The sequence below is a fragment of the Pseudomonas sp. GV071 genome, assembly GCF_003050835.1.
GTDB lineage: Bacteria > Pseudomonadota > Gammaproteobacteria > Pseudomonadales > Pseudomonadaceae > Aquipseudomonas.
The window spans coordinates 279,943-337,613 of sequence record NZ_QAOJ01000004.1 but is presented as its reverse complement, the minus strand read 5'-3'; the positions used below and the strand labels follow the sequence as shown (position 1 = coordinate 337,613).

Here is a 57,671-nt window from a genome sequence, read left to right as displayed (position 1 = left end):
CCGGCCAATTGCAGGCCGCCGGCCAGGCGGTGAACGTGCAGCCGCTGGCCAGCCTGAGTCCGCAGCAGCTGCGTGAAGCGCGCAATGCCCTGTTTGTGGTGAGCACCTTTGGCGACGGCGAAGCACCGGACAGCGCCCGTGGGTTCGAACGTAAATTGCTCGGACAGAACCTGGGCCTGAGCGAATTGAAATACGCCGTGCTGGCCCTCGGCGACCGCCAATACCAACACTTCTGCGGCTTTGCCCATCGCCTGCAGAACTGGTTGAGCCGCGAGGGCGGCAGCCATCTGTTTACCACCGTCGAAGTCGACAACGGTGACAGCGCTGCGCTGCAGCAGTGGCAGCAACAGTTGGCGCAACTTTCCGGCAGCGCCGCGCCAGTGGCCTGGCAAGCGCCGAGCTACGGCAACTGGGCCCTCAGCCGCCGCGAGCTGCTCAACCCGGGCAGCGCCGGTTCGCCGACGTACCTGCTCAGCCTTACGCCACCGCCAGGCAGCCACCTATGGCAGGCCGGTGACCTGGTGGAAGTGCTGCCGCGCAACAGCGCTGCTGCCGTCGACACCTTCCTCGCTGGTCTCGGTATTGCTGCCGACAGCCAGGTCGAAGTTGCCGGCCTGCGCGAGACGCTGGCTCAGGCGCTGGCCAGTCGGCAGTTGCCCGCCAGCCGCGAACACCTGGTCGGCCTGCATGCCCAGGCCCTGGTGGATGCGCTGGTGCCGATCAGCGCCCGCGAATACTCCATCGCGTCGGTAATGGAGGATGGTGATCTACAGCTGCTGGTGCGGGTGGAAACCCATGCCGACGGAAGCGTCGGTCTCGGTTCGGGTTGGCTGTGCGTGCATGCGTTGGTAGGTGAAGGCATCAGTCTGCGCCTGCGGCGTAACAGCGGCTTCCACCTGCCGAGCGAACCACGGCCGTTGATTCTGCTGGGTAACGGTACGGGGTTGGCGGGGCTGCGCAGCTTGCTCAAAGCGCAGATCAACCAAGGCCAGAAGCGCAACTGGCTGCTGTTTGGCGAACGTAATGCGGCCCATGACTTCTTCTGCCAGAACGAGCTCCTGGGCTGGCTGGACGGCGGCCAACTGGCACGTCTGGACCTGGCGTTTTCGCGCGACCAGGCGGAAAAGATCTACGTGCAGCATCGCCTGTTGGCGGCGGCCGATGAGCTGAAAAGCTGGCTGGAAGACGGCGCGGCGATTTACGTCTGCGGCAGTCTGCAAGGCATGGCCGACGGCGTGGACCAGGCGTTGCGCCAGGTGCTGGGCGATGAGGAAGTGGTGCAATTGACCGAGGAAGGGCGGTATCGGCGGGATGTTTATTAATCTCGGCACCCGCTAAAAACATCGCGGCTAAAGCCCCTCCCACAGGAATCGTAGCGCCATGTGGGAGGGCTTTAGCCGCGATGCGTTTGATCTTGAAATTGCTTTTGCAGGAGTCGCGGCTGACCGGAGCGGCCGCTCCTACGGAATCGTATGGTCTCGTAGGAGCGGCTTTAGCCGCGATGCGGTTTACAGCCCGTTAATCGCCTCGGCATGGTGACACGCCACCTGCCGTGCATCGAGCAAGCGCAGTTGCGGTTCCTCGGCGCTGCAGCGTTCGGTCGCGTGCGGGCAGCGCTTGTGGAAGGCGCAGCCACTCGGCGGGTTCAGTGGGTTGGGCAACTCGCCGACAATCTTGATCTTCGGCTTGTCCGGGTCCGGGTGAATGGTCGGGGTCGCCGACAGCAGCGCCTGGGTGTAAGGGTGCAAGGGCTTGGCGTAGATCTTTTCCTTGGGGCCCATTTCTGCCGGGCGGCCGAGGTACATCACCAACACGTCATCGGCCACATGCTGGACCACCGCCAGGTTGTGGCTGATGAACACATAGGCGGTGTTGAACTCGGCTTGCAGGTCCATGAACAGGTTGAGCACCTGCGCCTGAATCGACACGTCCAGCGCCGACGTCGGCTCGTCCGCCACCAGCACCTTCGGGTTGAGCATCATCGCCCGCGCCAGGGCAATACGCTGGCGCTGGCCGCCGGAGAACATGTGCGGGTAGCGCTGGTAATGCTCGGGGCGCAGGCCCACTTGCTGCATCATCGCCTGCACCTTCTCGCGGCGTTCGCTGCGCGACAGGTTGGTGTTGATCAGCAGCGGCTCGGCCAGTTGGTCACCGATTTTCTGCCGCGGGTTCAGCGAGGCATAGGGGCTCTGGAACACCATCTGCACGTCGCGGCGCAGCTGTTTGCGTTCGGCCTTGCTGGCGCCGTTCACCTCTTGGCCGCCAATCTGCAGCGAGCCGGAGGAGGGTTCTTCGATCAGGGTCAGGGCGCGTGCCAGGGTCGATTTGCCACAACCGGATTCGCCTACCACCGCCAGGGTCTTGCCGGCTTCCAGTTCAAACGACACGCCGTTCAATGCGCGCACCGTGGCGTGTGCTTTGAACAGGCCACGGGACACCTCGTAGTGACGGGTTAGGTCGCGAGCAGTCAGTACTACGCTCATCGTGCAGGCTCCTGGTTGGCGTGGCTGGGCTGGTTGAGCGGGAAGAAACAACGCACTTCACCAAGGGCGCTGGGCTCGAGGCTCGGGCGCACGTCGCGGCATTTCTGCTGCACGTACGGGCAACGAGGCGACAGCAGGCAACCTTGCGGACGGTCGTACCGGCCGGGAACGATGCCGGGCAAGGTGGCCAGGCGTTTGGCGCCCTGGCTGTGCTCGGGAATCGCCGCCAGCAGCGCTTCGGTGTAGGGGTGCGCCGGGGCGTCGAACAGCGCTGGTACCTGGCCTACTTCCACCGCCTGGCCGGCGTACATCACGCACACCCGGTTGGCGGTTTCGGCGACCACGGCGAGGTCGTGGGTGATCAGCACCAGGGCCATGTCCTGCTGGCGTTGCAGGTCGAGCAGCAGGTCCATGATCTGCGCCTGAATGGTCACATCCAGCGCCGTGGTCGGCTCATCGGCGATCAGCAGTTTCGGTTCGCCGGCAATCGCCATGGCAATTGCCACGCGCTGGCTCATGCCGCCGGAGAGCTGGTGCGGGTAGGCGTTCAAGCGGCTGGCGGCGCCCGGGATTTCCACCCGTTCGAGCAGTTCCAGGGCGCGTTGGCGAGCAGCTTTGCCGGACAGGCCCAGGTGCTGACGAATCACTTCTTCAATCTGGAAACCCACGGTGTAGCTGGGGTTCAGGGCGGTCATCGGGTCCTGGAACACCATCGCCAGGTCTTTGCCGACGATCTTGCGGCGCGCCCGGCCCTTGAGGGTCAGCATGTCGCTGCCATCGAAGGTCAGCGCGTCGGCCTTGATGATGCCGGGGGCGTCGATCAGGCCCATCAGCGCCATCATGGTCACCGACTTGCCGGAGCCGGACTCGCCGACAATCGCCAGCACTTCGCCCTTGTTGACGTTCAGGTCGAGACCGTCGACCACCGGTACGGCATTGGCGTCGCCGAAGCGCACGCTCAGGTTCTTGATATTCAGCAGGCTCATGACGGGCTCCTCAGACGGCATTCTTGAGTTTCGGGTCGAGCGCATCGCGCAACCCATCGCCCATCAGGTTGATTGCCAGCACGCTGAGCAGAATGGTCAGGCCGGGTAGGCTCACCACCCACCAGGCGCGCTCGATGTAGTCGCGCGCCGAAGCCAGCATGGTGCCCCATTCAGGGGTTGGCGGTTGTACGCCGAGGCCGAGGAAACCCAGTGCTGCCGCATCGAGAATCGCCGAGGAAAAACTCAAGGTCGCCTGCACGATCAGCGGCGCCATGCAGTTGGGCAGCACGGTGACGAACATCAGGCGGAACAGTCCGGCACCGGCCAGGCGTGCCGCAGTGACGTAGTCACGATTGAGCTCGCCCATTACCGCTGCGCGGGTCAGACGTACGTAGGAGGGCAGCGAGACCACGGCAATCGCGATCACTGTGTTGATCAGGCCAGGGCCGAGGATGGCGACAATCGCCACCGCCAGCAGCAACGAGGGCAGGGCGAGCATCACGTCCATCACGCGCATGATGGTCGGGCCGAGAATGCGCGGGAAAAAGCCGCCGACCAGGCCGAGGAAGATCCCCGGGATCAGCGACATCAGCACCGAGGCTAGACCGATCAGCAGCGACAGCCGCGCACCGTGAATCAAGCGCGACAGCAGGTCACGGCCGAGCTCGTCGGTGCCCAGCAGGAACTGGCTGTGGCCCTCGGGTAGCCAGGAGGGCGGGGTGAGCAGGAAGTCGCGGAACTGCTCGCTGGGGTCATGGGGCGCAACCCAGGGCGCGAACAGCGCGCAGAACACGATCAGGATCATGAACAGCAGGCCGGCCACCGCGCCTTTGTTGCGGGCGAAGTGTTGCCAGAACTCTTTCAAGGGCGAGGGGTAGAGGGTGCTCGGATCAGCCACGGGGGCTGCGCTGGAAGTAGTCGTCATAGTCAGGCCTCCCTTAACGTTGATGGCGGATGCGTGGGTTGGCCAGGCCGTAGAGGATGTCCACGACGAAGTTGACCAGAATCACCAGGCAGGCGATCAGCAGAATGCCGTTCTGCACCACCGGGTAGTCACGCGCGCCAATCGACTCGATCAGCCACTTGCCGATGCCCGGCCAGGAGAAAATGGTTTCGGTCAGCACGGCACCGGCCAGCAACGCGCCGACCTGCAGGCCGAACACGGTGAGCACCGGAATCAGCGCATTGCGCAGGCCATGCACGAAAATCACCCGGCTTGGCGAAAGGCCTTTGGCCCGCGCGGTGCGCACGTAGTCTTCGCGCAGCACTTCGAGCATTGCCGAGCGGGTCATACGCGCAATCACCGCCAGCGGAATGGTGCCCAGCACAATGGCCGGAAGAATCAGGTGGCGCAGGGCGTCGACAAAGGCGCCTTCTTCGTCGCTGAGCAGGGTGTCGATCAGCATGAAACCGGTCTTCGGTTCGATGTCGTAGAGCAGGTCGATACGCCCGGACACCGGGGTCCAGCCCAGGCCCACGGAGAAGAACATGATCAGCAGCAGGCCCCACCAGAAAATCGGCATGGAGTAACCGGCCAGCGAAATACCCATCACCCCATGGTCGAACAGCGAGCCGCGCTTGAGCGCAGCAATCACCCCGGCCAGCAGGCCCAGGGTGCCGGCGAACAACAGGGCGGCCAGGGACAATTCGAGGGTGGCCGGGAACAGGGTAAGGAACTCGTGCCACACGCTTTCGCGGGTGCGCAGCGACTCGCCGAGGTTGCCCTGGGCCAGGTCGCCAATGTAGTTCAGGTACTGCTCATAGAGCGGCTTGTTCAGGCCCAGGCGCTCCAGCGCTTCGGCGTGCATGACCGGGTCGACGCGGCGTTCACCCATCATCACTTCCACCGGGTCGCCGGGGATCAGGCGAATCAGGGAAAAGGTCAGCAAGGTGATGCCGAAAAACGTGGGGATCAGTAACCCCAATCGTCGGGCAATGAAAGTGAGCATCGCGGGGTAGAACTCCTCATCAGCCGGTTAGGCATACCTGGCACCGCATAGAGTCAGTGGCGCCGGGCGTTTTTTATCGCTTCGCACAGGTGTGGGCGAAGCTGTTATGGGTCGACGGGTTCATGGTGGTGCCCGTGACGGTGGTGCTTGGTGCTACTCGGTCAGTCCCCTCTCCCCGCAGGGGCGAGGGGGCTAGATACTATGAAGCCCAGCCAACCGTGCAGGTTCAGTCTCTGCACTGGGCGTGTGGCCTGGTTAACCGCCCCAGGCCGAAAAGGGCGCGTATTTTTCGCGGATTTGTCGGCTCCTGCAACTCAGCATAGGCGCTGGCTGACGGCCGGCCCCAGTGGCGCGGCGGCCCTGTGTAGGCTCATTCCTGCACGGCATGGCGCTGCACCTTGGCAAAGTTGTTCGAGCCCATGGGGCTGAGGACAAAATTCTGCACGTCGCGGCGGATCACGCTGAACTGCTTGGGATGGGCCAGGGGAATCCACGGCGCTTGCTCGTGGAAGATCGCCAAAGCCTTACGGTAGAGCACCGCGCGCTGGGTCTGGTCGCTGCTGCCACGGGCCTGGGTAATCAGCGCGTCGAACTCGGCGTTGCACCAGCCGGCCAGGTTTTCACCCGACCGGGCGGCGGTGCAGGACAGGTTGGGGGTCAGGAAATTGTCCGGGTCACCGTTGTCGCCGGCCCAGCCCATAAAGATCAGGTCGTGCTCGCCATTCTTGGCGCGCTTGAGCAGCTCGCCCCATTCGTACACCCGAATGGTCGCCTTGATGCCCAGCTTGCCCAGGTCGTCCTGCAACAGCTGCGCGCCAATGCCGGGGTTGGGGTTGGTCGGACCGCCACCGGGGCGGGTCCAGATGGTCAGGTTGAAGCCTTTATCCTGGCCGGCGTCTTTTAATAGCTGCTTGGCGCGCTGCAAGTCGTGCGGCCAGTCCGCAATGCTTGGGTCGCTGCCCCACAACGTTGGCGGGTAGGGCGCCACCGCCGGGCTGGCGCCGCCTTCGCCGAATTGCGCACGCACATATACGGCTTTGTCGAAGGCCATGTTGATTGCTTGGCGCACCCGCAGATCATCCAACGGCGGGTGGCGGGTGTTGATGCCCAGGTAGGCGATCAGCAACGAGTCTAGCTCCAGCACCTTCAGCTCCGGCTCCTCACGCAGCGCTGGGATGTCGGTGGGGCGCGGGTACACCGCCACCTGGCAGTCATCGGCTTTCAGCCGCTGCAGGCGCACATTGGGATCGGGGGTGATGGCGAAGATCAGCCGCGCCAGCTTTGGCGCGCCGTCCCAGTAGTCCGGGTTGCCGTTGAAGCGCACCTGCGCGTCCTTGCTGTAACGCTCGAACACGAACGGCCCGGTGCCAATCGGCTGCTGGTTGAGCAGTTCTGTGTTGCCACTGGCCAGTAACGTGGCGGCGTATTCAGCGCTGTAGATCGAGGCAAAGCCCATGGCCAGATCGGCCAGGAACGGTGCCTCCGGGTGCTTGAGGGTGAACACTACAGTCTGCGCGTCCGGCGCCTCTATACGCTCGATCAGCGCCGCCATGCCCATCGATTCGGCATAGGGGAAACCGCGACTGGCCAGCTTGTGCCAGGGATGCTGTGGGTCGAGCTGGCGCTGGAAACTCCAGAGCACGTCCTCGGCATTGAACGCGCGGGTCGGGGTAAACGCCTTGCTGTGGTGAAACTTCACCCCGCGGCGCAGGTGCAGGGTGTAGGTAAGACCGTCTTCAGAAATCTCCCAGCTTTCAGCCAGACCTGGGATCAATTCGGTGCTGCCAGGGGCGAAATTCACCAGGCGATCAAACACCGTTTCGGCCGACGCATCGGCGGTTGTCGCCGCCGTGTATTGCGCAATATCGAAGCCTTCGGGGCTGGCCTCGGTGCACACCACCAGCGATTGCTCGGGGGTGGCAGCATAGGAATTGGGTGCAAAGAACCCTGCCGCTATCAGCAGCGCACTCAAGAAATGGGTTTTTTGCAGAATCTTCAAGCAATCGCCTCTGCGATCAAGACCGTCTGGGCTAGAGCCAGACAAGGCGAAATGGCGCCGAAAAGCGCAGCGTACTCAAGGTACGTGAGCATTTTCGGCGCCATTTCAACGCAGTATGGCCGACGACCAGGCGGTCGAAGCCATACCTACTTGTCGACGCTAACGCCGTAGAACGAGTTCAGAGCGAAGGGGCTGATCTTGAAGTCTTTAACCGACTTGCGCATCGGCTGATAAACAGTCGAGTGGGCGATCGGGGTGATCGGCACCTGGGCCTTGAGGATCTGCTGCGCCTGCTTGTACAGCTCGGTGCGCTTGGCCTGGTCGGTGGTGCGCTTGGCGGCCTTGATGGCCTTGTCGTAGTCGGCATCACACCACTTGGAGTAGTTGTTGCCGTCTACCGCGTCGCAGCCGTACAGGGTGCCGAGCCAGTTGTCGGGGTCACCGTTGTCGCCGCTCCAGCCGATCAGCATGGTGTCATGCTCGCCGGCCTTGGCGCGCTTGAGGTACTCGCCCCACTCGTAGGTGACGATCTTGGCCTTGATGCCGATCTTGGCCCAGTCCGATTGCAGCATCTCGGCCATCAGCTTGGCGTTGGGGTTGTACGGGCGCTGTACTGGCATGGCCCACAGGGTGATCTCGGTGCCTTCAGCAACGCCGGCTTCTTTGAGCAGGGCCTTGGCTTTTTCCGGATCGTAGGCCGGGTCTTTGATGGTGTCGTCGTAGGACCATTGGGTCGGCGGCATGCCGTTCACGGCCAGTTGGCCTGCGCTCTGGTACACCGCATCGATAATGGCTTTCTTGTTCACCGCCATGTCGAATGCCTGACGCACTTTCAGTTGGTCGAACGGCTTGTGCAGCACGTTGTAGGCGATGTAACCGTCGTTGAAACCAGCCTGTTCCGGCAGCAGCAGGTTCGGATCTTTCTTCAACGATTCGAGGTCAGCCGGGCGCGGGTTGAGGGTGATCTGGCACTCGTTGGCCTTGAGCTTCTGCATGCGCACCGAGGCGTCGGTAACGATGGAGAAGATCAGGTTGTCGATCTTCACGTCTTCCGGCTTCCAGTATTCCTTGTTGCCGGTGTAACGGATCTGCGCGTCTTTCTGATAACGCTTGAACACAAACGGGCCAGTGCCGATCGGCTTCTGGTTGATGTCCGAGGCCTTGCCTTCTTTCATCAGCTTGTCGCCGTACTCGGCGGACTGGATGTCGGCGAAGCTCATGGCCAGGTTCTGGATAAAGGCCGCATCAACGTTGGCCAGGGTGAACTTGACGGTCTTGGCGTCGACTTTTTCCAGCTTGGCGATGTTGGTGTCCATGCCCATATCGGTGAAATACGGGAACTCGGTGGGGTACGCCTTACGGAACGGATGGTCCTTGTTCATCATGCGTTCGAAGGTGAACAGCACGTCGTCGGCGTTGAATTCACGGGTCGGCTTGAAGTACTCGGTGGTGTGGAACTTCACCCCTTCGCGCAGGTGGAAGGTGTAGGTGAGGCCATCCGGGGTCACATCCCAGCTGGTGGCCAGGCCCGGCACTACGGCGGTACCGCCACGCTCGAACTGGGTCAGACGGTTGAACACGGTTTCCGCCGCGGCGTCGAACTCGGTGCCGGCGGTGTACTGCGCGGCATCGAAGCCGGCGGGGCTGCCTTCGGAACAGAACACCAGGGTGCTGGCGGCGTGGGCGAAGGGGGCGCTGGCGAGCAATCCGCTTGCGAGTACCAGAGGAAGGGCAACTTTCTTATGCATGGTGGCCTCAAGTTGTTGTCGTTGTTTGCAGTCGGCCTTTTAAGCCGAGACGGCAGAAACTATGCAGGGCGTATGCCCACTACAAGCTGCATAAGTCAAAGAGTGTAGAAGCTGTGACGGGATCGTCCGAGGATGTCGCGTTTTTGTAACTCTGGGCGGGCTGACCGAGTGGTCGGGGAAACGGCGGGGTGCGGGGCAGTGGGCGAGTGCTTCCGAAAGGAGCACCGAGTGGGGCTAAACGCATCGCGGCTGAAGCCGCTCCTACGAAAACGCACAATTCGTAGGAGCGGCTTCAGCCGCGATTGGTCCTTTCAGGTAACGCCGGACTTATGGCATTTGCACTTCGATCACACCATCAGCGGCGACAGTCACTTCGCTGGTGCCCGCTTCGATCTCTTGCGGCGCTGCCGACTTGCTCATCGACATCGATGCCATGGCATCCATGCGCATCGGCCGAATCGGCTGGAAGCCAGCGCTGCTGAGGCTCAGGCTGACCAGTTTGTAGCTCTTGCCACCCACCGCTGCGGTGGCGATATCGGCGCGGGCCTTGAACGCGGCAACAGCGTCTTTGAGCAGCTCATCCTCGGCTTTCTTGCGCGTCGGGTTGGCGATGGCGAAGTCCATATTGCCCATCTTCAGGTCTTTCAACAGCTCGGCGGTGAGCTTGGAGAGCACCGCAAAATCGGCGCTTTCCAGGCGGATTTCACCGCGCTCGCGCCAGCCGGTGATCTGTTGGCCGTTGTTGTCGTAGATCGGGTAGCTGTTGCGGCTGCCGAGCTTGACGGTAACGCCCTTGGTCTGGCGGGCGCGCTCGACGGCGATATTGAGGGTTTCGGTGGTTTCGGCAGCGAGCTTGGCCGGGTCGTTGTTCTGCGCTTCGGTATAGAGGGTGACATTCATCAGGTCGTGGGCCACGTCCTGGCTCACTTCGGCGCGCAGCGCCACCTGGTTGTAACGGGCCTCATCGGCATGGCTGGGCAGGGCGGCCAGGGTGGCGGCACTGAAGGCAATGGCAGCGGTAAGGCGGCTGAGGGAAGACATGCAAACTCCTTGTTGGCGCGAGGCAGGATTACGCGCATCAGACTGTAGCGGCGGGGGCGGGTTCCGTCACGGCGTGGATCGCGGCGAAGAGCATCGCGGCTAAAGCCCCTCCCACAACGAAATGCGCTCCAAGTGGGAGGGGCTTCAGCCGCGAGCTTTTGATTTCGGTGCAGATCACAGCCGCTGCGGCCCGTTGCCGCAGTTGGCACTGTTTGTCGCACCGCTGGTTATACTCGCCCGTCATTTGTAGCTCTCATCAGGAGCGCTCATGCTCGCCCCCGTGTTACTGCTTTCCGCCAGCCGCCAGAACTTGTGGCGCCTGAGCCTGATCCGCGTGCTGGTGCTGGCCGCCCAGGCCAGTTCGGTGGGCGTCGCCTACTTGCTGGACCTGCTGCCGCTGCCGTGGCTACCGCTGTGCCTGACCCTGATCTGCTCCGCCGTACTCTGCGCCCTGACTGCGCTGCGTCTTCGCGGGCCGTGGCCGGTCACCGAGCTGGAGTACGCCGCCCAGCTGGCCTGCGACCTGCTTATCCACAGCGTGTTGCTGTATTACTCCGGCGGCTCAACCAACCCCTTCGTGTCCTACTACCTGGTGCCGCTGACCATCGCCGCCGCCACCTTGCCGTGGCTGTACTCGATGGTGCTCAGTGGCCTGGCGTTGACCGGCTACACCGCGCTGCTGATCTGGTACCACCCGCTGCACCTGCATGGGGTGCAGCACGAAGCCATGCTGATCAGCCTGCACCTGTTTGGCATGTGGCTGAACTTCGCCCTGTCGGCCGCCTTCATCACCTTCTTCGTGGTGAAGATGGCCGGTGCCGTGCGCCGTCAGGTGCAGTTGCAGGCCGAGCGCCGTGAAGAAAGCATGCGCGACCAGCAGTTGCTCGCCGTCGCCACCCAGGCCGCCGGTGCCGCCCACGAACTGGGCACGCCCCTGGCGACCATGAGCGTACTGATCAAAGAACTGCGCCGCGAACACCCGGACCCGCTGCTGCAAGAAGACCTTGCCGTGCTGCAGGAGCAAGTGAAGCTGTGCAAAGAAACCCTGCAACAACTGGTGCGCGCCGCCGAGGCTGACCGCCGCCTGACCGTGGAAGATCAGTCGGTGGCCGGCTGGCTGGAAACCACCCTCAACCGCTGGCACCTGATGCGCCCGGAAGCCACCTACCGTTATCAGATTCTCGGTATTGGCTCGATCCCGCGTCTGGCGCCCCCGCCGGACCTTACCCAGGCCCTGCTCAACCTGCTGAACAACGCCGCCGATGCCTGCGCCGACAAGCTCGACATTCGCGTGGACTGGAACGTGCTGGAAATGTGCATCAGCATTCGCGACCACGGCGCCGGTGTGCCGCTGGCCATTGCCGAACAGCTGGGTAAACCCTTTATCACCACCAAGGGCAAAGGCTTCGGCCTCGGCCTGTTCCTCAGCCAGGCCAGCGTCACGCGGGCGGGCGGTTCGGTGAAACTCTACAATCACGAAGAGGGCGGCACGCTTACCGAGCTGCGCCTGCCTCGTCAGCCAAGCTGAACCGGGAGATCCCAATGAGCGAAGAAACCTCCATCGAAGGCGAAGAACAACCGCACCTGCTGTTGGTTGATGATGACCAGACCTTCACCCGCGTAATGGCGCGCGCCATGAGCCGCCGGGGCCTGCGGGTGTCGATTGCCGGCTCGGCGGAAGAGGGCCTGGCCCTGGCCGAACAGGACATTCCGGACTACGCCGTGCTTGACCTGAAAATGGAAGGCGACTCCGGCCTGGTGCTGCTGCCCAAGCTGCTGGCGCTGGACGCGGAAATGCGTGTGGTGATCCTCACCGGTTACTCCAGCATCGCCACCGCCGTGGAAGCGATCAAACGCGGCGCCGCCAACTACCTGTGCAAACCGGCTGATGCCGACGACGTGCTGACCGCGCTGGTGTCCGAACACGCCGACCTGTCGACCCTGGTGCCGGAAAACCCCATGTCGGTGGACCGCCTGCAGTGGGAACACATCCAGCGGGTACTGGGCGAACACGACGGCAATATCTCCGCCACCGCACGCGCCTTGGGCATGCACCGGCGGACCTTGCAGCGCAAATTGCAGAAGCGCCCGGTACGGCGCTGAACTCACCGCCTGGCAGGCTATCCAAGGTGGCTGGAAACTGTCTTAATCAGCCCCCCGTATTGCAGTAAAGCGCTCCTTGGGGGCGCTTTTTTTATAACCGTCCAGAGTGCCCTTCATGAGCAAGAACGCCGAATATTCAGCGGTCAATGATGTGCTGCCCAGCCACTTTTTTTCTCGCGTCTGGCAGCTCGCCAGCGCCTATTGGCGCAGCGAAGAGAAGGGCATGGCCTGGTTGCTGCTGATTGTGGTGATCGCCATGTCGCTGGTTGGGGTGGGCATGTCGGTGTGGCTCAACAGTTGGTACCGCGACTTCTACAACTCGCTGCAGAACAAGGACGTGGAAGCCTTCACCCGGCTGATTCTGTACTTCTGCGGGATTGCCGCCACCGCCATCGCGATTGCTGTGTACAAGCTCTACCTGACGCAGATGCTGACCATCCGCTGGCGGCGCTGGCTGACCGAAAAACACTTCGCTGCCTGGCTCGCGCACAAGAATTACTATCGCCTGGAACAAGCCGGCTACACCGATAACCCCGACCAACGCCTGGCCGAAGACCTCAACAGCTTTACCGAAAGCACCTTGGGTCTGGGCTTGGGCCTGATCCGTAACGTGGTCAGCCTGGTGTCGTTCTCGGTGATCCTTTGGGGCGTATCCGGCAGCATGGAAATCTTCGGCATCGAAGTGCCTGGCTACATGTTCTGGGCTTCCTTGCTCTACGCCCTGATCGGCAGCTGGCTGGTGCACCTGGTGGCGCGCCGCTTGATCGGCCTGAACAACAACCAGCAACGCTTCGAAGCCGACCTGCGTTTTGGCCTGGTGCGGGTGCGGGAAAACGCTGAAAGCATCGCCCTCTACAACGGCGAAGCCAACGAGCAGCAGCGGCTGATGTCGCGCTTCACCAAGGTGTGGAGCAACTACTGGGAAATCATGAAGGTGCAAAAGCGCCTGACCCTGTTCTCCAGCGGTTACAGCCAGATCGCCATCATCTTCCCCTTGGTAGCCGCTGCCCCGCGTTACTTCTCCGGCAAGATCCAACTGGGCGATCTGATGCAAATCAACTCGGCCTTCAGCAACGTGCAAGACAGCATGAGCTGGTTCATCGACGCCTACGCCAGCCTAGCTACCTGGCGCGCCACTTGCGACCGTATTCTGAGCTTCCGCGCCGCGCTGGCTGAAGGCGATCACCTGGATGCCAACCCCGCCATCCATCGCACCCGCGACGCTGGCCAAGTCAGCCTGAACCAGGTGCAACTGAGCCTGGCCGATGGCCGCGTGTTGTTGAACCCGTCCAATCTGACCATCGCCCCCGGTGAACATGTGTTGCTCAGCGGCGCCTCGGGCAGCGGCAAGAGCACCTTGCTGCGTGCCTTGAGCGGTTTGTGGCCGTTTGGCAGTGGGGCGTTGAACCTGCCTGAAAGCAGCCTGTTCCTGCCGCAGAAACCGTACTTGCCGATAGGCAGTTTGCGAGCGGCGTTGAGTTATCCACAGGCGGCGGATGTGTACTCCAGCGAGCGTCTGCAGGAGGTGTTGCAGGCGTGCAACCTGGCGCATCTGACGTCCCGGTTGGATGAGGAGGATCACTGGGAGCGGGTGTTGTCGCCGGGTGAGCAGCAGCGAGTGGCTATTGCGCGCGCGTTGTTGGTGGAGCCGCGCTGGTTGTTCCTGGATGAGGCCACATCCGCTATGGATGAAGTGAACGAGGCGGCGGTTTATCGGTTACTGACCGAGAAACTGCCGGGCAGCAGTTTGGTGAGTATTGGGCACCGGACGAGCTTGCAGCAGTTTCATTCCCGGCAATTACGGTTGGAGGAGAAGGGCCTCGTTGAGGCCTGATTTGGTGGTGAGGTGCGCGCGGTGAGGAGGGCGTTGTTCTTTCTTACCGCGTGCGCTCGGGATGCTTTTTGTAGGGTGTGCTTCGCGCACCAAACGGTTTTCTGGCGATCGTTTTTCTTCTTCATTACCGCGTGTGCTGGGCGTTTTGTTTCGCGCCTTACGCGCGAGTCACTTTGCCAGTCGCGACAAAGTAACCAAAGCGCTTGCCCCAACCTTGGCCTTGCGCTGCGCTTCAGGTCCCCTCGCTGCATCGTTGTTCCGGGGGCCGGCGAGACGGGCCATCCATGGCCCATCACGCCTTTCGCGGCTCCCGGCCGCTCAACCCCCTCCACAACGACTCCGCTCGGCCTGCGCTAACGGGGCGGGTGGATCAAGTTCGAGATCAAGAGCGGCCCTGAGTTGACTTTTTACCGTCGCGCCTGGGTCCCAGCCTGCGCTGGGACGACGGTGGACTGTGCAGAAACTTCCGTCATCCCAGCGCAAGCTGGGATCCAGAATCGTACAGACGTACGGCGTTCGTTCCGTGAACGAAGATCCCGCTCTGCTTGTGATCTGGCTTGTGACCTTGATCCACCCGCCCCGTGGGCGAAGGCCGAGGTCGGGGCAAGCGCTTTTGGTTACTTTTTTCTGGTCCGGCACACCGGCGACTGAGAAAAGTGACTCGCGCGTAAGGCGCGAAACAAAAACGCCCAGTGCCCGCGGTAATGAATACCGCCACAACCCCAAAAGCAAAATGCTGGTGCGCACAGCACACCCTACAAAAGCAAAAAGGCCAAAGCCGCGGGGCTTTGGCCTCGATGTTTTTCAGGGCGTTACCGGACGACAGTCTTCACCTGCACCCCATGCTCTTCATTGCGCCCATAAATATCCTCATACCGCTCGATATCATCCTCCCCCAAATAACTCCCGGACTGCACCTCGATGATCTCCAGCGGAATCTTCCCGGGGTTGGCCAAGCGGTGCACCGAAGCGATCGGAATGTAGGTCGACTGGTTTTCCGTCAGCAAAAACACGTTCTCATCGCAGGTCACCTCGGCCGTGCCCGACACCACAATCCAGTGTTCAGCCCGGTGGTGGTGCATCTGCAGTGACAGCTGCGCCCCCGGCTTCACCGAAATGTGTTTGACCTGGAACCGCCCGCCCATGTCGACGGAGTCATACGAGCCCCATGGCCGGTACACCTCGCAGTGGTTCTGGGTTTCGCTACGACCGGCTTCGTTCAGCGTATTGACCAGTTGCTTGACCTCCTGCACCCGGTCTTTGTGGGCGATCATCATGGCGTCTTTGGTTTCGACGACCACGATGTTCTCCAGGCCGATCACCGACACCAGCTTGCCGTTGCCGTGCACCAGGCAGTTGTGGCTGTCGCGTACCACCACGTCGCCTTTGGTGACGTTGCCATCGTCGTCTTTCTCGTGCACGTCCCATAGCGAGCTCCAGCAACCGACGTCGCTCCAGCCGGCGGTCAGCGGCACCACGCAGGCGCGGGTGGTTTTTTCCATCACGGCGTAGTCGATGGAGTTGTCCGGGCAGCACTCGAAGGTGGCGGCGTCGATGTCGATGTTTTCGCCGTCGATGGCGCTGCGCTCAAGCGCTAGCAGGCAGGTGTCGTAGATGTCCGGGTCGTGGCGTTTCAGCTCGTCGAGGAAGCGGCTGGCGCGGAATAGGAACATGCCGCTGTTCCAGAAGTAGTTGCCGGATTTGACGAATTCGGCGGCGCGTTGCGCATCCGGTTTTTCCACGAATTGCTCAACGCGGCTGACGCCTTCGGGCAGCTCGGCGTCCAGGCTGGATTTGATATAGCCGTAACCGGTTTCCGGTTTGGTGGCCGGTACGCCGAACAGCACCAGGTCACCGCCTTCAGCGGCGATGGTGGCGATGGCCAGGGCGCGCTGGAAGGCTTTCTGGTCGTCGATCACGTGGTCGGCGGGCATCACCAGCAGCAGCTCGTCGCGGCCTTCGTTGAGCAGCTTCATGGCGGCGATGGCAACGGCGGGAGCGGTGTTGCGGCCGAAGGGTTCCATCAGCACGGCCTGGCTGGCCAGGTTCAGGGCGCTGAGTTGTTCCTGCACGATAAAGCGATGGTCTTTGTTGCACACGATCACCGGCGGCTGCATGCCCTCGAACACCAGGCGCTCCAGGGTTTGCTGGAACATGGTGTGCTCACCGGTCAGGGCGAGGAACTGTTTGGGAAACTGTTTGCGCGAGAGAGGCCAAAGGCGCGAGCCGCTACCACCAGACAAGATAATTGGAATCATGAGTATCTCCTTACATGTGGGTCCGTGCGGTCTGCTGCGCGTCGGCCTGCCGGCGTTAAAACCAGCCCAGGACTGCTCATTGGCTACAGCCAACTGCGCTTTCTGGTCTGGTTTTGCCTTGGCAGGCTCTAGCTCGCAAGACCGATATTCACGAAGAGCAAAAACAGCAAGAGCGCTTGGGTTTATTCGGTGGCGGCCGGGCGTTTCACCCACACAGGCGAGAGCTTGCTGCCGCTGCCCGTTACGTACAGGGCAACCGCCTCACCACGCGCCAATGTCACCGGCTTCACGTCACTGATTTTCTGGGTGCCGTTGAACAGCGCGAGCTTGACCGGCACCGGGTTGATTTCGCGGTCGCCGCGGGCGGCCGGGGCGACGTCTTCGACCACTGCGGTTTTGCCGTCGGCGGTTTTCAGGGTGACCTTGGTGTCACTCAGGTTTTGCACCCGCACCAGGGCTTTCTGTTTGTTTTTGAACGGTGGCTCTTCCACCAGTTTTGGCTGCGCACCGGGCAGGGCGACGATGGTGTAGTAGTGATCGGCGGCCAGTTTCACCGGCACGGTTTGCGAGCCGACCTGGGCGCTGTAATCGCCACCTGGCAGAAAGCCGAAGTCGCTGCTGCCCAATGGGCCCACTTCGCTGAGTTTGGCCGTGCCGACCGTGGCGTTGATTTCCTGGCTGCCGGCGTTGTACACCCGCACGAAGGCCGAGCCCTTCGGCGCGGTCGGCCCGTAGAGGGCGGCTTCGTCGGCGTGGACCTGGGCAGCGAGCAGGCCAACTACCACGAACGCGCAGGCTTTACCGAGGCGGTTGTTAACGATTGCATGGGTGATGGATGGCTTCATTGTGTTGTTCTCCATGATTGGGTGGGTGCTTCGAGCAGCACCGGGTCTAGCGGTTTGCCTGAATTGGCAACGGTGAATTTCTGGCTGCCGAAGTAGCCAGGTTGGTGTTGGCCGCACCGGCGGCCTTGAGTTGAGCGATCCAGTCGGGGTCGAAGTCGCTCAGGTTGGTTTTCATCGGCAGGTAGCGTTCGGGGAATTCCCAGATCACCAACTGCGGTGCCGAATCTTTGAAGGCGTCGCTTTGCAGGTACTTGAGCATCGGCTCGATGGGGCCGTGGCCGTTTTCGGCGTAGCTGACCACGTCGCTTTTCAGCGCTTGTTGCAGGGCACCGACGAAGTTCCAGTGCGGGTTGGCGCTGTAGCTGGTGCCCACCAGGGCGACCGGCACTTCGCTGTCGGCAAACAGCGCGTCGTCACCGCCTTCGCTGCCGCCTTCATCGGCGGCGCGGGTGGTGCGTTGTTGCAATTGGTCGGGCTTGGGCAGCAGGTTGCTGAACAGCGGGTCCAGTGGCAGGAAGGTGGTCAGGTCGCCCTTGTACGGTTCCGGTTGTTTGGCTTCGGTGATGAACTGTTGCGGCGCGGCATCCAGTGGCAGTTGCTGCGCCACGGTGGCACCGAGGTTCTGTGCGACTACGTCAGCGCCCATCGGCGTCCAGTGGGTGTCGGTACGCAGGAACACCTGGCCTTGCAGCTTGGCGTGTTGCAGCGGGGTGAGCAGGTCGGGGGCGAGGATGCCGGCCTGTTCGGCGCTGGCGTGGAAGCGCTGGTACAGGTCTTCGTGCAGCTTGGCCGGCTCTTCGTCGCCGATATGTTCCGGATACAGACGCGCTTTGGCTGGGACGATGGCGAGCACCAACTTCACGCCTTTCTTATCCAACTGCTCGCGCACGCCCTGAATCAATGCCAGGTTTTCATCCTGGTACTGGCTGCCATTGGCGATGGGGTTGAATTCTTCGTCGCTGAACAGCCACTGGTCACGGCCCAGCACCACGCCCGGACGGCCTTCGTTGAACAGCTTGAAGTCCAACGCGGCCCAGAGGTTGGTGCCCAGGCGTTTGAGCGGGAACTCCTTGTCGTATTGGGTTTCGGTGGCCTTGGCCCATTTGCCGTTGAGCACGGTGTCTTGCGGCGTGGTGTTAAAGCCCATGAAGCCGCGCAACGACCAGAGGCCCAGGCCCAGCAGCAGGCCGAGGAACACGGCGATATAGAGAACGCGTAAGGATCGGGTCATGGTCGGCTCGCTCAGAACTGGAAGTAGAGGAAGGGCGAGTAGCTCTGCGCCGAGAGCTTGAGAATCGAGGCGACAAACAGCAGCAGCACCAGGGCGCGCATGGCGTAACGCGGCCAGTCGGCAGTCCAGTAGACGGCTTGCACCTGCGCTTCATGGCCCACGGTGTAGCCCGGTATATGAATGTTTGGCTGTTCGCCTGGCACCGCTTTGATGGTGCCGGTGACCGGCGTGTCGGCTTTCTCGCTTGGACGGTTGGCGTAGAAGTCGCGCAGACCGAAGAAGGCGAGGGTGGCGTAGGCCACCACCAGGGTTGCCACCTGCAGGCCAGTGAGGCTGGCGCGGTTGAGTTCCGACAGCTGCCAGTCGCCGAAGCCGAACATGGCGCCGTACATGCGGCCGGCCACGTGCAAGTTTTCGGCGCGGAAAATCACCCAGCCCATGATCACCAGCAAGAAGGTAAAGGCCCAGCGCAGCACGTTGAAACTGCGCGGCGCGGTGTTGATGCCGATGGCTTTTTCAATCGCCAGCCACATCCCGTGCCAGGCACCCCAGACGATGTAGGTGATATTCGCGCCGTGCCACAGACCGCCGAGCAGCATGGTCAGGAACAGGTTGCGGTAGGTGGCGAATTTGCCGCCGCGGTTGCCGCCCAGGGTGATGTACAGGTAGTCGCGCAGCCAGGTGGAAAGGCTGATGTGCCAGCGCCGCCAGAACTCGGTAATCGACTGGCTGATATAGGGCTGTTTGAAGTTTTCCATAAAGCGGAAACCCATCATCAGGCCCAGGCCGATGGCCATGTCGCTGTAGCCGGAGAAGTCGAAATACAGCTGCGCGGTGTAGGCCAGGGCGCCGAGCCAGGCATCGCCAGTGGTGGGGTTCTGCAGGCTGAAGCAATGGTCGGCGACCACCGCCAGGGTGTCGGCGATAAACACTTTTTTGATGAAACCCTGCATAAAGCGCGTGGCGCCTTCGCTGAATTTATCCAGGGTGTGGGTGCGGTTGTTGAACTGGTCGGCCAGGTCGCGAAAACGCAGGACCGGGCCGGCGATCAGGTGCGGGAAGATCGCCACGAACGCCGCAAAGTCGATCAGGTTGCGGGTGGCTGGGGTGTCGCCGCGGTACACGTCAATGATGTAGCTGATCGACTCGAAGATGTAGAACGAGATCCCGATCGGCAGCAGCACGTGGGTGAGAATGAACGGCTCAAGGCCGAACGAGGTGATGATGGCGTTGAGGCTGTCGACACCAAAATTGGCGTACTTGAAGTAGCCAAGAATGCACAGGTCCACCCCGACGCCGAGCAGCAGCCAACGCTGCGCAGGCTTGGTACGGACCCCGGCGGTGCCGACCTTGAGGCCGATCCAGTAATTCCACAGGGTGACCCCGGCGAACAGCGCAAGGAAGTCCACCCGCCACCAGGCGTAGAACACGTAGCTGGCAATCAGCAGCAGCAAGTTGCGATAGCGTTGCCCGCTCAAGTAGTACAAGCCGAGGAATATCGGCAGGAACAAGAACAGGAACACATTGGATGAAAAAACCATCCGCCTCTCTCCATCTTCACCTTCGGTTCAGAGGACGTGGCTAGCGCCACATCCCCCCCAACCCCCCCCGGGAAAATCCGGGTGGAGTGTGTTTTTTGCCGTCCCTGCTGAAAGCGCTTGGGCGGCTGGCCAACCCCCTCTCCCCAGCCCTCTCCCCGCTGGGGCGAGGGGGCTGAACGGAGGTGCTGCGGTTTACTCGATCAGTCCCCTCTCCCGCGTGCGGGAGAGGGTTAGGGAGAGGGCAAACTGGTTGCCGTTACTCAATCGTCGGGGCTGACATCCAACCCCCTCACCCCATCCCTCTCCCCGCTGGGGCGAGGGAGCAAACCGTGTTGCTTCACGAGTTCTTCTTGCCGTCCTTACTCTCCGCCTTCGGGTCATACACCCGGGTCAGGTCTCCACCCAGGCGGAAGGTCTTGAACGGTTGCATCGACTGCTTCCACTTCAGCGTGTCGCCGGCGCACTGGTACAGGGTGCAGTAGGGTTCCAGCCAGGCGAATTTGCTGTCGATCTTGAGGTCTTCCATGTCCTGTTTCTTGCCGGCCTTGCTGGCGAATTCATCCGGGTCGTTGACCCCTTCCATCACCCGTTTCGCCAGGCGGCTCAGGGCGTCGCGGTTTTCGGTGCGCAGGTCGACGTTATTGGCCTGGGCGAAGCTGGCGATCATTGCCAGCGGCGGCAGGGCGTAGTTGTGGTACGACAGCGCGCGCTGTTGGCGTTTGAGTTCGTTGGGCAGGTAGCCGTCTGCATCGACCTGGTTGGCGCCGACGCGGAACTGCTCCACGGACCAGTCGAACAGGTCCTGGCGATTGGTGGCGACGGCCGTGGCCATCACCGACCAGGCGGCCCAGTAGGAGTGGTTGTTCACCTGCTTGAGCGGCAGGTAGCTCCAGTCTTTCACCACCTGCTCGCCAAGCTTGGCGAACCAGGCTTCGATCAGTTGCGACTGCTGTCCATAGTTGGCCAGTGGTTTGGACTCGGAGAACTTCAGGCGCAGGTACGCCGAGGCCACGCTGCCCAGGGCCCATTTGCGCATCGACTTGCCGGTGTGGTTGAAGTCGGTGGACAGCAGCGCGTCGGCCTGGGCCCAGGTGGTCAGCCAGCTCAGGGTGCAGTCGAGCTGCTCCTGGCGACCGTCCCGCATATAGCCCATCACCTGTTTGCTCACCCCGCGTTCCAGCTGGGTGATGCTGGCGGTGGAGTCGCGGAAGGCTTTTTCCGATTCCTTGTTCAGCGTGGCGCGGGCCTTGTCCGAGCCTTCGTACTTGCTGCGAAACACCAGCTTGTCGGTGTACGGTTTGGGCGGCGCACCGCACTGATCTTCCGGCGGTTTGCTCTTGTGGCTTTCGATCGGCGCGTAGTAGCCCAGGGGGGGAACCAGCGCCGCGCTGGCGCTGCCAGCGAAAATCAGGGTGCTGAGCGCAGCCCCGCGTAGTAACGGATGGGAGGTGTTCATGAGTCTGTGCCTCCTGCGGCTTTCGCCGTAAGGGTGCCGGCCCCGCTAGTCGGACGTTTGCACAGCGTGGCTTTAACGCTGAGGTTGTCCGGCATTTGCTCGGGGCTGTGAATTTCCATGGCGAGCATGTTCAGGTCTGCCCAGCCAGGGTCGTTACGCAGTTGGAACACATAACGGCCACCGGTATCGGCGGCAGCGCTCTGCTCCAGTTTCAGGTTTTCGCGGCGGCCATTGAGGTACCAGATGGTGGCTTTCATGGTTTTCACCGAGGGGTCGCTGAAGGTCAGGTCAACCTGGTACTGGTCGCCCTGCAGGTTGAGCAATTGGTTCTTGCCGTTGACCAGAATCTCGGTGCTGCCGTTGTGCAATTTCACATCGTTTTTAAGTACGGCTTTTTGTCCTTCGCAGCCGTTTTCCACCAGGGGCATGGCTTGGCGATAGAAGCTTTTCTGCGCCAGGTCGTAGTGGGTGGCGAACTCCCAGACGATGATTTTCGGTGGGTGTTCGTGGAACTCATTGCTGCTCAGGTACTGCAGCAGGGAGCTGTCGAAACCACCGCCGGAGATGGCGTTGTTGAGAATTTCGGCGCCGCTGTATTGCTCCAGAAAACCGGCAAAGTTGTACGCCGGGCCGCTATTACTGGTGCCCACCAACGCTATCTGTGGCTGGCTTTCATCACCGAACAGATCGCCACCCCCTTCCTCGCCACCGCCACTGCCGGCCACCGTGGTTTCAAAACGGTCGACGTATTGGGTGGCGTAGCTGTTGCCGCACAGCTGCGCGGCGGCCTTGTGGAAAGTGCCGAGCTTGCTCAGCAGGCCGACGCGTTTGCTTTCGTACTGTTGCTTGGGAATGTCGGCGAAGCCCGGTACTTCTTTCAGGGTGTCGGCAGTGATTTTCGCGGTGCGTTCAGCGCCGTATGGGGTCCAGTGGTGGTCGCCTTTGAAGTAGAAGGCGTGCTGTTCCTGTTCGTCGAACAGCGGGCTGTAGTCGGGTACGTACATGCCGGTCTGGCGCAGCTTGTCGATGACCGCCAGGTAGTTCTTTTTCGCCAGGTCGTAGTTGAACGCGGCCTTCTCGGCGGGGGTGAGTTTTTCCCGGTTCACCAGGCCGCGAGTGGGTTGGTACACCACCACCAGCTCGATGCCTTTTTTGTGCAGGGCATCGCGCAAGCCTTTGAGTTTGGCGTAGCCCTCGGGTGTGGTGCCAAAGTCGGTGCGCAGGTCGTAGGTGGTGCGAAACAGCCAGTCGTCCTGGGCCTGCACCAAGTGGGTGAAAAAACCCAGGTACTTGGTGTTGTATAGGCCGTTGTTGGCGGCGGCCGGGCACAGGGGGGCGTTACCTTTGACTTGGTACTGCGGCACGCCGGTGTCAGCGGCCTGGCTCAAGTTGCTGGCGGCCAGCAGGGCCATGGCCAGGGCGGAAGGGGCGAGCCAATGGCGGGTTGCGGTGGTTGTGGTCATGGAATGCATGCTCCTCAGTCCTGAAGTTCGGCCTGGCTTTCAACGGGGTCGATCAGCACTGCCTTATCCTGGCGGACCATCAGGTCCAGAATTTCGTTTTGCTTGTCACCGAGAATTCCCGAAAAGCTGATGCCCGACGATTTGGTCGGCGCCAACATGGCCACCCGGTACAGCTCCACCGACAGCGGCGAGTCGATGGAGAGCGGCCCGGAGCCGTTACTGATCAGCTCGCCGCCGACCACGATCATCGACACCTTGGTATCGAACGGGTCGAGGTCGATGTCGCGGTCGGTGTCGCTCAAGTCTTTGATGTGGCCGTATACGCCCACCAGGCGGTTATCCACAGCCAGGTTCTCGTACAGGCGAATGTTGGTGCTGTTGCGCAAGCGAATGCCGTGGCGTTCGTTGCTCAACACCTTGTTGCCCCACAGCAGGTTGTTGGAGCTTTCGTACAGCGTGATGCCGTCGGATTGGTTGTGATAAACCTCGTTGTAGGCCACCAGGTTGTTGACACTGTTCCGGTCAATCACGATGCCCGAGAGTTTGTTCTCGTAGACCTTGTTATTGATGATCCAGCTGTCATCCACTTCGCGGGAAATGATGATCCCGTGCTTCTTGTGGGTGCCGTACACGGTGTTGCCGGCAATCACCAGACGGCGCGAGCGGTCGTGGGGGTCGATGCCGTAGATGATGTTGTCGCGGTAGGTGTTGTCCTTGACCACGAAGTCCTGGGTTTCGTAGCAGTAGAAGCCGTACCACAGGTCTGAGAACTCGGAGCCGATGATCCAGCCGGTGGGCATACCGCGACCCATTTGCTTGCTCATGTTCGGCGTGTACTGGGAAATACTCAGGCCGTAGGACTTACTGGTGTTGTAACCGAAGCTCGCGATCTTGCTATTGACGATATAGGTCTCGGTGCCGCCCCACGAGAGCAGAAACGGGCGGAATTCCTCCGGTTTTTTAAACGTGGCCGGGGCCTTTTTCGCTTCGTTCCAACCGGTGAGGTTGGTGTCGGTGATAAACAGTTTGCCGTCGTTGACGATAAAGGCGCCGCGGTCTTGCGACAGGTGCAGTTGCTTCACGTCTTTGTCGATCTGCAGGCTGGCGTTGTGCGCCACCACCAGCGGCAGGCGCAGGGTGTAGGTGCCGTCGGCGTCCGCGCTCAGGTACTGCTTGGGCACTTTTTTGCTCAGCTCGCTGAAGCTCATATAGCCGCCCTCGACGAAGATCGCCTGGGGCATGCCGCGCTGACGGGTTACCCATTCGGCCATGCGGTTGTTGCCGCCGATAAATTCTTTCAAGGCGTCTTGCTGCACCATCCGGCGCACGGTGACGCTGCCCTTTTTGCTGCGGTCGATCTTGGCGTTGACCGCCTCGGCGGTGTAGCCGCTGAGGTCGGGCAACTTCGGCGCGGCCAGCTCCAGCGCTTTGGTCGGCGCGGTGGTCACGGTGTAGCTTTTGGCTTGGCGCAGTTCTTTGGTGGCCTGCGGTTTGCCGTCTTCTGGCAGCGGCGCGTCACTGGCGCGCGCCGCATCCTGCTGGCTATCGGAGGCCGGCGGCGCTTCGACGGCCATGGCCGAGCCGCTGAGCAGCAGCGCACCAGCCAATAGCAGTGCAAGCAACGGCGGGGTCTGGTCAGGCATGTCAGGAGTTCTCCATGGCCGCGTCATCAGAAGCGCCAGATCACGTCGACGAAGGCGCGGTGCATATACGAATCGGCATCCGGGCCATAGGCGTCGCCAGGCTTGAACACGCCGCCACGAAAGCGCACCAGGGCCGAGGGTTCATCGATGGCCTGGCTGACAGCGGCGGGCAACAGGCCCTGTTTGAAGTACTTGGTCACCACCAGATCGACTTCCTGGCCGACATCCTTTTCACCGTCCTGCATGGCGGCGTTGATGCCGCTGGTGCCGATTGGTTGCTGGTCATCGACGCGCCAGAACTTGTGGTACACCAGGCTGGCGTCGTAGTCCTCGCGTAGCTGCCAGGAGCCGAACAGCGTGGCGGCCTGCAGGTTGCTTAGTTCGCCGCGAAACGCCTCCCCAAAGCGGTGAACCCGCGAGCGGGTGCCGGTGTAGGTGGAGCGGTTACTTTCCAGGCCGGTCTGTTCGAAGTTGTCGCCACCATCGTCGCCACCGCCGCCGCTACCACGGGCATAGGCGCCGCCGATCTGCCAGTTCTCATCGAATTTCCAGCGCAGGCCCAGGTCGGTGGCCCAGGCGCTGACATCACCGCTCTGCTTGCCGGTGGCAATCTGTTCGCCGCCGACGGTGGTGGTGTTCAAGCGGTCGCGGTCACCGGTCAGGCTGGTGACGCTGGCCCAGTAGTTCAGGCGGTTTTCGTTGCGCGGGTTGTAGGCGTCGCTGTTGGCTTGCAGGCCGACCCAGGTGAGGTCGCCGGTGCTGGTTTTATCCAGCTCGTCGACGGTTTCGCCAGGGTCGTTGAGGTTGCCGTCGTCGCGGGCGTGTTGCACGTTCAGGCCCACCCAGTGGCCGGGTGTCCATTGCGCGGCGACGTCGCCGTAAATGTGCAGGCGGTCTTTGTCTTTGGGCGAGAGTTCGTCGATGTCGGTGCGGTATTCGCTGAAGCGTTCAGCAACACCGAGGTTGGCTTTCAGCAGGGTGGTGTCAAAGGTCCAGTTCAGCGCTTCGATATTGGTGTCACGCCACATGCCGTCGTCGTTACGCAAGCGCTGGCGACCCAGGCGCAGTTCTTCGCCGGGGTAGGGCGTAAGGCCCGAATAGCCGACCCAGAATTCGCGCAGGGCGAGGTAACTTTTGTCTGGCTGGCGGCTGTCATCGCCGCTGCCGCTGCCTGCGTTCTCGCCGTCTTCGGGTTGCTGCAGGGTGTCGGTCTCGATGATGTCCGTAGCACTAACAGCCTGTCCCATGGCATAGCCGCTCCAGTTGCCGCGCTTGCCGTACACCCAGGGGCGCAGGTCGATACCGATACCGTTTACATCGCCGCCACTGCGGGTACCGAGGTCGCGGTCATCTTCGGATTGGGCGGTGATCTTCACGTCCATGCCGTAGCTGCTGCTATCGGTCATCTGCACGCCCCAGGCGGAATGGGCGGTGATCAAGGTGGCGCTCAGGCAAAAACCGGCGCGCGTCCACGTGTTTGTTGTTTTACGTTTTGTGCGATTCATAGTGGCTCCTGCCCGTCCTGACTTTGCATGGCCTGCATCTGCGTAACGGTTTGTAGAGTTGCGCCACGCAGCGCTTGTTCCTCACGCAGCAAGCGTTCCGCTTGGGGGCGCGAGCCAGGGGGTAATTGCTGTTCGATCTGCGCCGCCAGGTCGGGCGCTTGCGGTGTGCCTTTCTGCACGGCGATCTGGCTGAACACATAGGCGTTCACCGGATCGGGGGCGATGCCTCGGCCTTGGGAGAACATCTGCGCCAGGGCAAAATCGGCACTGTTCTGCCCGGCGCGGGCGGCGGCCAGCAGGTGGTCTAGCGCTTGCTGTGGCTGGACCTGGCCGAGGTAACCGCGGCGGTACATCTGGCCCAGGTAGTAGTTGGCGCTGGTCTCGCTTTGCGCCGCTTTGAGCAGGTGCTGTTCGGCTTTTACGGGGTCAGCCGGCAGCAGTTTGCCTTCGTAGTAGAGCTTGCCGAGCAGCAGTTCGGCGCGCGGTTGCGCGGCCTCGCGGCCCTTTTTCAGGTACTCGAGCATCTTGTCGATATCGCCCTGCTCGGGGTAGTCGTAGAGCAATTGCGCGAGGCTCACCCAGGCCGCGGGGTAGGTCGGGGCAATCTGTTCCAGCATCTGTTGCGCGGTCGCCGGGTCGGTTTTGCCGCCGCTCTCTCCACCTTGAGGGCCTGCTACCAGTTCCGGGTCGGCCAATACCTGCGCAACACCTTCCATACGCGCGGCCGGTACTACGCCACGGCCATAGGCGCCGCGCAGTTGTTCGACCAGGGCTTTCTGCTTATCCGCTTCGCCGCGTTTCTGGTACACGGTGGCCAGTTCCACGTAGCACACATCGGCCGTGGACAATGCCGCTTTGCAGATCTTTTCCACGTCGGCCAGGTGCGCGTCGTAGGTGCCCTGGGTGCGATAGAGCAGCACCTGGGCGAGCTCGGCCTGCGGGTGACCTTGCTCACGCCACTGGCTGATTTTTTCCTGGGCGTTCACGTTGGGGAACGTCTGCGGGTATTGCAGGTAAAGCATGGCCAGCGGCAGCACGGCGCCTTCTTCGCCATTGGCAAAGGCTTGCTTCAGGCGTTTTTCCGCTTCCTGGTGCTCGGCTTCGGTGGCGTTCGGTTTGGTCGCCAGCAGACGGCCCAGGCGCGAGGCGGCCCGTGGCGAGGTGTCTGCCGCCTGGCGATAGGTGTCTTCGGCTGCCGCCAATTGCGCCGGGTCGCCGCTTTCCAGCTGGATATCAGCGAGGCCCACCGAGGCATCGGCATAACCCATATCGGCCAGGGCTTTGTAGTTGGCCTGGGCGGTGGCGGTGTCGCCGTTTTTCAGCGCCTCGTTGGCCAGGCGCTGGTCGGGCAGACCGGCGCAACCGGCCATGCCCATCGCAATGATCAAGGGCGCGACGGCGAGCAGCAGCGGTTTGTAGAGGAAGAGGTGCGGCTGTGCGTTATCCATAACTTAGAGTCCTGCTGCCATGGCTTTGTCCATCAGCCAGCCGAAGGACGGGCCGTTGTCGCTGCTGACTTCCACCGGACGGCCGCCGAGGGCGTTCTCCAGCGGCTCGTCCGGCTGGATCACCACGCGGATATCGGAAGACAGGTTGCCGGTGTCATTCAGGCTGCTGCTGATCACCTTGCCGCCGCGCACGTCATCAAGACCGGCGACCTGGAAGTTCACTCGCGCACCCGGTTTGATCTCGTTGAATTTGCTGTAGGGGAAGCGTGCTTCCACCTGGGCCTTGGCTTCACGCGACACCAGGTCGAAGATCACATCGCCCTTGCTCGCGTATTGGCCGTCGGCCACGTATTGCTTGGCCAGCACGCAGTCGCATGGGCTGGTCAGGGTGCCCTTCATTTGCTTGTTGAACAGGTTGGCGACGTTGGAAGGGCTCAGGTCTTTGTCGTCCAGATGGCCCTTGAGCATTTCCAGCATCGAGGCGCTGAAGGTGGCAATTGGCGCGCCTTTTTTCACCAGGCCATCGGCGCCGATCAGGCTTTGTACCGTGCCTTCACGGGGCATGGTCACTTGCATGCCGGGCACCTGCACCAGGGCCGATTGGGCGTGGGTGACGAAGTACAGGCTGTAGATGGATTTGAACAGGAAACCGAAGGCCAGCAGGCCGACTACAAACAGCGCGATGCTGAAGGTTACCGCCCGCAGGCGGGCAAAGGCGCTCATGCCGCTGCCGAGTTTCTGTTTGCGCGCCTTGGTGAAGTTTTCCCGCTGCAAGGTGGTGAGCAGCTCGCCAACGCTGACCAACTCGCCGCTCAGGTGGGCGGTGATCAGGTGGCGCAGGGTGCTGATTTCCCGGGGGCGCAGGTTGCTGAATTGGCAGCCGATGCGGTTGGCGTCGAAGTCTACCGAGCGCACCTGAAATTCCACGTCGATGGCCAGGGTGATGTTGTCGATCACAAAGAGCATTTTGCCTTTGTGGAAGTCGCCGACGCGCACGTTGCTGTTGACCGCACCGTAGCTGAAACCACCGGCGGAGATGTCCATGACGGTTTGTTCGACCACTTCGCGGTTCTTGCCGCTGAAGCGGATTTTCGCCGGCAGGCGCACCCGGGCGTGCTGGCGCTGGGCTTCGGATTCGTGCACCACATTGACGTTGACGGCTGTATTCATGGCGTTATTCCTACTCAAAGGTTTTAGTCCGTTGATGGCGGCGACTCACACCACCAGCAGCAACGTGGCGACAAACACGCTGGCGGCGGAGAAGGTCATGGTTCGGGACGACCAGGTGTTGAACCACTGCTGGAAGCTGGCAAGGTCGCGGTTGAGTTTGGTCGGCTGGCGCGTCCAGGACTGCTGGTCGAGGCGGAAGAACACGTAGATCTTCACCAGGGCGCCGACGATCTGGTTGTAATAGAGAATCACCGGGTAGGCGGGGCCGATGTGGTGGCCGCTGACGGCCAGCAGCAGGGTCAGCACCAGACGGGTAAAGCCGATCCACAAGAGGTACACGAGCAGGAAGGCGATGCTGTATTTGAGGCTGGCGATGATGGCCACGGTGAGGCCCAGCAGGCAGGTCCACATCGATACGCGCTGGTCGAACAGCACCAGGCTGGTGAAGAGGCCCAGGCGACCTTTACCCAGCTTCATGGCCCGCGAGTTCTGCCGCAGGTTGTTGCCGTACCAGCGGAACATCAGCTTGCGGCTGGCCTTGATAAAGCTCTTTTCCGGCGGGTGCTCGACGGTGTTGATGGCCGCGTCGGGCACGTAGAAGGTGTCGTAGCCCAGGCGCATCAGGCTGTACCAGCTGGACTTGTCGTCGCCGGTCAAAAACTTGAAACGGCCCAGGCGCCAGTGGTCGAGCGAATCGCTTTCCACGTCGGCAATAAATTCGGGGTTGCTGATGACGGGCGCGCGGAACATCGACATGCGCCCGGTCAGGGTCAGTACGCGTTTGGACAGACCCATGGAGCACATGTTGATGTGCCGCTGAGCGAAGCGCAGCTTGTGCCACTCACTCATGATGTAGCTACCGCGCACTTCGCAGAATTCGTTGGTGGTCAACCCACCGACATTGGGGAACAGCTTGAAATACGGCACGGTGCGACGCACCACGCCAGGCTCCAGCACGCTGTCGCCATCGATCACCGCCACCACCGCATCGCGGTCTGGCATATGCCGGGAGATGGCGCGAAAGCCATGGGCCAGACCGTCGCGTTTGCCGGTGCCGGCAATACGCACGAAGTCGAGGGTCACGTGTTCCGGCGGGTTGTATTTCTCCCACAGGCTCTTCACCAGAAACTCATCGGAGAGTTCGACGATGGAGCACACCACGGTGGTCGGGTAGCCGCTTTCGATCGCTTCGCGGATTACCGATTGGTACACCTGGGCGGTGGTCAGCGCGTCGATGCGAAAACTGGTGACCATCAAAAATACGTGGGAAGGGTCAGCCGCTGTTCCCAGCTTGGCCGCCTTGCGCCGGTAGTGAGGAAACACCACGTACAGAAACAGCACGCCGCGCAGAAAATGCATGGCGCCCATGGAGTAGCGCCAGATGCCGACCGCACCGATCAGAAAGATAAAGTCTTTCGACTCGGGGTCGAACACCGTGCGGGGTAGTGCGAGGGCGAGTCCGCACAGAAGGGCGAGGTAGAACAACCACCCGGCGCCTTCTGCCAGAACCTGCTTGAGCCTATCCATTTATGTGTCCTGTGCGTTTATAGACTAGCCGTCACCCCAGCGAAGGCTGGGGTCCAGGGGCGGCAAATGCGATTGCCTGAGGAAGTCTGGATTCCGAATCGTCGGACCGCCGCCTGCGCGGGAATGACGGTTATTTCGGCCTTACGGCTACCAGCAGATGCCTTCGGTAGTGCCGTTGGTGGTGTGCTTCATGAAACCCACCAGATCGACCACTTGCTTGCCCTCGGGGGCATGCTGCGCCAGTGCCCGGAAACGCTCGTCGCGGTTGCCCAGAACGATGATGTCGGAGTCATCCACGACCTTCTCGAAGTCGCTGTTGAGCAACGAGGAAACGTGGGGGATCTTCGACTCGATGTAGTCCTTGTTGGCGCCGTGAACGCGGGCGTATTCGACGTTGCTGTCGTAGATGGACAGGTCGAAGCCTTTGCCGATAAGCATCTCGGCCAGCTCCACCAGCGGGCTTTCGCGCAGGTCATCGGTGCCGGCTTTAAAACTCAGGCCCAGCAGGGCGACTTTGCGTTTGTCGTGGCTGGCGATGATGTCGAAGGCGTTCTGCACCTGGGCGACGTTGCTGCGCATGATGGCGCCGAGCATCGGGTGTTCGACGTCCAGTTGGCCAGCGCGGTAGGTGAGGGCGCGTACGTCCTTGGGCAAGCACGAGCCGCCGAAGGCAAAGCCCGGGCGCATGTAGTACTGCGAGAGGTTGAGGGTTTTGTCCTGGCAAACCACGTCCATCACTTCGCGGCCATCCACGCCCACCGCTTTGGCGATGTTGCCGATCTCGTTGGCGAAGGTGACCTTGGCCGCGTGCCATACATTGCAGGTGTACTTGATCATCTCGGCGACTTCGATGTCTTTGCGGATGATCGGCGCGTCCAACTCGCTGTACAGCGACTCGAGGGCGTCGCCCGATTGTTTGTCCAACTCACCAATGACGGTCATCGGTGGGTGGTCGTAATCTTTGATCGCGGTGCTTTCACGCAGGAACTCGGGGTTCACCGCGACACCGAAGTCCACCCCGGCTTTTTTCCCGGAGCAATCTTCCAGAATAGGGATCACCACATTTTTAACCGTGCCGGGCAGTACGGTACTGCGCACGACCACGGTGTGGCGCTGGGTTTTATCACGCAGAACAAAACCGATTTCACGGCAAACCGACTCGATGTAATCCAGTTCCAGGTCGCCATTCTTTTTACTTGGGGTGCCGACACACAGCATTGAAAGTTCGGTATCGCGAATCGCTCCGGCAACGTCGGTGGTGCCACGCAGGCGGCCGGTGTCGATACCTTGTTGCAATAAGGCTTCCAGCCCAGGTTCAACGATCGGCGATTTGCCATTGTTGATCAGGTCAATCTTGGCGGTTGAAACATCCACGCCGACAACTTCGTGGCCGCGTGCAGACAGGCAACCGGCACATACTGCGCCGACATAACCTAAACCAAAAATGCTAATACGCATTGTATTCACCTATTACTGTGAGTTACGCCGTTAAACAGTGGATGGTTTGATTAACCATCGCCCTTGTTGTGCGCTGGGTAAGTTGTAATTACCAAAGCGCAGGCATAATAAGTACGTCACATCCAACTAAATGAATGCGTGTTTGGGCATGTTGTAAAAGGGATGCGCCCGGATCTTAGGCCTACGCTCCAACACTGGTCGTAGAGCCTTGGTGAGGCTTTTGCAGTAGGTCTGCTTCTACCTGCTTCTCCATCATTTGTTGGTTCGTTAAGAGCCAATTCCATGTGCCGACTTATAGCGAATAAACAACTACGGCTTATTCAGCAAGTTAGGGTGGCCAGTGCGGGGCAGCACTAAGAAAGCCAACCTGTAAAAAGTCGTTACGGGGTTATGAGCCCGTCGATTTAATGATAGTTCCTACCGTTCGTCAGAGTTTAGCAGCAGGGGAATATACAGAGGAGAAATACGATGATTGCAATGTAATGGCAGGCGCGCTGCATGCCGCCGAGTAGCGGGCGTGAAGCGCTGCAATAACTTTTTGCCAGTACTAAAGATTGGTTAAAGTGCCATCAGCTAAACGTAGGACAATCCACGGCGAAGTCCCAAATCAACGGTCGGGGAACTTTAGCTGGTTATAAGTTGTATAGCGGGAAAGTGCGGAGATATTGGCGTCGAGATAACAGCGCGGAGTGTCGTTTGCAGGGATTGCGGCTGACCGGAGCGGCCGCTCCGGTCAGCCGCGATGCTTTAATCCTCTGCCGCGTCGCGCAGGAAGATCAGGTGGTCCGGTTTGGACTGCGCCGCATCGAAGCGGTAGCCCTGGTAGTTGAAGTCTTTGAGGCCGGTCGGGTCGGTGAGGCGTTCCTTGATCACGAAGCGGGCCATCATGCCGCGCGCTTTTTTGGCGTAGAAGCTGATGATCTTGTATTGGCCGTTTTTCATGTCCTTGAAGTCGGTGTTGATGATCCGGCCCTTCAACGCCGGGCGTTTCACCGCGCCGAAGTATTCGTTGGAGGCCAGGTTCAGCAGCACATCATCGCCTTGGGCTTTGAGTGCCTGGTTCAGCCAGGCGCTGATGTTGTCGCCCCAGAACGCATACAGGTCTTTGCCGCGGGCGTTGGCGAGCTTGGTGCCCATTTCCAGGCGGTAGGGCTGCATCAGGTCCAGCGGGCGCAATACGCCGTATAAGCCGGAGAGCATGCGCAGGTGTTTTTGCGCAAAGTCGAAGTCGTCTTCGCTGAAGTCTTCGGCGTGCATGCCGGTGTACACATCCCCCTTGAACGCCAGCAGTGCCTGCTTGGCATTTTTGGCGGTGAACTTGGGTGTCCAACTGCCAAAGCGCGCGGCATTCAAGCCGGCGAGTTTGTCGGACAGGTGCATCAGCTCGGCAATCTGCGCCGGGCTGAAATCGCGCAGCTGGCTGATCAGTTCCTGAGCGTGGTCCAGGTGTTGCGGCTGGGTGTGGCGGGAGGTGACCGGTGGGGTGTCGTAGTCCAGGGTCTTGGCGGGTGAAATCACCATCAGCATGGGAGCGTCTCCTAAAGGCAGCGGCGATTCTAAGCGCTGCCAAGGCTTTTGTCTTAGCCGCGTAGGCGCTGGCGATAGGCGCCTGGCGTCTCACCGCAGAGCAGCTTGAACAGCTTGGCAAAGGCCGCACGGTCGCCGAAACCGACCTGCGCGGCCACCTGTTCCAGCGAGCGTGCGGGCTGGCGCAACGCCGCCTGCGCGGCGCTGATGCGCAAGCGCTGCAGGTACTCATTGGGCGTCAGCCCGGTGCTGGCGCGAAAACGCCGCAGCAGGGTGCGCGGTGAGCAATTGGCCTGCTCGGCCAGGCGCTGCAGGTCCAGTGCTTGTGCGTAGTGCTGCTGCATCCACCGCAGGAGCGGCTGCAGCGGGTCGTTGCGTGGCGTCTCCGGCAGCAACGGCTCAAAGCGCGTTTGCTCACCGCGGTGGTGTTCAAACACCAGCGCCGCTGCCACCTTCTGCGCCAGATCGGCACCGGCATGCCAGGCAATCAGGTACAGGCACAAGTCCAGGCCAGCTTGGGCGCCCCCCGAGCAGAACACCGGCCCGTCATGGGTCAGCAAGTGCTCCGCCTGCAACTTCACCAAGGGAAAGCGCTGGCGAAAGGTCGACGCCAGGCTCCAGTGGGTGGTGGCCGTGCGGTTGTCGAGCACGCCGGCTGCGCCCAACAGAAACGCGCTGCTGCACAGGCTGGCCAGGTAACGCTGGGACACCTGCGCTGCCAGCCAGGGCAGCAGCGCGGCATTACTGCTCAGGGTGGTATCGATAGCACTGCCGGTGGCGGGCAGCAAAACCAGATCCGCTGTTTCCGCCAGACGCAGCGCACCGTTGACATTGATACGGGCGAACTGCAAATCCACCCCATGGCCATCCAGGCTGAACCGTTGCAGCTGAAACACCCGCTCGCCCGCCAACTGGTTGGCCAACTGAAACGCATCCATTGCCATGCTCAGGCTCGAGCACACGGTTTGCGGGCAAACATACAGAGCGATACGCAGCATGAGGAGGCTAACCAGACGGGAATATTGGCTATATTTGACACAAAGTTGTCGATATAGCCAATCGCCGGACGGCGCTGACGCCTCGACAATGGGCCACCCTTTATCCACACCGGAGCTGCCATGAGCCACCCCAACGCCGAACTTATCACCCGCTTCTACCAGGCCTTCCAGCGCCAGGACGCTGAAGCCATGGCCGCCTGCTACGCCGACGACGTGCAGTTCAGTGATCCCGTATTCCCCAACCTGAAGGGTGCAGAAGCGGGTGACATGTGGCGCATGCTCACCAGCCGTGCGCAGAACTTCTCCCTCGATTTCTCCGACGTGCAGGCCGACGAGCACACCGGCAGCGCCAAGTGGGTGGCCACCTACCTGTTCAGCGGCACCGGGCGCATGGTGGTCAATCGGATCCAGGCCAACTTCGTATTTCGTGATGGCAAGATCGTCGAGCACCACGACCACTTCGATTTGTGGAAATGGTCGGCACAGGCGCTGGGCGCGAAGGGTGCGTTGCTGGGCTGGACGCCGCTGGTGCAGGGGGCGATTCGCAAGCAGGCGGGGAAAGGGTTGGCGGCATTTCGGGCGGGGCGCTGAATATTCTGAGGAGGCCTCGGTTACCATAGCGGCCCCAACTCCGTCGTCCCAGCGAAGGCTGGGACCCAGAATGTTGGACGTTACGACGTTCTCGGTTCGACCCTAGAATCTGGGTCCCAGCCTGCGCTGGGACGACGGGGATGACTTCTATTTACTTGCAGGCTTATCTCGTTGCCGTTGCCCGAATCTCTCCCGACGCCTGTCGTCGAAATTGCAGGTAAACCCTGGTTCGTCTACCTCGTCCGCGCCGCCAATGGTGCGTTGTACTGCGGTATCAGCGACGACGCGCAACGTCGTTTCGCTGTGCACCAGAGTGGCAAGGGCGCGCGGTTTTTCTATTCGAGCCCGGCGGTGGCCTTGGTGTATGTCGAGAGTTGTGCGGGCAAGGGCGATGCATTGCGCCGTGAGCGCACGATCAAGCGCCTGAGCAAAAAGGCCAAGGAAAACCTGGTGCTTGCCTGGGCGGCGATTCAACCCGGTTATGACGTGTCATCAGCCTGATTGGGTAGGCCGGGGCGGTGGAGCCGCGTAAGCTTCAGCGTTCATCAAGCGCCCCCGGAGCCTGCTATGCACGAGTTGATCCTGCACCATTACCCCACTTCGCCGTTCGCCGAAAAAACCCGCCTGATGCTGGGTTTCAAGCAGCTGTCCTGGCGCTCGGTAATGATTTCGCCGGTGATGCCCAAGCCGGATCTGGTGGCCCTCACCGGCGGCTACCGGAAAACCCCGGTGCTGCAGGTTGGCGCCGATATCTACTGCGATACCGCGCTGATCGCTCGCCGCCTGGAAGCGGAGAAGGCCACGCCGGCGCTGTTCCCGGCTGAGCAATTGTTTGCCATCACCGGCTTTACCAACTGGATCGACTCGGTGCTGTTTCAGCATGCCGTGGCGTTGGTGTTTCAGCCGGATTCGGTGGCCATCCGTTTTGGCAAATTGCCGCCCGAAGCGGTGAAAGCCTTTATCGCTGACCGCGCTGGTCTGTTCAGCGGTGGCACTGCGGCCCGTGTGCCGTTGGCGCAAGCGCAGCACCAGTGGCCACAACTGATGGCGCGTCTGGAGCACCAGTTCGATGCCAGTGGCAGTGACTTCCTGTTCGGCGAAGCCAGCCATGCCGACTTCGCCCTGGCCCACCAACTGTGGTTCCTCAAAGCCACGCCGGTGACCTCGCCGCTGGTGGATAACTATCCGCTGGTATCCGCCTGGCTGGGCCGCGTGCTCGGTTTTGGCCATGGCTCGTCGACGCCGATGACAGCCGAGGAAGCCTTGGACGTGGCGCGCAGCGCTACGCCCGCGCCGCTGCCGGATGAAGTGTTTGAAGACCCGAATGGGTTCAAGGCCGGCCAGCAGGTGATCATTGCCGCTACCGATTACGGTGTTGATCCAGTGGCCGGTGAGCTGGTGTATGCCGGTCGTGAGGAGCTGATTCTGCGTCGCGAAGATCCCCGTGGCGGTGTGGTGCATGTGCACTTCCCGCGGTATGGCTTCAAGATCGAAGCGCAGGCCTAAGCAGCCTCGATCTCGTAGGAGCGGCTTCAGCCGCGATTCCTGGAAACGAAAAATCAAGAGCATCGCGGCTGAAGCCGCTCCTACGCGAGATATGAACAAAAACGCCCGGCAATGACCGGGCGTTTTTGTGTGCGCTTTTTAAATCAGATCCCCGACTTGATCGCGCTCCAGTTGCGTGTGATCACGCGCATCGCGGCTTGCGATGGCGGCAGGCTGACAAACATTTTGTCGATCAGTTTTTCGTCCGGGTAGATCGCCGGATTTTCCCGTACAGCCTGATCCTGCAGTGGCTGCGAAGGGGTGTTGGGGTTGGCGTAGTGCAGGTAGTTGCTGATCTTGGCAATCACGTCCGGGCGCAGCAGGTAATTGATGAAGGCGTGGGCGCCGGCAGCGTTTTTGGCGGTTTTAGGAATCGCCAGGTTGTCGAACCAGATGTTGCTGCCCTGGTCCGGCAGGCTGTAGGCGACGGTGTTTTTGTTGCCGGCATCGATCGCGCTTTGCCGCGCTTGCAGCACATCACCGGAGAAGCCGACAGCGACGCAGATATCACCGTTGGCCAGGTCGGCGATGTACTTGGTGGAGTTGAAGTAGGTGATCGATGGTTTGAGGGTTTTCAGCAGCTTGGTGGCGGCGGCGATGTCTTCGGTTTTTTCGCTGTTGGGGTCAAGGCCCAGGTAGAGCATGGCCAGCGGAATGATCTTGGTCGGCTCATCGAGCATGGCCACGCCGCAGCCTTTGAGCTTGGCCAGGTTCTCGGGTTTGAACACCAGGTCCCAGCTGTTGACCGGCGCGTGGTCGCCAAACGCCGCTTTGACTTTTTCAGCGTTGTAACCGATGCCGACAGTGCCCCACAGATAGGGCACGGCAAATTTGTTGCCTGGGTCGGAGGTTTCCAGGCGCTTGAGCAACGACGGATTGAGATTTTTGCTGTTAGGCAGTTGCGCCATGTCCAGCGGGGCATAGAGGCCGGTTTTTACCTGACGGGCGAGAAAGTCGGCGGGGGTGACTACCACGTCATAGCCGGAGTTGCCGGTGAGCAGCTTGGTTTCCAGAATGGCGTTGGAGTCGAAGGGTTCCAGCACCACTTTGATGCCGGTTTCTTTTTCAAAGTCGGCGAAGGTGGTCGGGCCAACGTAGTCGCCCCAGTTGGCGAAGTGAATTTCCTGCTGCGCTGCCGTGGCTTGCAGCGAGATCCCCATTAAAAGACCGATAGCACAGCTGAGTGTGGTTTTGCCGAACGAGCCTTTCATCATGCTTACTCCAGTGAACCGTGCCGGTTGTTGGAATTTTTAAGCCGGCGGCGATTCGTTGACGTGATGCCACACCGCACACGCGGGGCAGCGCGCAATAGGTAAAGCGGGCAGTGGCTCGAATCTAGGGGCTGGCAGGCGGGGTGTCGTGCGCGCGTGCACGCGAGGAAAATCGACGCGGGAGAAGGGCGTAACGCGAGCTGTATCGGCGCTTCACAAAGGTGCGCTCAGCGCACCCTGCACAACGCTCACTGGGCTTATTCGCCGATATCTTCATTCCATAGCTGCGGTTGCTCGGCGATGAACTGCTCCATCATCGCCACGCAGCTGTGGTTCTGCAGCACATCGACGTTCACCCCGCGTGAGCGCAGCAGCGCTTCGTCGCCCATAAAGGTCTGGTTCTCACCGACTATCACCCGGCGAATGCCGTAGAGCAGAATCGCACCGCTGCACATCGGGCAGGGCGACAGGGTGGTGTAGAGCACCGCCTCGCGGTACAGGCTGGCCGGTTGGCGGCCGGCGTTTTCCAGGGCGTCCATTTCGCCATGCTTGATCACACTGCCTTCCTGCACCCGGCGGTTATGCCCGCGGCCGATGATGCGGCCGTCATGCACCAGCACCGAACCAATGGGAATGCCGCCTTCGGCCAACCCCAGCTGTGCTTCCTCGATTGCCGCTTGCATAAAGGCGTCCATGGTTTCTCCTCGGGTCAGGGCCGTAAATGGCTGTGAGCCTTACCCTAGAGCAGTCTTTTCCCCTCCGCCAGAGCGACTTGGCGTTGGGTTAACTGCCTGAAAGACCGTCATTTTTCCATTTATATCGAATAAGTAGATATGTTTTACCGGATATTTGCGCTTTTTAATCAAATTGATTCGATCAACACTAGCTCCACACCAAGCAAAACAACTTCTCAAAACACCTTCTGGAGCAAACGTCATGAAAACCAACAAACTGATCCTCAGCCTGACCCTCTCTGTATTGGCCGCTAGCGCAGTAACCGTTCACGCCACCGACCTGTACCAACAACTGAATTCCCCGGTGGTCGCAGAAAGCGGTGCCGACCGCACCGGTGTTAACCGCGTAGCAGAAGGTGGTGCAGACCGTACTGGCGCTAACCGCGTAGCAGAAGGTGGTTCGGACCGTACTGGCGCCAACCGCGTAGCTGAAGGTGGTGCCGACCGCACTGGCGCTAACCGCGTAGCCGAAGGTGGTTCAGACCGCACTGGCGCCAACCGTGTAGCAGAAGGTGGTTCCGACCGTACTGGCGCTAACCGCGTAGCAGAAGGTGGTTCCGACCGCACTGGCGCCAACCGTGTAGCCGAAGGTGGTTCCGACCGCACTGGTGCCAACCGCGTAGCTGAAGGTGGTGCCGATCGCACTGGCGTCAACCATGTAGCCGAAGGTGGTGCTGATCGCGTAGGTACTAGCCGTATCAGCTGATTGCTGACGCAGTAAAAATCAAAGCCCGGCGGATGCCGGGCTTTTTGTTGTTTGAAGATCAACGGCATCGAGGCGTAGGTTGGGTTGAGCAAAGCGAAGCCCAACGATACAAAGAAGCCAGCCCCCCCGCTGCCAAGCAGAACACTTCAAAACTGCCACCATCACGTCCGAAAACCGCGCGGTGGCCAACCCCTTCGTATCGTTGGGCTTCGCCTTTGGCTCAACCCAACCTACGGCTTTTACACCCTGAACTGATTGATCAACCGCCGCTGTTGCTCGGCGAGTTTGGTCAACTCCGCACTGGCCTGACTGGCTTCATCTGCACCGCCTGCCACTTCCGCTGCCACCTGGCCGATGTTGGTGACGTTGCGGTTGATGTCCTCGGCCACCGCGCTTTGCTCTTCCGCGGCACTGGCGATCTGGGTGTTCATGTCGTTGATCACCGACACCGCCTCGGTAATCGCATCCAGCGCGCCGGCCGCGTCGGCAGCGTGACGCACGCTGTCGTCGGTCTTGCCCTGGCTGTCTTCCATGACCTTCACCACTTCGCGCGTGCCTTGTTGCAACTGCTGGATCATGGCCTGGATTTCTTCAGTGGCCTGCTGGGTTTTCTGCGCCAGGTTGCGCACCTCATCAGCTACTACGGCAAAACCACGACCCTGTTCTCCCGCCCGCGCCGCCTCAATGGCGGCGTTGAGCGCGAGCAGATTGGTCTGCTCGGCAATGCCGCGGATGGCGGTGAGGATGGCGTTGATGTTTTCGCTGTCCTTGGCCAGGTTTTGCACCACGGCCACGGCGCGACCGATTTCGGTGGCCAAGGATGCAATGGCCTGCGAAGTGTTGTTGACGATGCGCTTGCCTTCGTTGGCCGAGCGGTCGGCGGCATTGGCCGACTCCGCCGCCAGGGTGGCGTTGCGTGCCACGTCCTGGGCAGTGGCCGTCATTTCGTGCACGGCGGTGGCCACCTGATCGATCTCGACCATCTGCCGCTGCACCCCTTCGTTGGTGCGGATGGCAATGTCGGCGGTGTTTTCCGACGAGTCGCTGACCTTCTGCACCGAGCCGACCACATCGCGAATCATGTTCTGCAGCTTGTTGAGGAAGGTGTTGAAGCCATTGGCGATCTGCCCCAGTTCGTCGGCGCGGTCCACCTGCAAGCGTTTGGTCAGGTCGCCATCGCCCTTGGCGATGTCATCGAGCATCAGCACCATCTGCTTCAGCGGCCGGGCGATGCCGTAGCCCACCAGCCAGATCACCAGCAAACCGATACCGGCGATCACCAGGCCCACGACCGTCATGCCGAAAATATCGGTCTGGCGCTGGTCGTTGAGATCCTGATGCAGCTTGTTCAGCTCGGCGTAAACGGCCTTTTCCGGTAGTTGCAGCAGCAATGTCCAGCGGCTGTTGGTGTCGCCTACGGTGAAGGGCATCAGCAACTGGATCTGTCCACTGTCTTTATCGGTGCTGAACGTCGGTTGGCCCAAGGGCAGCGCCTTCAGGTCGCCAATGCCCGGCAACACCTGCGCGCTGGGTTCGCCGCGCTTGCTCGGGTCTTTGGTGAACGCCACCATGCGGCCATTGTTGGAGATCAGCCCCAACTCGCCAGCGCCGTCATACAGTTTGCTGTCGGCGCTGTTGAGCAGTTCCTGAATGAAGTCGACGGTCAGGTCGGCACCGACCACCCCACGGAACTGACCTTTGACCATCACGGGTACGTTGAACGAGGCGAGCATCACCATTTTGCCGGCCATTTCATACGGCGCCGGGTCGATGATGCAGGTCGCTTTGGTTTCCCGTGGGCACAGGTAATATTCGCCAGCTCGCACGCCAGTGGGCAGCAGCTTGGGGTTTTCCATGTCGCCGCCAAGGGCTTCTACCGTCAGGCTGCCGTCGGGCTTGCGGTACCACCAGGGCATGTAACGGCCGCTGTCGTCGTAGGCGTTTTCGGTTTGTCCGGCGTAACGGGCGTCATCTTCGCCAAAGGCATTGGGTTCCCAGCCGATGTAGGCATCCACCAGCTTGGGGTTTTTTTCTACGGTGCTGTGCAGAAGGTTGGTCAGTTGCTCGCGGGTGATGGCTAAGGCGGCTGCGCCCGTCGCATCGGTTTCGCCCATCAGGGCGTTGGTTTGCGCCAGGCTGGTGGCCACCACCAGGGGGTAATTCAATTCTTTCTGAATCTGGCTGATTTCACCCTGAGCCAGGGTGGTCAGGCGCTGTTTGATCATGTCTTCGAGCAGGCTCTGGGTACTGCTTTTCACCATGTCCTGAGTGCGCGCGCCGGCAAACAGGGAGTACAGCACCAGTGCCACAACCACGGCGAGCACGCTGGCGCCAGCCAACAGAGCCACGGAAAACTGGATGGATTTGAAGCGCATAGGAACCCCCACATCGAACTTGTTGGCAGCCGGTCCCTGGCGTATCGGCAGATACTTGCGAAAGCATTAACGCAGTGTTTTGTGTAGCAAAGATGGCCGATTGCCAGAGTGCAAGTAAGGTTGTTCCGCAAAGTGGGGCGAACTAGGATACGAGCCCTGTCATTGGAGGACCGGTATGAAGCATTCCTTTCGTTTGACCGCGCTGGCGGGTTGCCTGCTGCTCAGCGCCTGCCAAGCCGTCAACACCACCAGCGGCGATTCCGTGGGTGTCGGGCGCAAGCAATACATGTTCAGCATGCTGTCGACCCAAGAGGTCAACCAGATGTACGCGCAGTCCTATCAGCAGACCCTCAGCGAAGCCAAGGGCAAGGGCCAGTTGGACAAGAGCAGTGCCAATGCCAAGCGCGTCGATGCAGTGGCCAAACGCCTGATCGCCCAGGCACCGAAGCTGCGCCCGGACTCGGCGCAGTGGGCCTGGGAAGTCAACCTGGTCGACAGTGACGAAATGAACGCCAACTGCGGCCCGGGCGGCAAGATCATCGTCTACAGCGGCTTGATCGATAAGCTCAAACTCAGCGACGACGAGCTGGCGGCGGTGATGGGCCACGAAATCGCCCACGCTTTGCGCGAGCATGGCCGCGAAGCCATGTCCAAAGCCTACGGCATGGAAATCGCCAAGCAGGGCGCGGGTGCGTTGCTCGGGTTGGGTCAGGACAGCCTGGCGCTGGCTGACGCCGTGGCGGAGTACGGGATGACCTTGCCCAACAGCCGCGAGAACGAAAACGAAGCCGACCTGCTCGGCCTCGAACTCTCCGCCCGTGCTGGTTACAACCCGAATGCCGCTGTCACCCTGTGGCAGAAAATGGCCAAGGCCAGCGAAGGCGCGCCGCCGGAATTCATGAGTACCCACCCGGCCAGCAGCAGCCGGATTGCCTCGTTGCAGGCGGCAATTCCCAAGGTTGAGCCGTTGTATCAGCAGGCCAAGTCGAAGTAAGCCCGCAATTTGCGGCCCTTGTGGGAGGGGCTTGAGCCGCGACTGGCTGGACCTGAAAACGGTTTGTTTCGCATAGAGCAAAAGCTCGCGGCTAAAGCCCCTCCCACCAAGAGCCAGCCCTACGGCAGCGCCACTTCCGCAAAAGGCCGGGTGAGCAGATTGAGCTGGGCGCGGAAGCTTTCCATGTCGAAGATGGTGCACAGCTCTTCGATCTCGCCGCCGCAGGTGAGGGTCCAGCAGGCCATGGCCGAGATGCTCAGCACTTTGTCGCTGGCCGGGTAGCCGAGGGTGGGTTTTTCCAGGGTGCCGATCAAGGTACACCAGGTGAACACCTTGTTGCCTTCGGCGAGGATCTCTTCGACCACCACCACCAGGTCAGGCATGGCGTTGCGGATCTCCAGCACCATCAGGCCAAAGGCGGCGCTGTCGAGCGGGCGGCCGACGAACGAGCTTTTGTAGATAAAACTCTTGCTGTGCAGTTGTTCGGCGAGGGCGGTGCGACCTTTGTTCCAGGACAGGTCGATGTGGTGGCGAACCAGCCTTTTCATATCATCCAATGACATAGCGGCGCTCTGCGGTTTGCTGTGGGAAATTTCGCAGCAAACTGTGCCTGGCGCCGCCGTCATTCGGCATTGGCCGAAACGCCAGTTGGATGGCGTCAGATAAACGGCTTCTTCGGGTTTTCCGTTAGGTCCGAAATTCTGGATTCCGGCCTGCGCCGGAATGACGGTGATTTGTTCAGCGTCCACCGTCACCCCAGCGAAGGCCGGCCCAGAATTTTGCAGGCTTACACCATCCCGCTAGCCTGCAGCGCCTTGTAGATGGCGATACCCGCCAGAATGAAAAACGCTGTAGCGGCGAGGCGGCGAATCAAGGTCAGCGGCAATTTATCCGCGGCAAAATTACCCGCCAATACCACCGGCACGTTGGCCAGCAACATGCCCAGGGTGGTGCCGATAATCACCAGCCACAGTTCCGGGTACTGCGCGGCCAACATCACGGTAGCGATCTGGGTCTTGTCGCCGATCTCGGCGAGGAAGAACGCAATCAGCGTGGTGAGGAAGGGGCCGAAGCTTTTTGCTGTGGTGGTTTCGTCGTCGTCGATCTTGTCGGGCACCAGGGTCCAGAGCGCTGTAGCGGCAAAGCTCACGGCCAGAATCCAGTGCAGAACGACATCCGAGAACAGACCGCCAACCCAGGCGCCTACGGCACCCGCAGCAGCATGGTTGGCCAGCGTGGCGGCGACGATACCGGCGATGATCGGCCAGGGTTTGCGAAAGCGTGCCGCCAGAATCAAGGCGAGCAGCTGGGTTTTATCGCCAATTTCAGCCAAGGCGACAATACCGGTTGGAACGAGAAGGGAATCAAGCATCAGGCTTCCTCAGGGGCGGGTAGACACGGCTATGACACGAACTACTTCCCGCCCCGGGTAAGGAGTTACGTGTCATAGGTCTTGTCAAACCCCTGGGTCCGTCTGAGCGGACCTTGGGTCGCACGCGCCATGCTCTGTGGAGCAAGTATGTTGACGCGGGCCGGGCGAAACAGGGTGTGAAAACCCTGCTTGCGGGAGACTACTCCCCTAGGACGGGGCGGATTCTGCCCGAGTAATCTGTAAGCGGCAAGCCAAAATTAATGCCGTTTTGCCCGATAAATCCGAAACCCCTGGCCTTCTCCCAGCACCGCGCAGGGCCCCAGGTGCTCTTCGATAATCGGCGTGTATTTGAGAAAACTGTTGGCCACCAGGCGCAGCTCGCCTTTGTGTTCCAGGTGTTTTTTCGCCTGGCGCAACAGGTGTTCGGTGGCCTGGTAGTGGGTGTGCACGCCTTCGTGGAAGGGCGGGTTGGTGAGGATGCCCATGAGGTTTTTCGGCGCGGCGTCGATGCCGTCGCCAGTGATTACTTCGGCTTCCAACTGGTTGGCAGCCAGGGTCAGACGGCTGCTGGCGGCAGCAAACGCGTCGACGTCGAGCATCGTCACCTGGCTGTCGGGGTAGCGGCGTTTGAGCAGCGCACCGAGCACCCCGGCGCCGCAGCCGAAGTCGAGCAGATGGCCTGTGGGTAACTTGTCCAGGTGCTCGAGAAACAGCGCGGTACCGCGGTCCAGGCGACCGTGGCTGAATACGCCTGGCAGGCTGATAACGCTGAGCGTGCCATCGTCCAGCGGCAGTTCGTAGCGCTGCGCCAGGGCGTCGAGGTCCGGGGTTGCCGGAGCGTTTTCCACCGTCACTTGCCACAGCTGGCAGTGCCGCGCGCTGTCGAGTTTGCGCGGCTTGCCGAAGGGCTGCAGTTGTTTGGCCGCGCGTTCGATACCGGCGCGTTTTTCCCCCACCAGAAACAGCTCGCGACCGGCCAGGCGCGAGGCCAGAGCGTGCAACAGGTAGTCGGTGAGCTCGCGGGATTTGGGCAGAAACACCACGGCGCCATCGAAGGCTCGGTCACCCGGTTCCACACCAAAGTGGCAACGGTCCGGGAAGCGCGCATTGAGGTTGCCATGGTCGCCAGCGTGCCAGCTCCAGCCATGGGCGTTGGGCAATTGGCCGAGCAGGTCGTCGGCGGGCAGACCGGCCAACAGCAGGTTGCCGGTGAACAGCGCCTGTTGGCGCAGCAGCACTTCGCTTCGCGGGTCCATGGGTGCCTCCTAGAATCAGCGCTCGGGAAAAAAGCGGGGCAGCTTAGCCGACCTGCCGTCGCGGCGCACCGTCGAAGAACGCCGCAGCGTTCTCGGTCATTTGCGTCACGATGCGTTGCCGTGCTTCACGGGCGCCCCAGGCGCTGTGCGGGGTGATGATCAAGCGCGGTATGTCGTCGTCCAGCAGCGGATTACCGTCAACCGGCGGTTCCTGAATCAGTACGTCAGTCGCCGCGCCACCCAGATGCCCACGGCGCAGGGCGTCGGCCAGGGCCTGCTCGTTGACCAGCCCGCCGCGTGCAGTGTTGATCAGGTAGGCGGTGGGCTTCATCAGGTTCAATTGCGGCGTGTCGATCAGATCTTTGGTGTGTTCGTTGAGCGGGCAATGCAGGGTCAGGGCGTCCACTTGCGGCAGCAGTTCTGCCAGCGGCAAACGGTCGGGGCGGGCCGGGCGACCGGGAATCTGACCAAGCAGCACGCGCATGCCAAAGGCTTCTGCCAGCTTGGCCACCGCCCCTCCCAATTCGCCATGGCCGAGCAGGCCGAGGGTTTTGCCTTCCAGCTCGACGATGGGGAAATCCAGCAGGCAGAACTGCTTGGCCTGCTGCCACTTGCCCGCGCGAATCGCCTGTTGGTAATCGGGCAAACGGGTGGCCAGGGCCAGCAACAACATCAGTGTGTGCTGGGCTACCGAGGGGGTGCCGTAGCCTTGGCAGTTGCTCACCACCACGCCGTGTTCACGGGCGGCAGCGAGGTCGACATTGTTGGTGCCGGTGGCGGCGACCAGTACCAGTTTCAGCTGCGGGCACGCGGCGAAGGTGGCTGCCGTAATCGGCGCTTTGTTGGTGATCGCCACCGTGACGTCGCGCAGGCGTTCGGCAATCTGTTCGGGGGCGCTGCCGGCATGCAGGGTCAGTTCGTCAAAGGCCGCGTGCAGCGGGGCGAGGTCTAAGTCGCCGAGGTCAAGAGAGTCGTGATCGAGGAACACGGCGCGGCTGTGGTTGGTCATCAGCTGTACCTTTTTTGCAGTCGGGGGAGGGCGTATCGTTGCCAGCCTAACAGACTGCGGAGCGCCACTATGTACTGGACGGAGTTTCTTACCGTTGCCCTGATTCACCTGCTGGCGGTCGCCAGCCCCGGCCCGGATTTCGCCGTGGTGGTGCGCGAAAGTGTGGCCAATGGGCGCCGCGCCGGAACCTGGACAGCCTTGGGTGTGGGCTGCGCAATTTTCCTCCACGTCACCTATTCGTTGCTGGGCATCGGCCTGATCGTGTCGCAGTCGATCGTGCTGTTCAGCGCCCTTAAATGGCTGGCGGCGGCGTACCTGGTGTACATCGGCATCAAGGCCTTGCGTGCGCAGCCGGCGGTGGCGGGGGATGAGCAGCAGGTGCTCGTTGAACCGCAGCAACGTACAGCTCGTGGCGCCTTTGTCAGCGGTTTTATTACCAACGGCCTCAATCCCAAGGCCACGCTGTTTTTCCTTTCGCTGTTTACCGTGGTGATCAACCCACATACACCGTTGCTGGTGCAGGCCGGCTATGGCGTGTACCTGGCGGCGGCGACTGCGACCTGGTTCTGCATGGTGGCGTGGTTGTTCAGCCAGGAGCGCGTGCGCGCCGGCTTCTCACGCATGGGGCACTGGTTTGATCGGGCGATGGGGGTGGTGTTGGTGGGGTTGGGAGTCAAGGTGGCGTTGGCGCGGATGCCGTAAGTCTGCAGCTTTGTAGGAGCGGCATCGTTTATCTACAAAAAAGCCCGGCGTATTAGCCGGGCTTTTTCGTTTCTGGCGAAGGTTTACAGCAGCTCGATGGCCACTGCAGTCGCCTCACCACCACCAATGCACAACGACGCCACACCGCGTTTACCGCCGGTGTTTTTCAGGGCGTTGATCAGGGTGAGGATGATCCGCGAACCGGTGGAGCCCACCGGGTGGCCCTGGGCACAGGCGCCGCCGTAGACGTTGACCTTGGCGTGGTCCAAGCCGTGTTCACGCATGGCCAGCATGGTGACCATGGCGAAGGCTTCGTTGATTTCGAACAGGTCGACGTCGTTCTTGCTCCAGCCGGTTTTGGCGAACAGGTTGCTCATGGCGCCAATCGGGGCAATGGTGAACTCGCTCGGGTCCTGACTCTGGGTGGCGTGGCCGACGATCTTGGCCAGTGGCTTGAGGCCACGGCGAGCGGCTTCATCGCTGGTCATCAGGACCAGGGCGCTGGCGCCGTCGGAGATCGAGCTGGCGTTGGCGGCGGTGATGGTGCCGTCTTTGCGGAAGGCCGGCTTCAGGCCAGGAATCTTTTCCAGGTTGGCGTTCAGCGGCTGCTCGTCGTCTTTCACCACCACTTCGCCTTTACGGCTGGTAACGGTGACCGGCACGATTTCAGCGCTCAGCGAACCGTCGGCAATCGCCTTCTGCGCGCGCTTCAGCGACTCGATGGCGTAGGCGTCCATCTCTTCGCGGCTGATACCGTATTTGTCGGCGGTTTCCTGAGCAAACGAACCCATCAGGCGACCAGTGCGAGCATCTTCCAGGCCGTCGAGGAACATATGGTCCTTGATTTCGCCATGGCCCATGCGCAGGCCGGTGCGGGCTTTTTCCAGAATGTACGGGGCGTTGGACATGCTCTCCATGCCGCCTGCGACCATAACGCTGTTGGTGCCAGCCTTGAGCGCGTCGTGGGCGAGCATCACGGCTTTCATGCCGGAGCCGCAGAGCTTGTTGATGGTGGTGCAGCCGGTGGCACTCGGCAGGCCGGCGTTCAGGGAGGCTTGACGGGCCGGGCCTTGTTTGAGGCCGGCGGGCAGTACGCAACCCATGATCACTTCTTGTACATCGGCGGCATCGATACCGGCGCGTTGTACCGCTTCACGGATCGCCACGGCGCCGAGGTCGACGGCAGGCACACTGGAAAGGCTGCCCTGGAAACCACCCATGGGGGTGCGGGCGCCGCTGACGATAACGATGTCGTTCATTTCGCTGTCCTCTTGTTCTTCTGGTACATGTAGTGCGGCCGCTGAATACCGGCCGATGGAGCCGATTCTACCTCGTGACTAAAAGTGGCCAAAGAGTCACGTCGAAATCATTCTTTTGGTTGATTTATGAGGGCGCGCACCGCTCTAGAGTGCGCTTATAAGACCGCGTGAAACGCAGCGAACGCAGTAGTTTCACTTCATTAGGCCGTGTGTATAGGTGTCCCCATGCTGCAAACCCGCGTAATCCAACCCGCTGACAACGCGTACCAAGCGCCGCTGTTGATCAAACGCTTGCTGTTGTCAGGTAGTCGCTACGAGAAAACCCGGGAGATCGTTTACCGCGACCTGGTGCGTTACAGCTACCTGACTTTCAATGAGCGCGTGGCCCGTCTGGCCAACGTGCTCAACAACGCCGGGGTGAAGGCTGGTGACACCGTCGCCGTGATGGATTGGGACAGCCACCGCTACCTCGAATGCATGTTCGCCGTGCCTATGATCGGCGCGGTGCTGCACACCATCAATATCCGCCTGTCTCCGGAACAGATTCTGTACACCATGAACCACGCCGACGACCGCGTGGTGCTGGTCAACAGCGAATTCCTGCCGATTTACCAAGGCATTAAAGGTGCGCTGACCACCGTCGAGAAAACCATCCTGCTCACCGACGGCGCGGACAAAACGGCCGATCTGCCAGGCCTGGTGGGCGAGTACGAACAACTGCTTGCTGCTGCCAGCCCGCAGTACGATTTCCCCGACTTCGACGAGAACTCGGTGGCCACCACCTTCTACACCACCGGCACCACCGGTAACCCCAAGGGCGTGTACTTCACCCACCGCCAACTGGTGCTGCACACCATGGGCATGGCCAGCATGATGGGCGCGGTGCACACGCCGCGGCTGATGGCCAACGACGATGTGTATATGCCGATCACCCCGATGTTCCACGTGCATGCCTGGGGTGTGCCGTACGTGGCCACCATGCTGGGTATCAAGCAGGTGTACCCGGGCCGTTACGACCCTGAATTGTTGGTGGGCTTATGGAAAAAAGAGAAGGTCACTTTCTCCCATTGCGTACCGACCATTCTACAAATGGTGATGAACGCCAAAGCCGCCCAGGACGTGAACTTCAGCGGCTGGAAAATCATCATCGGCGGCAGCTCGCTGAACCGCTCCTTGTACGAAGCAGCCAAGGCGCGCGGCATTCATCTGACCGCAGCCTATGGCATGTCGGAAACCTGCCCGATGATTTCCTGCGCCCATATGAACGACGAGTTGCTCGCCGGCAGCGAAGACGAGCGCACCACCTACAAGATCAAAGCTGGCGTGCCGGTGCCGTTGGTGGAAGCGGCGATCATTGATGCCGACGGCAATTTCCTGCCCGCTGATGGCGAATCCCAGGGTGAGCTGGTGCTGCGAGCGCCGTGGCTGACTCAAGGGTATTTCCGCGAACCGCAGAAGAGTGAAGAACTGTGGGAAGGCGGCTGGTTGCACACCGGCGACGTGGCCACCCTGGACAACATGGGCTTTATCGATATTCGCGACCGGATCAAGGACGTGATCAAAACCGGCGGCGAGTGGATCTCCTCCCTCGAGCTCGAAGACCTGGTCAGCCGGCACCCCGGCGTGCGCGAAGTGGCGGTGGTGGGAATTCCCGACCCGCAGTGGGGCGAGCGCCCGTTTGCTTTGCTGGTGGCCCGCGATGGACACAGCCTCGACGCGAAGAGCCTGAAGGAACACCTCAAGCCATTCGTGGAGCAGGGGCTGCTGAGCAAGTGGGCGATCCCTTCGCAAATTGCCCTTGTTACCGAAATTCCCAAGACCAGCGTCGGCAAGCTGGATAAGAAACGTATTCGCCTGGATATCGCTCAATGGCAGGAGGCCGGCAGCGCCTTTTTGTCCACTCTGTAACTGTAACGGGCCGTATACAGCGCATACGGCCCGCTCCCCAAGCAAGCGCTTGGCCCCTCAAGCGCTGGCCTTGCGCCACTTGTAGCCCTTTGTACCCCTTCTGAAACCGCCGAAACCTGCATTCCAGAGTGGTTGGCGCGTTCAAATCACACTTTAGATGGATCATTTCGTACGACCTTGTACCTATAGTCGCTGCCATCCATAACAAAAAAACAAACATGGAGTAGCGTCGATGACAACAACAAGAACGTTCTGGCGCCGGGCAAAACTGCCACTGGCCGTCAGCCTCGCCACCACCCTCGCCACACCCGCATTTGCAGTTTCTTTTAACGTCGGTGAAATCGAAGGCTCGTTCGACTCGTCGCTGTCGGTGGGCGCGAGCTGGTCTACTACCGGGCCTGATAAAGATCTGATCGGGGTGAACAACGGCGGCGATAGCCTGTCGCAAACCTCTGATGATGCGCACTTGAATTATAAGAGCGGTCAGACGTTCTCGAAGATCTTCAAAGGTATCCATGACCTTGAGCTGAAATACGGCGACACCGGCGTATTCGTGCGTGGCAAGTATTGGTATGACTTCGAACAGAAAGATGAAGATCGCGAGTTCAAGCAAATCGACGATCACAACCGTAAGGAAGGTGCTCAGGCTTCCGGTGCACAAATCCTCGACGCCTTTGTCTATCACAACTACCAAGTAGCTGATCAGCCGGGCTCCGTGCGTTTGGGTAAGCAGGTTGTGAGCTGGGGTGAAAGTACTTTTATCCAGAACGGTATCAACTCCATCAACCCGATCGACGTCTCCGCTTTCCGCCGCCCAGGCGCAGAAATTAAAGAAGGTTTGATCCCGGTAAATATGTTCTTCGTGCAGCAAAGTCTGACCGAAAATCTGTCGGCTGAAGCCTTCTATCAACTGGAGTGGGATCAGACCGTTGCCGACAACTGCGGCACCTTCTTCGCACAGGCTGACGTAGTTGCCGACGGTTGCGATAACAACCTTGCTGTTCTGCGCACCGAGAACGCCGTGCGCGCTGCCGCCACTCAGGCAGGTGTTAACGCCCTGCGCGCTCAAGGTGTGACTTGGGGAGATCCGGATGAGGGCGTAATCGTTCCGCGTGGCGGCGACCGTGATGCCCGCGATAGCGGCCAATGGGGTACGGCGTTCCGTTACTTCTCGGACGCTCTGGACACTGAGTTCGGCGCCTACTTCATGAATTACCACAGCCGAGCACCGGTATTCAGCGGTCATGGCGCACCTGCTGCCGCCTACCGTGCCAACACGCTGGGGCCTTTGGCTGCACTTACACCATTGCGTGTAGCGGGTAACTCCGAGTACTTCATGGAGTACCCGGAAGACATCCGCCTCTACGGCCTGAGCTTCTCCACAACTCTCCCCACCGGTACCGCTTGGAGTGGTGAGTTGAGTTATCGTCCAAACGCGCCAGTACAAATCAACACTACCGATATTCTTTACGGCGGTCTGACTCCTCTGGGCAATTCAGCCTATAACCCTGCTGCCGCTGGATTCCTGTTGTTCAACAGCGCTTCGATTTTGAAAGGAACGCCGGGTGAAGATCTGCACGGTTATAACCGTAAAGAAATCACTCAATTGCAAACTACCTTCACGCAGTTCTTTGATCAGGTGATGGGCGCCGAGCGTCTGACCTTGGTTGGTGAAATTGGCGTGAGCCATATCGGTGGCCTGGAAAGCACCTCGAAGGTTCGCTATGGCCGTGACCCGAGCTATGGTCCTGGCGAGTTGCCAAACAATGCTTGCCGCTTGCTCAACACCAGTACGCTCGGTAGCCCTAACGCCAAGAACGTCAGCGAAAACTGCAATAACGACGGGTTCGCTACCGCCACATCTTGGGGCTACCGTGCTCGTGCAATCTGGGACTACAACAGCGTATTCGCTGGTATCAACCTGAAACCGAACGTTGCCTGGTCGCATGATGTGAATGGTTACGGTGCCAACGGTGTGTTCAACGAAGGCGCTAAAGCAATCAGCGTCGGCCTGGATGCTGAATACCAAAACACCTACACCGCAAGCGTTGCCTACACCAACTTCTTCGGTGGCGACTACAACACCCTGGTTGACCGCGACTTCGCCGCACTCAGCTTCGGCGTGAACTTCTAAGCAGACAGCAACTTTGAGGAAGGTATGACGATGAAAATAACAAAGAGTCTGCTCAACACTGGCGCTGCCCTGGCACTGTCGCTGTTGGCTACTAGCGTGATGGCGGCCGTTTCGGCCGAGGAAGCTGCCAAGCTCGGTACTACCCTGACCCCGGTTGGCGCAGAAATGGCCGGCAACGCCGATGGCAGCATTCCTGCCTGGACTGGTGGCCTGCCAAAGAACGCCGGCACCGCTGACAGCAAGGGCTTTCTGAGCGACCCGTTCGCCAGTGAAAAACCGCTGTTCACCATCACCGCGCAGAACGTCGAGCAGTACAAAGCCAAGCTCACCCCTGGCCAGTACGCGATGTTCAAACGCTACCCGGAAACCTACAAGATTCCGGTGTACACCACTCACCGTACCGCTACCGTGCCGGCTGACGTGCAAGCGGCGGTGAAGAAAAACGCCGTAAACACCAAGCTGGTTCAAGGTGGCAACGGTCTGGAGAACTTCGAGACCGCCTATCCGTTCCCGATTCCGAAGGACGGTGTGGAAGCGATTTGGAACCAGATCACCCGTTATCGCGGCGGTAGCCTGCGTCGTCTGGTCACCCAGGCCACGCCTCAGGCCAACGGTTCCTACTCGCTGGTGTACTTCCAGGATCAGTTCACTTTCCGCGCCAACCTGACCGACTACGACGCCAGCAAGCCAAGCAACATCCTGTTCTACTTCAAGCAACAGGTGACTGCACCGTCGCGTCTGGCCGGTAACGTACTGCTGGTGCACGAGACCCTCGACCAGGTTAAAGAGCCGCGCCTGGCGTGGATCTACAACGCCGGTCAGCGTCGTGTGCGTCGCGCTCCGCAAGTGTCGTATGACGGCCCAGGTACCGCAGCCGATGGCCTGCGTACCTCGGACAACTTCGACATGTACAACGGTGCGCCAGATCGTTACGACTGGAAGCTCGAAGGCAAAAAAGAGATCTACATTCCGTACAACAACTACCGCCTCGATTCGCCGAACCTGAAGTACGCGGACATCATCAAGGCCGGTCACATCAACCAGGACCTGACCCGTTACGAGTTGCACCGGGTATGGCACGTAGTCGGCACCCTGAAAGCCGGCGAGCGCCACATCTATGCCAAACGTGACTTCTACCTGGACGAAGACACCTGGCAGGTTTCCGAAGGCGACCACTACGACGGCCGTGGCACCCTGTGGCGCGTAGCCGAGGCCCATGCCGAGTACTACTACGACAAGCAAGTGCCGTGGTACACCCTGGAAACCCTGTATGACCTGCTCTCCGGCCGCTACATCGCCCTGGGCATGAAAAACGAAGAGAAACAGGCTTACGATTTCGACTTCAAAGCGTCCGAGTCTGACTACACCCCAGCTGCTCTGCGTCAATCCGGCGTTCGGTAAGCGTTAGCGCCATAAAAGAACCGGCCTCAGGGCCGGTTTTTTTATGGCTGATCGAGCGGCTGCGCGTCGGCGATGCTACGTTGCGTCCTCGCTTTTAATGCTCACGTACTGGAGTACGATGCGCTTAAAAGCTGCGGGGCGCCTTGCCTCACCTAGCTCGCTCTGGACTGGTATTGCGGCTGATATCGCTCAGAGCATCGCGGCTGAACGCGATTGGTCTGGTTTTGTAGGAAAAACCGCTGTCTTGCCGGGTTAATGCTTCAAATGCGCCGTTCAAGGGGCTAGGCTGCAAAACGTCCGAGCATCGGCTGCCCGCTCTAACTGCGCGAGCCTGCCCACGGAGTGAACCGCGATGGATTTTTGCTACGCGACGTCAACAGGCCCAATAACAAGAATCTGCCGATGACCGATCTTTCCAGTTCGCAAGGCCTGGCCTTTCCAACGATTCCCACCGCCGAAGGGCGTTTTTTCCGTCCGCCGTTGCCGGCGGGCTATATCACCCGTCCGCGCCTGTGCGAACGCCTGGTCAGTGGCCTGTCGGGGCGCTTGCTGCTGTTCACTGCGCCCGCCGGCTTTGGCAAAAGCTCCCTGGCCATCGAATTCTGCGAACGTTTGCCCAACCACTGGCAAAGCCTGTGGCTGGGGTTAAGTCAGATGGACAGCGACCCCGGGCGCTTTCTCGAACGCCTGGTGGTGGGTTTGCAGCGCTGTTTCCCGGGCATTGGTGAAGAGGCTCTCGGCCTGCTCAAGTTGCGTCAGCGCCATCAGCCGTTTGCCTTCGAAGAATGGCTCGACGGCTTGCTGGATGAGCTGACCCAACGCCTGGACCCGGCCAACCCGCTGTTGCTGGTGCTAGACGATTACCACCTGGCCCAGGGCCCGGTGCTGGACCGTTGCCTGCAATTTTTCCTCAATCATTTGCCCGCCGGTTTGCTCCTGCTGGTTACCAGCCGTCAGCGGCCGAACTGGCACCTGGCGCGCTTGCGCCTGTCGCGGCAGTTGCTCGAGTTACAGGAACAGGACCTGCGCCTGACCGATGGCGAGTCCAGCCAGTTGCTGGCAAGCCAGGGCGTCAACCTGCAGGGTGAGGCGCTGGACAACCTGCTGCAGCGCAGCGAAGGCTGGGTGGCGGGGCTGCGTCTGTGGATGCTAGCGGCCAGCGAGGGCGGCGACGCGCAGAACTGGGGCCATTCCCTGGACGGTGCCGACGGCCTGATCCGCGACTACCTGTTGGAAGAAGTGATCGAAAGCCAGAGCGCTGAAGTGCAGGAGTTTCTCTACGAAACCGCCTTCCTCGAACGCTTCTGTGTAGAACTTTGCGATGCCGTGCGTGACGGCCATGACAGCGCGGTGATCCTGCAGCACCTGCAAGCGCATCAGGTATTTCTGGTGCCGCTGGACGAGCACGGTCGCTGGTTCCGTTACCACCACCTGTTTTCTGACTTGCTGCGCGCGCGCTTGCCGGTATCCCTGAGCCAGCCTGCCGCCAAGTTGCACCTGCGCGCCTGCCGTTGGTTCAGTGGCCAGGGCCTGCTCGACGAAGCCATTGAACAGGCCTTGCGTGCCGGTCAGCCGGATGTGGCGGCGAGCCTGGTGCAGAACCTGTCGGAAGAACAACTGCTCGGTGAGCAGAACGTGGCGATGTTGCTGCGCTGGAAAATGGACTTGCCGGAGAGCCTGCTGAGCAGTTCGCCGCGGCTGATCGTGCTGTACGCCTGGGCGCTGGCCCTGGCCTGTCAGCTGGATGCTGCGCAAGACCTGGCTAGCCAACTGGCGCGCTTTCTGCCGGCGCCCAATGCCCGTGCGCAACGCTCGATGATTGGCCAGTGGTTGGCCTTGAGCGGGGTGATTGCCCGTGGTCGCGGCGACAGCGCCAAGGCTGAAGCCTATTGCAGTGAGGCGCTTTCGGCCTTGCCGCAGGAACGTTGCGGGCAGCGACTGATGTGCCTGTCGACCCTGGCGAACTTGGCCATTGTGCGCAACGACCTGTGGCGCGCCCGCGGCCTCAATCGTGATGCCCTGGAGTTGGCGCAGCGTTACGGCAACCCGCTGTTCGAAGCGCTGGCTTACTACGACCGGGCGCGGGTGCTGCAGGCCCGTGGCGAAGTGCTGCGTGCCCAGGAAGAAGTGCGCCTGGGCCTGGAGTGCATGCGCGGGCTGTCGTCGCAACGCCTGTATGCGGTGCGCGCACGCCTGACGTTATACGAAGGTTATCTGCTGACCCTGCGCATGCAGCCGGAAGCGGCCCGTGCCCGCTTGCTCGCCGGCATCAGCGAAGCGCGTGCCTGCCGCGACACCAGTGTGCTGATCGGCCATTGCGTGCTAGCCACCATCGAGGGCCGCAGCGGGCGCCTGGCCGAGGCGTTTGCCCAGCTCGCTGAAGCCGAGCGGCTGATGCATATCTGGGACGTTCCGGCGATCTACTACCTGGCCATGATCACCGTGGTGAAGTGCGAGCTGTGGCTGATGCGTGGGCAGACCGAACTGGCCGGTGACTGGCTCTACCGTCTGGCCACCACCTACAGCGGTGAGCAGGCCGCCGCCGCGCCCGAGTACAACCCGCAACTGCCGCTGCACATCGAAATGCAGCAGGCGGTGCTGGAACGTTTACAAGCCAAACTGCCGGATGCTGAACGCCGCCTGCGTTCGCTGATTGCGCGGGCGCAGAGCGTGGGTGGGCAATTGATGGGCGGCTTTGCCCAGGTGCACCTGACCTTGCTGCTGCTCGACCAGGGCCGCGAACGCGAGGCCCAGCATCAGCTCTACAGCAGCATGGAGTCAGCGATTGGCGGCGGCTTGCTGCCGTTCAACGAACTGCTGCAAAAACGCCCGCAGTGGTTGCGTGAGCAGTTGTTGCCGCGGCCCCATTGTCCGTTGCGTGAGCGCCTGCTGAGCCTGTTGCCGGAGCTGGACGAGGAAGTGCTTGAGGTGGTCGACAGCGGCATTCAGGCCGAAGCCTTGAGCAGCCGCGAATTGGCGGTGCTGAAATTGATCGCCCAGGGCTGCTCCAACCAGGAGATCAGCGAGCAGCTGTTTATTTCCCTGCACACGGTGAAAACCCATGCAAGGCATATCAACAGCAAACTCGGCGTTGAGCGCCGCACCCAGGCGGTAGCGAGGGCCAAGGCACTCGGGGTACTTCGGTAATACACCGTTTGTTTTTCGCAGGAGCGGCTTCAGCCGCGATTCCCTGGAAACGGTGTTTGCAGCCTCGAGTTTTTGATGTCCGGTTTTCAGTTACGGGGCCGTCAGGTCCAGCTTCTTCGCCGCCGGCTTTTCCGGTGCCGGCATCGCCAGCTGTTTTTCCACATCGGCCTGAATCACCAGCAGCACCGGCAGCAGTTCGTTCATGCTGGCGCGCACTTCGCTGTAGGGGTGTTTCTGCGCCAACTCATCGATCCTGGCCAACACCTGGGGGCGCACCTCGGCATTGAGGTGGACGAACAGTTCCGGCAGTTGTTTGCTGAGTTCGGCGGCATACAGGGCCAGGTCTTCACGGCCGAACTGTTTGGTCAGGCCGAGGTAATCGAGGGCGCTGGAGGTGAGCATGGCCGCCGCTTCCTTGGTGTCTTGCAGGCCCTGCAGGCGCACCGGGTTGCGTTGCTCGGGGGCCGACAGGGTCATCCAGAATTCGGTGGTGAGGGTGAACAGCACCGCTTGCTGGCGCAGTGAGTAGGTCATCAAGCCCAGGGCTTCGGCGCCATAGGGTTGCTGCACGGCGTGGAAGTCGAAGTACAGGCGCATCAGCTCCTTGAGCTGGAACAGCAGTTCCCGCGCCTCGTTCTGCCGCAGTTCCAGCGGCGCATAGATATTCAGCTGCGGGCGGAAGTTTTCCTCGCTGACCATGCGCTGATAAATCGGCCCGGTGAACTCGCCACTGCGCCGCGGCAGGGCGTTGGCCTGGGTGCTGTCGAGCCTCTGCAGCGCTTCGACCAACTGGTGGTAGTCGCGGCTGCTCCAGGGTTTCTGGATATCGGGAATTTTCTGCCCCAGGTAAAACAGGTCGGCGGCGGACACCGAGCGCGCAACAACCAACAAAAGGATGGCCAGCGGCCAGAGCAGGCGGCGTGTTAGCTTCATCGACAGGGGCGTTCCGGCAGGGTTTTTATAAGAATGAAGGCAAGAGTACCCAGCCCGCTCAGCCCCGTCACCCAGGCGTAGGGTTGGAACCTCAAGGAGCGCGCGATGGAAGCGGAAAAGGCCGTGCAAGGCGCCGTGCTGGCGGTGTTCGAAGACCTGGGCGGCTACGGCGCCGTGGCGC

The 57,671-nt window shown here is 61.0% G+C and carries 45 protein-coding genes and 1 riboswitch (2 of these 46 only partly in view); of the genes, 15 read left to right on the top strand and 30 right to left on the bottom strand.

Annotation, left to right across the window (positions count from 1 at the left end):
• Window positions 1-1,322 carry the 3' portion of a sulfite reductase flavoprotein subunit alpha gene (locus C8K61_RS10265; RefSeq protein ID WP_108096143.1) on the top strand. The gene continues 1,249 nt to the left of window position 1, outside the view, so 1,322 of the gene's 2,571 nt are visible here — the last part of the coding sequence; the start codon falls outside the window, past its left edge; it ends in the stop codon at window positions 1,320-1,322.
• Between the two features lie 186 nt (window positions 1,323-1,508).
• Here the strand turns inward: C8K61_RS10265 and C8K61_RS10260 are convergent, their stop codons facing one another.
• From C8K61_RS10260 to C8K61_RS10230, 7 genes are all read right to left on the bottom strand, one after another.
• Entirely contained in the window at window positions 1,509-2,483 is a 975-nt protein-coding gene (locus tag C8K61_RS10260) for a peptide ABC transporter ATP-binding protein (protein WP_108096142.1), read from the bottom strand.
• Complete coding sequence (locus C8K61_RS10255; RefSeq protein ID WP_108096141.1) at window positions 2,480-3,469, bottom strand: ABC transporter ATP-binding protein; 990 nt, start codon at window positions 3,467-3,469, stop codon at window positions 2,480-2,482. The genes C8K61_RS10260 and C8K61_RS10255 overlap by 4 nt, the downstream gene beginning before the upstream one ends.
• Before the next feature lie 10 nt (window positions 3,470-3,479).
• Window positions 3,480-4,394 carry an ABC transporter permease subunit gene (locus C8K61_RS10250; protein WP_108096140.1) on the bottom strand — a complete coding sequence of 305 codons (915 nt, stop codon included), beginning with the start codon at window positions 4,392-4,394 and terminating at the stop codon, window positions 3,480-3,482.
• A gap of 13 nt (window positions 4,395-4,407) precedes the next feature.
• Window positions 4,408-5,418 (bottom strand): ABC transporter permease subunit, encoded by a 1,011-nt coding sequence (locus C8K61_RS10245; RefSeq protein ID WP_108096139.1) that lies wholly within the window; start codon window positions 5,416-5,418, stop codon window positions 4,408-4,410.
• A gap of 370 nt (window positions 5,419-5,788) precedes the next feature.
• Window positions 5,789-7,381 carry an ABC transporter substrate-binding protein gene (locus C8K61_RS10240; protein WP_256589410.1) on the bottom strand — a complete coding sequence of 531 codons (1,593 nt, stop codon included), beginning with the start codon at window positions 7,379-7,381 and terminating at the stop codon, window positions 5,789-5,791.
• A gap of 182 nt (window positions 7,382-7,563) precedes the next feature.
• A complete protein-coding gene (locus C8K61_RS10235; RefSeq protein ID WP_108096138.1) occupies window positions 7,564-9,165 on the bottom strand; it encodes an ABC transporter substrate-binding protein in 1,602 nt (533 codons plus the stop codon).
• A gap of 327 nt (window positions 9,166-9,492) precedes the next feature.
• The gene (locus C8K61_RS10230) at window positions 9,493-10,206 is read right to left on the bottom strand and encodes an SIMPL domain-containing protein (protein ID WP_108096137.1); all 714 of its coding nucleotides are present in this window, start codon (window positions 10,204-10,206) and stop codon (window positions 9,493-9,495) included.
• A 268-nt stretch (window positions 10,207-10,474) separates the two neighbouring features.
• On the opposite strand from C8K61_RS10230, the gene C8K61_RS10220 reads away from it, so the two are divergent.
• The 3 genes from C8K61_RS10220 to C8K61_RS10210 all read left to right on the top strand — a co-directional run bounded on the left by C8K61_RS10220 (window position 10,475) and on the right by C8K61_RS10210 (window position 14,143).
• Window positions 10,475-11,734 carry an ATP-binding protein gene (locus C8K61_RS10220; RefSeq protein ID WP_108096135.1) on the top strand — a complete coding sequence of 420 codons (1,260 nt, stop codon included), beginning with the start codon at window positions 10,475-10,477 and terminating at the stop codon, window positions 11,732-11,734.
• Between the two features lie 14 nt (window positions 11,735-11,748).
• Window positions 11,749-12,309: a response regulator transcription factor gene (locus C8K61_RS10215; protein WP_108096134.1), complete on the top strand. Its 561-nt coding sequence runs from the start codon at window positions 11,749-11,751 to the stop codon at window positions 12,307-12,309.
• Window positions 12,310-12,424: 115 nt separating this feature from the next.
• Window positions 12,425-14,143, top strand: coding sequence for an ABC transporter ATP-binding protein/permease (locus C8K61_RS10210; protein WP_108096133.1), 1,719 nt, complete (start codon window positions 12,425-12,427; stop codon window positions 14,141-14,143).
• Window positions 14,144-14,955: 812 nt separating this feature from the next.
• On the opposite strand, the gene C8K61_RS10205 is transcribed toward C8K61_RS10210, so the two are convergent.
• The 14 genes from C8K61_RS10205 to C8K61_RS10135 form a co-directional block, all read right to left on the bottom strand.
• Entirely contained in the window at window positions 14,956-16,401 is a 1,446-nt protein-coding gene (locus tag C8K61_RS10205; protein WP_108096132.1) for a mannose-1-phosphate guanylyltransferase/mannose-6-phosphate isomerase, read from the bottom strand.
• A gap of 182 nt (window positions 16,402-16,583) precedes the next feature.
• Window positions 16,584-17,246, bottom strand: coding sequence for an alginate O-acetyltransferase AlgF (locus tag C8K61_RS10200; protein ID WP_108096131.1), 663 nt, complete (start codon window positions 17,244-17,246; stop codon window positions 16,584-16,586).
• Between the two features lie 46 nt (window positions 17,247-17,292).
• A complete protein-coding gene (locus C8K61_RS10195) occupies window positions 17,293-18,477 on the bottom strand; it encodes an alginate O-acetyltransferase (protein WP_108096130.1) in 1,185 nt (394 codons plus the stop codon).
• 11 nt (window positions 18,478-18,488) lie between these two features.
• The gene (locus C8K61_RS10190) at window positions 18,489-20,018 is read right to left on the bottom strand and encodes an MBOAT family protein (protein WP_108096129.1); all 1,530 of its coding nucleotides are present in this window, start codon (window positions 20,016-20,018) and stop codon (window positions 18,489-18,491) included.
• Window positions 20,019-20,355: 337 nt separating this feature from the next.
• Window positions 20,356-21,474 carry a mannuronate-specific alginate lyase gene (locus C8K61_RS10185; RefSeq protein ID WP_108096128.1) on the bottom strand — a complete coding sequence of 373 codons (1,119 nt, stop codon included), beginning with the start codon at window positions 21,472-21,474 and terminating at the stop codon, window positions 20,356-20,358.
• Entirely contained in the window at window positions 21,471-22,937 is a 1,467-nt protein-coding gene (locus tag C8K61_RS10180; RefSeq protein WP_256589404.1) for an alginate O-acetyltransferase, read from the bottom strand. The genes C8K61_RS10185 and C8K61_RS10180 overlap by 4 nt, the downstream gene beginning before the upstream one ends.
• Before the next feature lie 14 nt (window positions 22,938-22,951).
• A complete protein-coding gene (gene algG / locus C8K61_RS10175; RefSeq protein WP_256589403.1) occupies window positions 22,952-24,580 on the bottom strand; it encodes a mannuronan 5-epimerase AlgG in 1,629 nt (542 codons plus the stop codon).
• Between the two features lie 26 nt (window positions 24,581-24,606).
• A complete protein-coding gene (locus tag C8K61_RS10170; RefSeq protein WP_108096127.1) occupies window positions 24,607-26,085 on the bottom strand; it encodes an alginate export family protein in 1,479 nt (492 codons plus the stop codon).
• Window positions 26,082-27,533, bottom strand: a complete 1,452-nt coding sequence (gene algK / locus C8K61_RS10165) for an alginate biosynthesis TPR repeat lipoprotein AlgK (RefSeq protein WP_108096126.1) — start codon at window positions 27,531-27,533, stop codon at window positions 26,082-26,084. Before algK ends, C8K61_RS10170 begins: the two co-directional genes overlap by 4 nt.
• Before the next feature lie 3 nt (window positions 27,534-27,536).
• On the bottom strand, window positions 27,537-28,703 hold the full coding sequence (locus C8K61_RS10160; protein WP_108096125.1) for an alginate biosynthesis protein Alg44: 1,167 nt from the start codon (window positions 28,701-28,703) through the stop codon (window positions 27,537-27,539).
• Between the two features lie 45 nt (window positions 28,704-28,748).
• The gene (gene alg8, locus C8K61_RS10150) at window positions 28,749-30,230 is read right to left on the bottom strand and encodes a mannuronan synthase (RefSeq protein WP_108096124.1); all 1,482 of its coding nucleotides are present in this window, start codon (window positions 30,228-30,230) and stop codon (window positions 28,749-28,751) included.
• Window positions 30,231-30,377: 147 nt separating this feature from the next.
• Window positions 30,378-31,688: a GDP-mannose 6-dehydrogenase gene (gene algD, locus C8K61_RS10145; RefSeq protein ID WP_108096123.1), complete on the bottom strand. Its 1,311-nt coding sequence runs from the start codon at window positions 31,686-31,688 to the stop codon at window positions 30,378-30,380.
• A gap of 747 nt (window positions 31,689-32,435) precedes the next feature.
• Window positions 32,436-33,215, bottom strand: a complete 780-nt coding sequence (yaaA, locus tag C8K61_RS10140) for a peroxide stress protein YaaA (RefSeq protein ID WP_108096122.1) — start codon at window positions 33,213-33,215, stop codon at window positions 32,436-32,438.
• A 53-nt stretch (window positions 33,216-33,268) separates the two neighbouring features.
• Window positions 33,269-34,213, bottom strand: a complete 945-nt coding sequence (locus C8K61_RS10135) for a GlxA family transcriptional regulator (RefSeq protein ID WP_108096121.1) — start codon at window positions 34,211-34,213, stop codon at window positions 33,269-33,271.
• 120 nt (window positions 34,214-34,333) lie between these two features.
• On the opposite strand from C8K61_RS10135, the gene C8K61_RS10130 reads away from it, so the two are divergent.
• From C8K61_RS10130 to C8K61_RS10120, 3 genes are all read left to right on the top strand, one after another.
• Window positions 34,334-34,804, top strand: a complete 471-nt coding sequence (locus C8K61_RS10130; RefSeq protein ID WP_108096120.1) for a nuclear transport factor 2 family protein — start codon at window positions 34,334-34,336, stop codon at window positions 34,802-34,804.
• A gap of 171 nt (window positions 34,805-34,975) precedes the next feature.
• Window positions 34,976-35,305, top strand: coding sequence for a GIY-YIG nuclease family protein (locus tag C8K61_RS10125; RefSeq protein ID WP_256589402.1), 330 nt, complete (start codon window positions 34,976-34,978; stop codon window positions 35,303-35,305).
• A gap of 66 nt (window positions 35,306-35,371) precedes the next feature.
• Entirely contained in the window at window positions 35,372-36,310 is a 939-nt protein-coding gene (locus C8K61_RS10120; protein WP_108096119.1) for a glutathione S-transferase family protein, read from the top strand.
• A 143-nt stretch (window positions 36,311-36,453) separates the two neighbouring features.
• Here C8K61_RS10120 and C8K61_RS10115 read toward each other — a convergent pair whose 3' ends face one another.
• Window positions 36,454-37,563 carry a polyamine ABC transporter substrate-binding protein gene (locus C8K61_RS10115; RefSeq protein WP_371919980.1) on the bottom strand — a complete coding sequence of 370 codons (1,110 nt, stop codon included), beginning with the start codon at window positions 37,561-37,563 and terminating at the stop codon, window positions 36,454-36,456.
• Between the two features lie 254 nt (window positions 37,564-37,817).
• Window positions 37,818-38,255, bottom strand: coding sequence for a nucleoside deaminase (locus C8K61_RS10110; RefSeq protein ID WP_108096117.1), 438 nt, complete (start codon window positions 38,253-38,255; stop codon window positions 37,818-37,820).
• A gap of 241 nt (window positions 38,256-38,496) precedes the next feature.
• On the opposite strand from C8K61_RS10110, the gene C8K61_RS10105 reads away from it, so the two are divergent.
• The gene (locus C8K61_RS10105) at window positions 38,497-39,000 is read left to right on the top strand and encodes a phage infection protein (protein ID WP_108096116.1); all 504 of its coding nucleotides are present in this window, start codon (window positions 38,497-38,499) and stop codon (window positions 38,998-39,000) included.
• Between the two features lie 239 nt (window positions 39,001-39,239).
• On the opposite strand, the gene C8K61_RS10100 is transcribed toward C8K61_RS10105, so the two are convergent.
• Window positions 39,240-41,375: a methyl-accepting chemotaxis protein gene (locus C8K61_RS10100; protein ID WP_108096115.1), complete on the bottom strand. Its 2,136-nt coding sequence runs from the start codon at window positions 41,373-41,375 to the stop codon at window positions 39,240-39,242.
• 175 nt (window positions 41,376-41,550) lie between these two features.
• Between C8K61_RS10100 and C8K61_RS10095 the strand changes: the two genes are divergently transcribed.
• On the top strand, window positions 41,551-42,369 hold the full coding sequence (locus C8K61_RS10095; RefSeq protein WP_108096114.1) for a M48 family metallopeptidase: 819 nt from the start codon (window positions 41,551-41,553) through the stop codon (window positions 42,367-42,369).
• Between the two features lie 119 nt (window positions 42,370-42,488).
• On the opposite strand, the gene C8K61_RS10090 is transcribed toward C8K61_RS10095, so the two are convergent.
• The 4 genes from C8K61_RS10090 to C8K61_RS10075 all read right to left on the bottom strand — a co-directional run bounded on the left by C8K61_RS10090 (window position 42,489) and on the right by C8K61_RS10075 (window position 46,006).
• Entirely contained in the window at window positions 42,489-42,932 is a 444-nt protein-coding gene (locus C8K61_RS10090) for a ketosteroid isomerase-related protein (protein ID WP_108096113.1), read from the bottom strand.
• 224 nt (window positions 42,933-43,156) lie between these two features.
• Complete coding sequence (locus C8K61_RS10085; protein ID WP_108096112.1) at window positions 43,157-43,741, bottom strand: TMEM165/GDT1 family protein; 585 nt, start codon at window positions 43,739-43,741, stop codon at window positions 43,157-43,159.
• Window positions 43,742-43,761: 20 nt separating this feature from the next.
• A riboswitch (yybP-ykoY riboswitch) is annotated at window positions 43,762-43,961 on the bottom strand.
• 37 nt (window positions 43,962-43,998) lie between these two features.
• Complete coding sequence (locus C8K61_RS10080) at window positions 43,999-44,997, bottom strand: class I SAM-dependent methyltransferase (protein ID WP_108096111.1); 999 nt, start codon at window positions 44,995-44,997, stop codon at window positions 43,999-44,001.
• A 43-nt stretch (window positions 44,998-45,040) separates the two neighbouring features.
• Entirely contained in the window at window positions 45,041-46,006 is a 966-nt protein-coding gene (locus C8K61_RS10075; RefSeq protein WP_108096110.1) for a 2-hydroxyacid dehydrogenase, read from the bottom strand.
• A gap of 69 nt (window positions 46,007-46,075) precedes the next feature.
• On the opposite strand from C8K61_RS10075, the gene C8K61_RS10070 reads away from it, so the two are divergent.
• On the top strand, window positions 46,076-46,708 hold the full coding sequence (locus C8K61_RS10070) for a LysE family translocator (RefSeq protein ID WP_108096109.1): 633 nt from the start codon (window positions 46,076-46,078) through the stop codon (window positions 46,706-46,708).
• Window positions 46,709-46,791: 83 nt separating this feature from the next.
• Here C8K61_RS10070 and C8K61_RS10065 read toward each other — a convergent pair whose 3' ends face one another.
• Window positions 46,792-47,967: an acetyl-CoA C-acyltransferase gene (locus tag C8K61_RS10065; protein WP_108096108.1), complete on the bottom strand. Its 1,176-nt coding sequence runs from the start codon at window positions 47,965-47,967 to the stop codon at window positions 46,792-46,794.
• Between the two features lie 225 nt (window positions 47,968-48,192).
• On the opposite strand from C8K61_RS10065, the gene C8K61_RS10060 reads away from it, so the two are divergent.
• From C8K61_RS10060 to C8K61_RS10045, 4 genes are all read left to right on the top strand, one after another.
• Complete coding sequence (locus C8K61_RS10060) at window positions 48,193-49,875, top strand: fatty acid--CoA ligase (RefSeq protein WP_108096107.1); 1,683 nt, start codon at window positions 48,193-48,195, stop codon at window positions 49,873-49,875.
• A 232-nt stretch (window positions 49,876-50,107) separates the two neighbouring features.
• The gene (locus C8K61_RS10055) at window positions 50,108-52,009 is read left to right on the top strand and encodes a DUF1302 domain-containing protein (RefSeq protein WP_108096106.1); all 1,902 of its coding nucleotides are present in this window, start codon (window positions 50,108-50,110) and stop codon (window positions 52,007-52,009) included.
• A 30-nt stretch (window positions 52,010-52,039) separates the two neighbouring features.
• Window positions 52,040-53,410 carry a DUF1329 domain-containing protein gene (locus C8K61_RS10050; protein ID WP_108096105.1) on the top strand — a complete coding sequence of 457 codons (1,371 nt, stop codon included), beginning with the start codon at window positions 52,040-52,042 and terminating at the stop codon, window positions 53,408-53,410.
• Between the two features lie 402 nt (window positions 53,411-53,812).
• Window positions 53,813-56,557, top strand: coding sequence for a LuxR C-terminal-related transcriptional regulator (locus tag C8K61_RS10045; RefSeq protein ID WP_108096104.1), 2,745 nt, complete (start codon window positions 53,813-53,815; stop codon window positions 56,555-56,557).
• A gap of 90 nt (window positions 56,558-56,647) precedes the next feature.
• Here C8K61_RS10045 and C8K61_RS10040 read toward each other — a convergent pair whose 3' ends face one another.
• Window positions 56,648-57,490 carry a hypothetical protein gene (locus C8K61_RS10040; RefSeq protein WP_108096103.1) on the bottom strand — a complete coding sequence of 281 codons (843 nt, stop codon included), beginning with the start codon at window positions 57,488-57,490 and terminating at the stop codon, window positions 56,648-56,650.
• A gap of 105 nt (window positions 57,491-57,595) precedes the next feature.
• Between C8K61_RS10040 and C8K61_RS10035 the strand changes: the two genes are divergently transcribed.
• A protein-coding gene (locus C8K61_RS10035; RefSeq protein WP_108096102.1) for a TetR/AcrR family transcriptional regulator crosses the window boundary here: on the top strand, window positions 57,596-57,671 show its start. The gene runs 599 nt beyond the window's last position; only the first 76 of its 675 coding nucleotides appear in the window; it begins with the start codon at window positions 57,596-57,598; the stop codon falls past the right edge of the window.

Coding starts and splice junctions, on each gene's coding strand:
- C8K61_RS10260 (WP_108096142.1), bottom strand. CDS start 2,483: ATGAGCGTAGTACTGACTGCTCGCGACCTAACCCGTCACTACGAGGTG.
- C8K61_RS10255 (WP_108096141.1), bottom strand. CDS start 3,469: ATGAGCCTGCTGAATATCAAGAACCTGAGCGTGCGCTTCGGCGACGCC.
- C8K61_RS10250 (WP_108096140.1), bottom strand. CDS start 4,394: ATGACGACTACTTCCAGCGCAGCCCCCGTGGCTGATCCGAGCACCCTC.
- C8K61_RS10245 (WP_108096139.1), bottom strand. CDS start 5,418: ATGCTCACTTTCATTGCCCGACGATTGGGGTTACTGATCCCCACGTTT.
- C8K61_RS10235 (WP_108096138.1), bottom strand. CDS start 9,165: ATGCATAAGAAAGTTGCCCTTCCTCTGGTACTCGCAAGCGGATTGCTC.
- C8K61_RS10230 (WP_108096137.1), bottom strand. CDS start 10,206: ATGTCTTCCCTCAGCCGCCTTACCGCTGCCATTGCCTTCAGTGCCGCC.
- C8K61_RS10220 (WP_108096135.1), top strand. CDS start 10,475: ATGCTCGCCCCCGTGTTACTGCTTTCCGCCAGCCGCCAGAACTTGTGG.
- C8K61_RS10215 (WP_108096134.1), top strand. CDS start 11,749: ATGAGCGAAGAAACCTCCATCGAAGGCGAAGAACAACCGCACCTGCTG.
- C8K61_RS10210 (WP_108096133.1), top strand. CDS start 12,425: ATGAGCAAGAACGCCGAATATTCAGCGGTCAATGATGTGCTGCCCAGC.
- C8K61_RS10205 (WP_108096132.1), bottom strand. CDS start 16,401: ATGATTCCAATTATCTTGTCTGGTGGTAGCGGCTCGCGCCTTTGGCCT.
- C8K61_RS10200 (WP_108096131.1), bottom strand. CDS start 17,246: ATGAAGCCATCCATCACCCATGCAATCGTTAACAACCGCCTCGGTAAA.
- C8K61_RS10195 (WP_108096130.1), bottom strand. CDS start 18,477: ATGACCCGATCCTTACGCGTTCTCTATATCGCCGTGTTCCTCGGCCTG.
- C8K61_RS10190 (WP_108096129.1), bottom strand. CDS start 20,018: ATGGTTTTTTCATCCAATGTGTTCCTGTTCTTGTTCCTGCCGATATTC.
- C8K61_RS10185 (WP_108096128.1), bottom strand. CDS start 21,474: ATGAACACCTCCCATCCGTTACTACGCGGGGCTGCGCTCAGCACCCTG.
- C8K61_RS10180 (WP_256589404.1), bottom strand. CDS start 22,937: ATGACCACAACCACCGCAACCCGCCATTGGCTCGCCCCTTCCGCCCTG.
- algG (WP_256589403.1), bottom strand. CDS start 24,580: ATGCCTGACCAGACCCCGCCGTTGCTTGCACTGCTATTGGCTGGTGCG.
- C8K61_RS10170 (WP_108096127.1), bottom strand. CDS start 26,085: ATGAATCGCACAAAACGTAAAACAACAAACACGTGGACGCGCGCCGGT.
- algK (WP_108096126.1), bottom strand. CDS start 27,533: ATGGATAACGCACAGCCGCACCTCTTCCTCTACAAACCGCTGCTGCTC.
- C8K61_RS10160 (WP_108096125.1), bottom strand. CDS start 28,703: ATGAATACAGCCGTCAACGTCAATGTGGTGCACGAATCCGAAGCCCAG.
- alg8 (WP_108096124.1), bottom strand. CDS start 30,230: ATGGATAGGCTCAAGCAGGTTCTGGCAGAAGGCGCCGGGTGGTTGTTC.
- algD (WP_108096123.1), bottom strand. CDS start 31,688: ATGCGTATTAGCATTTTTGGTTTAGGTTATGTCGGCGCAGTATGTGCC.
- yaaA (WP_108096122.1), bottom strand. CDS start 33,215: ATGCTGATGGTGATTTCACCCGCCAAGACCCTGGACTACGACACCCCA.
- C8K61_RS10135 (WP_108096121.1), bottom strand. CDS start 34,213: ATGCTGCGTATCGCTCTGTATGTTTGCCCGCAAACCGTGTGCTCGAGC.
- C8K61_RS10130 (WP_108096120.1), top strand. CDS start 34,334: ATGAGCCACCCCAACGCCGAACTTATCACCCGCTTCTACCAGGCCTTC.
- C8K61_RS10120 (WP_108096119.1), top strand. CDS start 35,372: ATGCACGAGTTGATCCTGCACCATTACCCCACTTCGCCGTTCGCCGAA.
- C8K61_RS10115 (WP_371919980.1), bottom strand. CDS start 37,563: ATGATGAAAGGCTCGTTCGGCAAAACCACACTCAGCTGTGCTATCGGT.
- C8K61_RS10110 (WP_108096117.1), bottom strand. CDS start 38,255: ATGGACGCCTTTATGCAAGCGGCAATCGAGGAAGCACAGCTGGGGTTG.
- C8K61_RS10105 (WP_108096116.1), top strand. CDS start 38,497: ATGAAAACCAACAAACTGATCCTCAGCCTGACCCTCTCTGTATTGGCC.
- C8K61_RS10100 (WP_108096115.1), bottom strand. CDS start 41,375: ATGCGCTTCAAATCCATCCAGTTTTCCGTGGCTCTGTTGGCTGGCGCC.
- C8K61_RS10095 (WP_108096114.1), top strand. CDS start 41,551: ATGAAGCATTCCTTTCGTTTGACCGCGCTGGCGGGTTGCCTGCTGCTC.
- C8K61_RS10090 (WP_108096113.1), bottom strand. CDS start 42,932: ATGTCATTGGATGATATGAAAAGGCTGGTTCGCCACCACATCGACCTG.
- C8K61_RS10085 (WP_108096112.1), bottom strand. CDS start 43,741: ATGCTTGATTCCCTTCTCGTTCCAACCGGTATTGTCGCCTTGGCTGAA.
- C8K61_RS10080 (WP_108096111.1), bottom strand. CDS start 44,997: ATGGACCCGCGAAGCGAAGTGCTGCTGCGCCAACAGGCGCTGTTCACC.
- C8K61_RS10075 (WP_108096110.1), bottom strand. CDS start 46,006: ATGACCAACCACAGCCGCGCCGTGTTCCTCGATCACGACTCTCTTGAC.
- C8K61_RS10070 (WP_108096109.1), top strand. CDS start 46,076: ATGTACTGGACGGAGTTTCTTACCGTTGCCCTGATTCACCTGCTGGCG.
- C8K61_RS10065 (WP_108096108.1), bottom strand. CDS start 47,967: ATGAACGACATCGTTATCGTCAGCGGCGCCCGCACCCCCATGGGTGGT.
- C8K61_RS10060 (WP_108096107.1), top strand. CDS start 48,193: ATGCTGCAAACCCGCGTAATCCAACCCGCTGACAACGCGTACCAAGCG.
- C8K61_RS10055 (WP_108096106.1), top strand. CDS start 50,108: ATGACAACAACAAGAACGTTCTGGCGCCGGGCAAAACTGCCACTGGCC.
- C8K61_RS10050 (WP_108096105.1), top strand. CDS start 52,040: ATGAAAATAACAAAGAGTCTGCTCAACACTGGCGCTGCCCTGGCACTG.
- C8K61_RS10045 (WP_108096104.1), top strand. CDS start 53,813: ATGACCGATCTTTCCAGTTCGCAAGGCCTGGCCTTTCCAACGATTCCC.
- C8K61_RS10040 (WP_108096103.1), bottom strand. CDS start 57,490: ATGAAGCTAACACGCCGCCTGCTCTGGCCGCTGGCCATCCTTTTGTTG.